Consider the following 57671-nt stretch of genomic DNA (forward strand, 5'->3'; position numbering starts at 1 on the left):
CGACGGGATGAGCCGGATGCTCTCGACGCGGCTGGCGGTCGACCCGACGGCGGACTGCCCGACGATGGTCGTCAGCTCGCCGTCCCTGACGACGTCGGCCTCGATCGACAGCGGGACCGACGCCATCGGGAGCACCCTTCCGCGGGCACCGAGCAGCCGTCCGACCCAGTCGAGCCCTTCGACGGGGTCGTCGAGGAGCTCCCACAGCGCGACGATGAGCAGGTTGCCCACAGCGTGCTGGTCGAGGTCACCCGTGGAGGTGAACCTGTGCTGGAGCAGGTCGCGCCACGTCCGACCCCACTCGGAGTCGTCGCAGAGCGCGGCCAGCGCCATGCGCAGGTCCCCTGGAGGCAGCACACCGAGCTCTTCACGCAGCCGACCCGACGAACCGCCGTCGTCCGCTACGGTGACGATCGCGGTCAGCCTGTCCGACATCAGACGCAGCGCGGAGAGGCTCGCGGAGAGACCGTGCCCCCCTCCGAGCGCGACGACAGCGGGGGCGTCGCCAGACCCCACGGTCATTCCTTCCCGAGGTCGCGGGCGGTGACGGCGACACGGTGGCCGCGGTCACGCAGCCGCTGCGCGATCTCTTCGCTCACGGCGACCGAGCGGTGCTTGCCGCCCGTGCAGCCGATCGCGATCGTCACGTACCGCTTCTCCTCGTTGAGGTACCCCGACAGCACGGGCTCGAGAGCGTCGACGTAGCGGTCGATGAACTCGACGGCACCGGGGCGTGCGAGCACGAAGTCGCGGACAGGCGCGTCGCGGCCTGTGAGGTGGCGCAGCTCGGTGATCCAGTACGGGTTGGACAGGAAGCGCATGTCGACGACGTGGTCGGCGTCGAGCGGGATGCCGTACTTGAATCCGAAGGACACCACGTTGATGCGCAGAGTCTCGGGGCTCTGGCCGGTCTCGGCGACGCTGCGGCGGACCTCGCGGGCGAGGTCGTGGACATTGAGCTCTGAGGTGTCGATGAGCACGTCGGCGCGGTCACGCATGGCCGAGAGCAGCTGACGCTCGACGGCGATCCCGTCGAGGATGCGACCCTCGCCCTGGAGCGGGTGCGGCCGGCGGACCTGCTCGAAGCGACGGACGAGCACCTCGTCAGAGGAGTCGACGAAGAGGATCCTGTACGGGATGCCACGCTTGCGGAACCGTGCGAGCACCTCGGTCAGGTCGTTGAAGAACTCACGGCCACGGACGTCGACGACAGCACCCACGCGGGTGATCGACGAACCCGCGCGCGTCATCATGTCGACGAGCGGGACGAGCATCCGGGGCGGGAGGTTGTCGACCACGTACCAGTCGAGGTCTTCGAGCACCATGGCAGCCCTCGACCGGCCGGCGCCCGACATGCCCGTGATGATGAGCACCTCGCTCGCCTCTGGCTCAGGAGGGTGCGTGACGGCCTCGACCTGCGGGATCCCTACGGGGACGGTCTTCGGAGCGACGTCGTCAGTCATGCCTCAAGCATGCCAGTGTTCCGTCGCCGACTCACCCGCAGGTCAGGCCCGCGCGTCGGAGGTCTCGACCGGCGCGGGGCTGGGCGCCTCCGGGCTCGGCGCCGGAGAGCTCGCTGCCGCGGACGCTCCACCCTCGGGAGCGTCCGCCGCTGCCGGCCGCCCGAGCTCCGGCTGCTCGGGTGACGGGACCGCCGCCGACTCCACGGTGGTCGTGGCCGAGCCGTCCTCTGCCGGTGACCCCGCAGGGTGCAGTGCCGCGACCACGGCCTCGGCCGTGCGCTGGCCCATGCCCTGGACCGTGGCGATCTCCTCGGCCGACGCCGCGCGCAGGCGCTTGAGCGAGCCGAAGTGCCGGAGCAGCGCGCCCTTGCGGGCCGGGCCCAGGCCGGGCACCGAGTCGAGCTCGGAGACCGTCATGCCCTTCCCGCGCTTCTTGCGGTGCGCGGTGATCGCGAAGCGGTGCGCCTCGTCACGGACACGCTGCAGCAGGTACAGGCCTTCGGAGGACCTCTGGAGGATCACGGGGTACTCCTCCCCCGGCACCCACACCTCTTCGAGACGCTTGGCGAGACCGCACAGGGCGACGTCGTCGATCCCGAGGTCGGCGAGAGCCTTGGCCGCAGCGGCGACCTGGGGCGGACCACCGTCGACGACCACCAGGTTCGGCGGATAGGCGAAGCGCTTGCGGTCGGTCGCGGGGGTCTCGGCGTCGACCTCGCCGCCGAAGGTCTCGATCTCGAGATCGGCCGAGTCCGAGCGCTCCGCGAGGTAGCGGCGGAAGCGGCGGGTGATGACCTCGTACATCGCGGCGGTGTCGTCGCGAGCGCCCTCGCCGTCGGGCCCCTTGACACCGAAGGTCCTGTACTCGCTCTTGCGGGCGAGCCCGTCTTCGAAGACGACCATCGACGCGGCCTGGTGGGTACCCATGGTCGTCGAGATGTCGTAGCACTCGATGCGCAGCGGCGCGCTGTCGAGGTCGAGCGCCTCCTGGATCTCGCGGAGCGCGAGGCTCCGGTTGGTGAGGTCGCCCGCACGACGGGTGCGGTGCAGGGCGAGCGCGTGCTCGGCGTTCTTGAGGACCGTCGCGGCGAGCTCACGCTTGTCACCGCGCTGCGGGACGCGGATGTCTACGCGCGCACCCCGCAGGCCGGAGAGCCAGGTGGTCATCTCGTCGAGGTGCGCCGGGAGGACGGGGACGAGGACCTCGCGCGGGACCAGCCCGCTGTCGCGGGCGGCCTTCACGTCGCCGCCGGCTGCCTCGTCGGCGGTGCCGTAGACCTGCTGGAGCAGGTGCTCGACGAGGTCCGCGTCGGTGAGGTCTTCGACCTTCTCGACGACCCAGCCGCGCTGACCGCGGATGCGGCCACCCCGGACGTGGAACACCTGGACGGCAGCCTCGAGCTCGTCACCGGTGAGCGCGAAGATGTCGGCGTCGGTCCCGTCCTGCAGGACGACGGCGTTCTTCTCCATCGCACGCTCGAGAGCGCCGATGTCGTCGCGCAGCCGGGCAGCACGCTCGTAGTCGAGGTTCTGGGCGGCCATGGCCATCTCGTCGCGCAGGCGACGCATGAACTTCGCGGTGTCGCCGGCCATGAAGGCGCAGAAGTCTTCGGCCAGGGCGCGGTGGGCGTCCTTGGAGATGCGCTCGACGCACGGCGCTGCGCACTTGTCGATGTACCCGAGCAGGCACGGGCGACCCGACTGCTGGGCGCGCTTGTAGACGCCCGCCGAGCAGGTACGGATCGGGAAGACCCGCAGCAGGAGGTCGAGGGTCTCGCGGATCGCCCAGGCATGGGCGAAGGGACCGAAGTACCGGGTGCCGGCACGCTTGGAGCCACGCATCACCTGGGCGCGCGGGACCGACTCCCCCATCGTCACGGCCAGGTACGGGTACGACTTGTCGTCGCGGTACTTGACGTTGAAGCGCGGGTCGAACTCCTTGATCCACGAGTACTCGAGGGCGAGGGCCTCGACCTCGGTCCCGACGACGGTCCACTCGACCGAGCACGCCGTCGTGACCATCGTCTGGGTGCGCGGGTGCAGCGCGGAGAGATCCTGGAAATAGCTGGAGAGCCGCGCGCGGAGGTTCTTGGCCTTGCCGACGTAGATCACGCGTCCGTGCTCGTCGCGGAAGCGGTAGACCCCTGGCGTCGTCGGGATCTCGCCCGGCGCGGGTCGGTATGTTGCTGGATCGGCCATAGGACGAGCCTAGTCGGGGCGGCTGACACGGACCGCGCCGGAGAGGGCGGCGTGGGTCACGCCCTCCTCCGACGTGACCGGTGTCACATCTAGTGAACTCCGGATACGGTGGGCCGATGGGAGCCTTCCACGCGTACACCGCCACGATCACCTGGACCGGAGCCGGCGAGACCGGGACCTCCAGCTACACCGCCTACTCGCGCGACCACGTGGTCGCCGTCGAGGGGAAGCCGGACATCCTGGCGAGCTCTGACCCGGCGTTCCGCGGCGACAGCGCCCGCCACAACCCCGAAGAGCTGTTCGTCGCCTCGCTCTCCGAGTGCCACATGCTGTGGTTCCTGCACGTCGCGGCGCAGTCGGACGTGATCGTCACGGCGTACACCGACTCCCCCGTCGGGACGATGCGCGTCGAGGCTGCTGGTGCCGGGCAGTTCACCGAGATCGAGCTGCGCCCGAAGGTGACCGTGTCCTCCGAGGCGTCCGACGACCTCCTGGCCGAGCTGCACGAGAAGGCTCATGCGCACTGCTTCATCTCCCGCTCGGTCAACTTCCCCGTGCACGTGCGGCCGGTGGTCCACGCGGCCGGCTGAGCAGAGCGCCACAGGCTCAGGCCGAGGCCTCGTCGACCAGGTCTTCCCGCAGGTAGCGCGCGTACCCACCGGGAGTGCGCCCCTGCTGGCGACCGGAGGTCAGCACCCAGGCCTCGTCGCTCGCGACCACCCTGGCTCCCGTGGCCCGCGCCCGGGCGACGAGCGCGACGTCTTCGTGCTCGTCGACAGGCGGATAGCCACCGGCAGCCACGTACACGTCTGCGCGCATCCCGAGGTTCGCGCCATGCACGTGACCGTTCGCCCGGCCCGTCACATGGGTCGCCTGCCACGCCGCACGCTGTCGGTGCGTGAGGTCGGCAGGGTCGGGACGGACCGTGCCGACGACGACGTCAGCCCCGTGGTCCGCCAGACCGGTCTGCGACGACACCCAGTGCGCGGGGACGAGCGAGTCGGCGTCGGTCGACGCGATCCAGATCTCCTGGTCGGGCAGCGGGCCGCAGGTCTCCCGGAGGGCGTCGAGGCCTGCCTCGACGCCTGTGGCCCGGGCCGCGCCGACCCGTCGCTCGGCCACCTCGATCACACGGAACGGCGACAGTCGAGCGATGCTCGCGGAGGCGTCCGTGCAGCCGTCGAGGACGAGCACGACCTCGACCGGCACCCCTCCCACCCGCGCCTGCTCGTGGTGGACGGCGTGGCGGAGCCCGGCGATGCACCTGCCGAGCAGCGCCTCTTCGTCGTGCACGGGGACGACCACGCAGACGGCGCGGATCTGCGTCCCGGGCTCGTGGCCCTCGACGGAGCGTGCGCCGTAGGCCGCGGCGCCCGTCACAGCAGGCCCGTCTCTCGTGCGACGGAACGTGCCGGCGGGCGCACCAGGACGTCCAGCAGGAAGTCATCCTCCTCGTGCCGGAGGAGCCGGGCCAGGTCGGTCCGCTCAGCAGCCGCCGCGTGGACCTCGTCGCCGCTGAGCGGGTACTCCTCGACCTCGTGGCGCCAGTGGCAGAGCACCAGCACACCGTCCGGCGTGAGCGAGGCGACCGCGCGGTCGAGCATCGCCACGAGGTCCTCCGGGCCGTAGTAGTAGCCGACCTCGGAGAGCACGATCAGGTCGAAGTCCCCAGCGGGCCATTCGTGCGGTGTCGTCAGCTGCTCGAAGCGTGCACCGTCCCCCAGGCGTCGACGCGCGACCTCGAGCGGGGCGGCGGCGATGTCGACCCCGAGGATCGTGCCGCACCGGTGGCTGAGCGCCTCGGTCAGCACACCCGTCGAGCAGCCGATCTCCAGCCCGGCGCGGAAGGTCTGGCGCGGGAGGCTCGCGAGAGTGATCGCGCGCTTGCGCTCTTCGTACCAGCGCGACTCGAAACCCCAGGGGTCTGAGCGGCCCTCGTAGAAGCTGTCGAAGAACTCCTCACCGAGGCTGCCGGTCATGGTGAGCCGCTCCGACGCATCGTCGGGCTGGGCGGTGTCCGCCTCCGTCCTCTCCTCGACGACAAAGACCTCGTAGGGCCTGTCGAAGTGACGGAGCATCTCCGGGCCGAGCAGCGCCTCGTCGCCTGGCTGGTCCGACAGCGGGGAGACCTGGCTCCGGTGCTCCGCGAGAGAACGACGCCGACAGTCCAGCTCGTCGACGGTCAGGTCGAGCCGACGCATCGACGACCATGGATGCGCGGGGTCGTCCGGGGAACCCCAGTGCCAGAACCACACGGGGTACTCGACCAGGCGCAGCTCACGCTCATCAGCCGCACCCTGCACGACCTCCCGCGCGACCTCGCCGACGATGCGGTGGTCTCGGTGGCCGTCGCCGGCCCACGGCGCGACGACCAGCGTCGTTCCGTCGCGGCCGTGCGGACCGTCAGCCGTGACCACAGACTCGACCGATGCCCTGAGCTCGGCCCGGTGCTCGCGCAGTCCGCCGTCAGGCAACCCGAGGAGGTGGACCGCCGCCTGAGGGGCGACGTGCTGGACAGCCGAGAGCAGCTCCTGCCGGCGGGCACGGACGAGAGCATCGACGCTCGTCGTCGGGGAGTCGGGGTGGGAGGCCTCGCCGTCCGAGGCGATGACGTAGGAGACGCGCGCGCCCGCCCGGGCGAGACGGGCGACGAGCCCGGCAGCCCCGAGCGTCTCGTCGTCCGGGTGGGCCGCCAGCACGACGACGCGCAGCGCGGACCGGGCGGCGAGGGACTCGAGCCCGGACACGTCGAGAGGCTCGAGCGTGCCGAGCCGTCCTGACCGCTCCCAGTCGGCCTCGAGCGTCCCGACGTCGCGGTGGTCGAAGCTCACCATGGTCGGACCCCGCCCGCGAGCAGGGCCTTGCCGAGGGATGCGTCGTCGCGCTCGGCGTGGTGCTGACGGACGTAGACGGCGAGGTCGGCCACCCTGCGGGCGTGCCGCTCGTCGGCGGTCAGCGGACCTGGGCCTCGGGTGTGCGCGGACCGAGTGAGGACCTCCTCGACGGTGCGGGCGACTGTCCCGCGAGTGCGGCGAGCGAGGACGGAAGGAGTCTGAGCACCAGCCGAGCCTGGCGAGATGCCGAGGAGCGAGTCGCCGTGGCCACCTGCTGCTCTGTCGGACGCTGACAGCGGCGCATCGACGACGGTCGCTGCGTCGAGGAGCGCGGCTCGCGACGCTCGCAGGCTCGTGTCGACAGCCCCGAGCTGTGCGAGCGCGATCTGGTCGGGTTCGCGCTCACCGAGAGCGTCGAAGAGGTCGCGGGCCACACCGACAGCCCCGCCCCACCAGGCTGCCGCGACGCCGATGCCTCCCCAGGCGAAGCCGGGACGCGTGAGGTACCACTCGTCGTCGCCGACCGGGATCGCCCGGACGGAGCGGAAGGTCACCGGGGCAGAGACGACCTGACGCAGGCCGCGGGAGACCCACGGCCCGGTCTCGGGAGTCACGCCGTCGTCTCGCAGGGACACGGCGAAGAGCCGCCTACCGGTGGGGGTCCAGGCGGTCACCAGGGCGTGGCTCAGGTCGGCGGCGAGCGAGCACCACGGCTTCACCCCGTCGAGCTGCCAGCCGCCGCCGACCGGGCGCGCCTCGAGACGCATTCCCGGTCCTTCGGCGGCGAACACGCCCCAGCTGCTCGGGGCGTCTCCCAGCTCGGCGAGGTCCGTGCCCTCGGGTGCCTGGTCGAGGATCGAGAGCGCGTCGAGGTGCGGCTCGAGGACGCGGGCCACACCGACGTCGAGCGCCGCCGTCGAAGCGAGGGTCTCCCAGAGCTCGAGGGTGCGTCCGAGCCCGGGCCCCGGGACGAGGTCACCGATCCGGACAGCCCAGTCGACGGAGGCCGGCACGTCGGTCCCCAGGTCTGGGACCTCGGCGAGCAGGGCGTCGATCGCGGTCGACCGGCGGGTCGGCCGGCCGCTCGTCAGGTCTGCACGGTGCACGCCACCCTCGAGCGTGGTCGTCGATCGCTGCACGCCTACCTCGTCTCTCCTCCGCCAGCCACGCTGGGTCACGCCAGCCCGGTGCCGCGCAGTCAGTGGATGGTAGGCACACGGACGAGAGCACGCACGGCGAACGCTGTGGACCGTACCCGGAACGCCTCGAGATCGTCTCTGGACCATCGACCCTGCAGGACTACCTCTGGTCGTGCTCTGCCGACTGTGCCCGTCGCAGCATGACGACAGGTCCGACGAGCCACAGGGCGAGGACGACGAGCAGCACCACAGCCCCGGTCAGGAGGGCAGCAGGCCGGGTGAAGATCACGTCGACGAGGAAGAACGTCACGCCGGTGAGGACCAGACCGAGGACCACCAGCCCGGTGCGGGCGCACGCGTCCGCCTCTCGGACGAGCAGGAGCCGCAGATGGCGACGGAACAGGACCCTGTGAGCCGCGACAGGCGCCACGAGCAGGACCGTCGCGAGCACGGACAGCAGCAGCAGCGTGACGTAGGTGCCCCGCTGGAGGCTGTCGAGCTCCGCGAAGGCCTGCTGGAACGGCAGCGTGACGAGGAAGCCCGTGAGGATCTGGCTGCCGGTCTGCGTGACCCTGAGCTCTTGCAAGAGCTCCGCCCAGTTGCGGTCGGCCCGCTCGGAGACGCTCTCGTCACGGTCGTCGACGGGGTTGTGGGTGCCGCTCGTCGGGCGGCGGCTCGAAGGCGTGTCGCTCATCTTCCCGAGTGTGGCACCGGGCCTCGGTGGGGACCACCGCACGAGGGGCAGCAGCACGAGAGGCGGCACCCCTGCGGGTACCGCCTCTCGTCACAGCCCTACCGACTGTCGTCGGAGGCGGCACGTGCTCAGACGCGCATGGCGCAGCACGTCACTCCTTGAGCTTGGCCTTCGCCCGGCTCGCGGGCTTCTTGGCTGGCTTCTTCGTGACGGCAGCTGCTGCGGTCTTCTTCGGCAGCGGCGCGACACCCGCGGGCTCGTGGTTCTGGAGCACCTCGGCGAGGAACCTGCCTGTGTGACTGGCCTCGACCGACGCGACCAGCTCGGGTGTTCCCTCGGCGACCACGAGGCCACCACCGGACCCGCCCTCGGGACCCATGTCGATGACCCAGTCGGCATTCTTGATGACGTCCAGGTTGTGCTCGATCACGAGGACCGAGTTCCCCTTGTCCACGAGGGACTGGAGCACCGCGAGCAGCTTGCGGATGTCTTCGAAGTGCAGACCCGTGGTCGGCTCGTCGAGCACGTAGATCGTCCGGCCCGTCGAGCGCTTCTGCAGCTCGCTCGCGAGCTTGACGCGCTGCGCCTCACCACCCGAGAGCGTCGGGGCGGACTGCCCGAGACGCACGTAGCCCAGACCCACGTCGACGAGCGTCTTGAGGTGACGTGAGATCGCCGGCACCGCGGCGAAGAACTCGTTGGCCTCTTCGATCGGCATGTCGAGCACGTCGGCGACGGTCTTGCCCTTGAAGTGCACCTCGAGGGTCTCGCGGTTGTACCGCGCCCCGTGGCACACCTCGCAGGGGACGTAGACGTCCGGGAGGAAGTTCATCTCGATCTTGAGCGTGCCGTCTCCGGAGCACGCCTCGCAGCGGCCGCCCTTGACGTTGAAGGAGAAGCGTCCGGGCGTGTAGCCGCGGACCTTCGCCTCGCTCGTGTCGGCGAAGAGGCGTCGGACGTGGTCCCACACACCCGTGTAGGTGGCGGGGTTCGAGCGCGGTGTGCGACCGATCGGCCCCTGGTCGACGTGGACCACCTTGTCGAGGTGCTCGAGCCCGGTGACCCGCTTGTGGCGGCCGGCGACCTGGCGGGCGCCGTTGAGCTCGTTGGCGAGCACCGTGTAGAGGATCGAGTTGACCAGCGTCGACTTGCCCGAGCCCGACACACCCGTGACGGCCGTGAGCACCCCGAGCGGGAAGCTCACGTCGATCCCGGTGAGGTTGTGCTCGCGCGCACCGACCACGGTCAGCTGGCGCTTGGGGTCGACGGGACGGCGCAGCGTCGGCATCGGGATGGACCGACGGCCGGCGAGGTACGCGCCGGTGACGGACTCGGGAGCCTCGAGCAGACCTGCGTAGTCGCCGGAGTGCACCACACGTCCGCCGTGCTCACCAGCACCCGGGCCGATGTCGACGACCCAGTCCGCGGTGCGGATCGTGTCTTCGTCGTGCTCGACGACGATCAGCGTGTTGCCGAGGTCGCGCAGGCGGGTCAGCGTGTCGATGAGGCGGCGGTTGTCTCGCTGGTGCAGACCGATGCTCGGCTCGTCGAGGACGTAGAGCACGCCGACGAGGCCTGATCCGATCTGGGTCGCGAGGCGGATGCGCTGAGCCTCTCCACCGGACAGGGTGCCAGCGGGACGCATGAGCGAGAGGTAGTCGAGCCCGACGTCGAGCAGGAACCCGAGACGGTCCTGGATCTCCTTGAGCACCTGCGTCGCGATCGCACGCTCGCGCACACCGAGCTGCAGGTTGTCGAGGAAGTCGCGGGCCTCGCGCAGCGGGAGGGCGCAGACCTCGGCGATCGACTTGCCGTCGACGCGCACCGCGAGCACCTCGGGCTTGAGGCGCGTGCCGTCGCAGACTGGGCACGGGACCTCGCGCATGTAGGCCTCGTACTTCTCCTTCGACCACTCGGAGTCGGTCTCGGAGTGACGGCGCTCGAGGAAGGAGATGACCCCCTCGAAGCCCGTCGAGTACTGGCGCTCACGGCCCCAGCGGTTGCGGTACTTGACCTGCACCTCGTGGTTCTGGCCGTGCAGCACAGCGTTGCGGGCGCGCTCGGGCAGCGCTCGCCAGGGGACGTCCATCGAGAAGCCGAGGTCTTTGGCGAGAGCGCCGAGGACCCGCTGGTAGTACTCGGAGGAGGTCTGCGACCACGGGGCGACGGCGCCGTCGGCGAGCGACCTGTCTTCGTCGGGGATGACGAGCTCAGGGTCGATCTCGAGGCGCATGCCGATGCCCGTGCACTCGGGGCACGCACCGTAGGGCGCGTTGAAGGAGAAGGTCCGCGGCTCGATCTCGTCGAGGGTGAGCACGTGGTCGTTCGGGCACGCGCGGTGCTCGGAGAACCGACGCTCCCGGTCCGGGTCGCCCTCCTCCGCGTCGACCATCTCGACGACCAGGAGACCACCCGCGAGGCCGAGGGCGGTCTCGACAGAGTCGGTCAGACGACGCTGGACGCCCTCGCGCGAGACGAGACGGTCGACGACCACCTCGATGGTGTGCTTGAGCTTCTTCTCGAGAGTCGGGGGCTCGGTGAGCTGGACGACCTCGCCGTCGACCCGGGCACGGGCGAAGCCCTTCGACTGCAGCTCCTTGAACAGGTCCGCGTACTCACCCTTGCGCCCGCGGACGACAGGTGCGAGCACCTGGTACCGCGTGCCCTCGGGGAGCTCGAGCAGCCTGTCGACGATCTGCTGCGGGGTCTGGGCGGTGACACGCTCGCCGCACACCGGGCAGTACTGCGTGCCGGCGCGCGCGAAGAGCAGACGGAGGTAGTCGTAGACCTCGGTGATGGTGCCGACGGTCGACCGAGGGTTCCGGTTGGTCGACTTCTGGTCGATCGACACCGCGGGCGAGAGGCCCTCGATGAAGTCGACGTCGGGTTTGTCCATCTGGCCGAGGAACTGGCGCGCGTACGCGGACAGCGACTCGACGTACCGTCTCTGCCCTTCGGCGAAGATGGTGTCGAAGGCCAACGAGGACTTCCCAGAGCCTGACAGACCGGTGAAGACGATCAGGGCGTCACGGGGAAGATCCAGGTCGACGTTGCGGAGGTTGTGCTCACGGGCACCTTGGACGACGAGGCGATCACTCACCCCGACATCGTACGGTCGACCACCGACACGCGCACACCTGTTCGAAGAACTGTGACCGGGTCGCGCGTCTCACGTGCCGTCGCCAAGCCCGGCTGCACCCGCCCTCACGGCTCCGAGCCCCGCCACGTGACGGTAGCCTCCTGAGCCCTCGACGAGGCCCCAGATGCCTCCCGCACCGCTCCGACCTCCCCCGACGTGCTCGACGACCGCCGAGAGACCACAATCGGGAGATGCCTGACAGCCCTGCGCTCGATACCACCCCCTGCTCGACACCGATCGCGGACTACGCGGTCCTGGGCGACGGGCGGTCCTGCGCCCTCGTCAGCCGGACGGGGTCGGTCGACTGGCTGTGCCTGCCCGACTTCGACTCCCCGGCGTGCTTCGCCGCGCTGCTGGGCACCCCCGAGAACGGACGGTGGCTGCTGACGGTCCGCGACCCCGTGTCGGTGACGCGGCGGTACCTGGGCGACTCCTTCGTCCTGGAGACCACCTACACGACAGCGACAGGCACAGCACGCGTCGTCGACGCCATGCCACCCGGCGACGGACGGGCGGACCTGGTCCGCGAGCTCGAGGTGCTCGACGGCCACGTGACGATCGAGCACGAATGGGTGGTGCGTTTCGGCTACGGGGCCTACGAACCCTGGGTGAGCCGGGTCGACGACGACCACCGGACCGGGCGGCACGCGATCCGCGCCGTCGCCGGCCCGGACTCGCTGCTGCTGCGCGGCACCCGGCTCCCGCGGGCCGAAGACCACCGTCACCGAGACGTCTTCGAGGCGAGCGAGGGCGAACGTTTCACCTTCTCCTCGACCTGGACACCGTCCTGGGGTGCGACTCCCCCACCCCTGTCCGTCGCGCACGTGATCGCCACGGCGACCGACAGCTGGCACGACTGGGCCCGCCAGACGCCCTACTCCGGCCCCTACCGCGAACCCCTCGTCAGGTCCTTGCTCGTCCTGCGGCTCCTGACGAGCAGCACGACCGGCGGGATCGTCGCGGCGGCGACCACCTCCCTGCCTGAAGACTTCGGCGGAGAGCGCAACTGGGACTACAGATACTGCTGGTTGCGCGACGCCGCCATGACCCTCGAGGCGCTCGTCGAGTCCGGCTACCACGACGAGATCGTCGGATGGCGCGACTGGTTGCTGCGCGCGGTCGCCGGTGACCCTGAAGACCTGCAGATCATGTACGGCGTCGACGGGCGCCGCGACCTCCCCGAGCGCGAGCTCGACCACCTGCCCGGGTACGCGGGCTCCAGGCCCGTGCGGGTGGGGAACGCGGCCGTGGACCAGGTGCAGAACGACGTGCTCGGCGAGGTCATGTGCGCCCTCGACATGGCGCGGGACGCAGGGCTCACGGAGACGGCTGACAGCTGGTCGCTGCAGAGGCACCTGGTCGACGCGCTCGTCGAGCACTGGGACCGCCCGGACCGCGGGATCTGGGAGGTCCGAGGACCCGAGCGGGACTTCGTGCACTCGCGGGTGATGAGCTGGGCGGCGATCGACCGGGCCGTCAGGGGTGTCGAGGTGCACGGTCTCGACGGTCCCGTCGAGCACTGGAAGGCTGCCCGTGACGAGATCCACGCCCAGGTGATGGAGCACGGCTTCGACTCGGGGCTCGGTGCCTTCGTCCAGTACTACGGAGCCGAGCACACGGACGCGTCTCTGCTGCAGATGGCCCAGGTGGGGTTCATCGAGCCGACCGACGAGAGGTTCGTCGGGACGGTCCGGGAGATCCAGCGGACCCTCGCCACCAAGGACGGCTTCGTCAGGCGCTACGAGACCGAGCAGACAGGTGACGGGCTGGAGGGCGACGAGGCACCGTTCCTCGTGTGCTCCTTCTGGCTCGTCGACGCCCTCGCCCGCACCGGCGAGACCGACGAGGCGCAGCAGCTGCTCGACACCCTCGTGGGCTCGGCCAACGACCTCGGGCTCATGGCTGAGCAGTACGACGACGAACGCGCACGGATGGCCGGGAACTTCCCGCAGGCCTTCTCCCACCTCGGGCTCGTGCGCGCAGTCCACAGCCTCGACCGAGCCACGAGCGACCGTGGCGGTCTGCACTCCGCGGGGCACCACGCCCCCGGCACGACGAGCACCGGGACGACCAGCACAGGCACGACGACCACCGGCAAGGCGGAGGCGCCGAGCGGCGCCCCGAGGACGAGGGAGGACGCACCATGACCGACGACCAGAGCACCGCACCGGCCTCACCGACCCGGCTGACCCGGCTCGACCACGTCGACCTCAGGTCGGTCGCGGTCGGTCCCATGGACAACAACGCGTACCTGCTGACCTGCCGGACCACCGGCGCACAGGTGCTCGTCGACGCCGCTGCCGACTCGGACCGGCTGCTCGCGCTCGTGCGCGAGGGATCGGGGTCTGCGCGCCTCGACCTCATCGTCACCACGCACAGCCACCACGACCACGTCGGGGCGCTCGAAGACATGGTCGGGGTCACCGGTGCGACCACGGCAGCCGGTGCCGAGGACGCCGAGGCCATCAGCGTGCCCACGCGGCAGCGCCTGCACGCGGGCGAGCACCTCGTCGCCGGGACGATCGACCTCGAGGTCGTCCCGCTCCGCGGCCACACCCCCGGCTCGGTCGCCCTCGTGCTCGTCGAGCCGGACGAGGCGTCTGAGCCCGACGCCGTCGCCGGTCGCACCCACATCTTCTCCGGTGACTCTCTGTTCCCCGGCGGGGTCGGCAACACCAACCACGACCCGGAGCGGTTCGCGCAGCTCCTCGGTGACGTCGAGGAGAAGATCTTCGGCCGGTTCCGGGACGACACCGTGGTCCACCCCGGACACGGAGCCCCGACCACCCTCGGCGCTGAGCGTCCGCACCTCGACGAATGGCGGTCTCGCGGCTGGTGAAGGTGCTTGAATGGCGGGCATGACCACCTACGCCGTGACCTACGTCTACACCGACGACTCTGCTGCCCGCGACACGCACCGCCCGGCTCACCGGGCCTTCCTCGGCGGTCTGTACGCCGCGGGGATCTTGCTCGCGTCGGGCCCGGTCTCCGACGACGACATGCAGGGTGCGCTGCTCATCCTCAAGGGCGACTCGGCCGAGGCCGTCAGCTCGATCCTCGATGCTGACCCCTTCCACCAGCAGCAGCTCGTCGCGGCTCGTGCGGTCACCGAGTGGACAGTGGTCTACGGGCCCTGGGCGGACTGACCTTCCCTCGGCCTCTCGGCCCACAAGTCCGACGCAGCGTCGATGGCGCTCGAACGTGGCCTGGCGCTCCTCGGCCCCCGGTTCTCCCGGCGGGCACTCCCCCGCAGACGCACGACGACGCGGCCACCCCGTCGGGGGTGGCCGCGTCGTCGTCTGTCGTGGGCGTGCCCGCCCACCTCTGTCACGCGCCGAGAGGTCAGGCCGTGGCGGCCTGCATCTGCCGGAGCTCCTTCTTCAGGCCCGAGACCTCGTCGCGGAGGCGGGCCGCGAGCTCGAACTGCAGCTCGGCCGCAGCAGCGTGCATCTGCTCGTCGAGCTCCTGGATGAGGCCGACAAGATCACCGGCAGCGGCGACAGCGAGCCTGTTGCCGGACGCGCCCTCCTTCGGACCACCCGGGACAGGCGCCGAACCCTTGGCGGGCTTGCGGTAGCCGCCCTCGAGCAGCTCGCGGGTGTCGATGTCCTCGCGGGCGAGCATGTCCGTGACGTCGCTGATCTTCTTGCGCAGCGGAGTCGGGTCGATCCCGTGCTCCAGGTTGTACGCGACCTGCTTCTCGCGGCGGCGGTCCGTCTCCTCGAGAGCCATGGCCATCGACGGCGTGACGGTGTCCGCGTACATGTGCACCTGGCCCGAGACGTTACGAGCCGCACGACCGATCGTCTGGATGAGCGAGGTCGCGGACCGCAGGAAGCCCTCTTTGTCGGCGTCGAGGATCGCCACGAGCGACACCTCGGGCAGGTCGAGGCCCTCACGGAGCAGGTTGATGCCGACCAGGACGTCGTACTCCCCCATCCGGAGCTCACGCAGCAGCTCGACGCGTCGCAGCGTGTCGACCTCGGAGTGCAGGTACCTGACCCGCACGCCCTTGTCGAGGAAGTAGTCGGTGAGGTCTTCGGCCATCTTCTTCGTCAGCGTGGTGACCAGGACGCGCTCGTCCTTCTCCGCGCGCACGCGGATCTCCTCGAGCAGGTCGTCGATCTGCCCCTTGGTCGGCTTGACGATCACCTGGGGGTCGATGAGTCCCGTCGGACGGATGATCTGCTCGACAAAACCGTCGGCCATCGACAGCTCGTACTTTCCGGGCGTCGCCGAGAGGTAGACGGTCTGCCCGATGCGGTCGACGAACTCTTCCCAGCGCAGCGGGCGGTTGTCCATCGCGCTCGGCAACCGGAAACCGTGGTCGACGAGGTTTCGCTTGCGCGACATGTCACCCTCGTACATCGCACCGATCTGCGGGACCGTCACGTGCGACTCGTCGATGACGAGCAAGAAGTCTTCGGGGAAGTAGTCGAGCAGCGTGTGCGGGGCCGTACCCGGACCACGACCGTCGATGTGCCGCGAGTAGTTCTCGATGCCTGAGCAGCTGCCGATCTCGCGCATCATCTCGATGTCGTAGGTGGTGCGCATCCGCAGGCGCTGCGCCTCGAGGAGCTTGTTCTGGGCCTCCATCGTCGCGAGACGCTCTTCGAGCTCGGTCTCGATCGACGCGATGGCCTTCTCCATGCGCTCCGGACCGGCGACGTAGTGCGTGGCCGGGAAGAGGTGGATGGAGGTCTCGTTGCGCACGACGTCACCCGTCAGCGGGTGCAGCGTCTGGATCGCCTCGATCTCGTCGCCGAAGAACTCGATGCGGATCGCGAGCTCCTCGTACACCGGGATGATCTCGACGGTGTCGCCGCGCACGCGGAAGGTGCCACGGGTGAAGGCCATGTCGTTGCGGGTGTACTGCATGGTGACGAACTTGCGCAGCAGGGTGTCGCGGTCGACCTGGTCGCCGACGTCGAGCCGGACCATGCGGTCCACGTACTCCTGCGGGGTACCCAGACCGTAGATGCACGACACAGACGCGACGACGATGACGTCGCGCCGCGTCAGCAGGTTGCTCGTCGCCGAGTGGCGCAGGCGCTCGACCTCGTCGTTGATCGAGCTGTCCTTCTCGATGAAGGTGTCCGTCTGCGCGATGTACGCCTCGGGCTGGTAGTAGTCGTAGTACGACACGAAGTACTCGACGGCGTTGTTGGGCAAGAGCTCCCGGAACTCTGTCGCGAGCTGCGCGGCGAGTGTCTTGTTCGGCGCCATGACGAGCGTCGGACGCTGCAGCTTCTCGATGAGCCAGGCCGTCGTCGCGGACTTTCCGGTACCCGTGGCACCGAGGAGCACCACGTCCTTCTCGCCGCCCTGGATACGCTCTGCGAGCTCAGCGATCGCCGTCGGCTGGTCCCCCGACGGGGTGTACTCGGAGATCACCTCGAAGGGTGCCACTGTCCGCTGGAGATCTGTCACAGGTCGCATGGAACAACCGTACGACCAGCCACCGACAACGCCCACCGGGATGAGCGTGCCGGTGGCCACAGCGCCCGAGCAGCAGCGTCAGGGGACGGGCACCTCTGCCTCGACCTCGTCCTGCAGCCGTCGCCACAGGGCGTCGACGGCAGCGCGCAGCTGCGACACGTCACCGGCCCCGGGAAGCACCACGTCGGCAGCTGCGAGGCGCGCCTCGTCCGTCGCCTGCGACGCGACCCGGCGACGGGCCTCGGGCAGGTCCAGACCGCGCTTCTCGACGAGCCTGCGGATCCTCAGGTCGGCCGGGGCGTCGACCACGACCACCACGTGGAAGGTCTCCTGCTGCCCTGTCTCGACGAGCAGGGGAATGTCGTGGACCACCACGGCGTTGGCATCTGCGGTGGCCACGGCAGCCTCGCGCTCTGCGGACATCCGCGCCACCTCCGGGTGGATGATCGAGCTCAGCAGGTCCAGCCGCGCACGGTCGCCGAAGACGATGTGACCGAGCGCCGGCCTGTCGAGCGAGCCGTCCTCGATCAGCACCTCCGGACCGAAGGCCTCGACCACCCGGTCGAGCCCGACAGTCCCTGGCTCGACGACCTCGCGGGCGAGCACGTCGTGGTCGATCACGACTGCGCCGAGCTCCGCGAAGCGCGTCGAGGCGACCGACTTGCCGGCGGCGATCCCGCCGGTCAGACCTATCCTGATCATCTCGTCCCTCTCGTCGCACGGCCGGCGAGGACGGCGCCCTGGGCGCCGTACCGTCCGGTGCCCGGTGCACGGGCGTCGGCCCAACGTATCGCGTCCGCCGTGCGCACGGCGCGCCGAGCCGCGACAGGTCGCGGCGAGCAGCACGACCACACAGCACGTCGAAGGGAGCACATCGTGTCGATGCACGCAGGAGGTGGAGGGGGCGGCGGACAGTTCCGCTCGTTCCGCCAGGAACGCGGTATCACCCAGCACCGCCTCGCCGACGGCACGGTCCGACGTGTGCTGGCCTTCGCCCGCCCGTACAAGCGGCAGCTCTCGGTGTTCCTCGTGCTCATCGCGATCGACGCCCTCATAGGTGCTGCCACGCCTCTGGTCTTCAAGGCGATCATCGACGACGGCATCACCCCGGGCCGGCGAGACGTCGTGCTGTGGCTCGCAGGACTCGTCGCCGTTCTGGCTCTCGCCTCGGGTGCGCTGACGATGGCGCAGCGCTGGTTGTCCTCGCGGATCGGCGAAGGACTCATCCTCGACCTGCGGATCGCGGTCTTCGACCACGTCCAGCAGATGCCCCTCGCCTTCTTCTCCCGCACCCGGACCGGTGCCCTCGTCCAGCGCCTCAACGGTGACGTGCTGGGTGCCCAGCAGGCCTTCACCTCGACGCTGTCGAACGTCTTCTCGAACACCCTGACCGTCGTCTTCGTGCTCGCCGCGATGTTCTCGATGTCCTGGCAGCTCACAGCCCTGTCCCTCGTGCTGCTGCCCGCCTTCATCCTGCCGGCACGGTGGATCGGGCCACGCCTCGCTCGTCTGACGCGGGAGTCCTACGAGATCAACGCCGACACGTCGCAGACGATGAACGAACGCTTCAACGTCGCGGGGGCGCACCTCGCCAAGACCTACGGTCGCCCCGCCGACGAGTCGCGCAGGTTCGCCCACGACGCCGGGCGCGCCCGAGACATCGGCGTCAAGCTCGCCATGTACTCGACCTACTTCCGCGTGGGCCTGACGACGGTCGCCGCCCTCGCGGTCGCGGTCGTCTACGGCGTCGGTGGGCTCAGCGCGATCAGCGGCGGGCTGACCGTCGGGGTCGTCGTCGCGCTCACCGCCTACCTCGGCCGGCTCTACGGCCCGCTCACCGCCCTGTCCAACGTCCAGGTCGACGTGATGACAGCGCTCGTCAGCTTCGAGCGCGTGCTCGAGGTCCTCGACCTCCAGCCGAGCGTGACCGACGCGCAGGACGCGACAGACCTGCGTCTCGCGGTCGCCGAGCACGGAGCCAGCATCGAGCTGCGCGACGTGACCTTCCGGTACCCGACGGCCGCCGAGGTGTCGCTCGCGTCGCTCGAGTCCGTCGCGACCCTCGTCAACGACCCGCAGTCCACGACGCTGAGCCACGTGAGCATCCGGGTCGAGCCCGGCGAGATGGTCGCGCTCGTGGGCCCGTCGGGTGCTGGCAAGACCACGTTGTCTCAGCTGGTCACCCGCATGTACGACCCGACCGAGGGCACGATCGAGGTGGCTGGCCAGGACCTGCGCGGCGTGACGCTCGAGTCCTTGCGTGCGACTGTCGGCACGGTCCCCCAGGACTCGCACATGTTCCACGACACGATCGCCGGCAACCTGCGGTACGCCCGGCCGGACGCGAGCGACGAGGAGATCGAGGAGTCGCTGCGGGCCGCGCACATCTGGGACCTCGTGGAGTCCCTGCCCTCGGGTGTCGACACCGTGGTGGGTGACCGCGGGTACAGGCTGTCGGGCGGTGAGCGGCAGCGCCTCGCGATCGCGCGGCTGCTGCTCAAGGCACCGGACGTCGTCGTCCTCGACGAGGCGACAGCCCACCTCGACTCGGAGTCCGAGGCAGCCGTCCAGCGTGCGCTGAGCGCAGCCCTGGTCGGCAGGACCTCGGTGGTCATCGCGCACAGGTTGTCGACCATCCGTGAGGCGGACAGGATCGTCGTCCTCGACGAGGGGCGCGTGGTTGCCCAGGGCACGCACACCGAGCTGCTCGAGGCCGGCGGTCTCTACGCCGACCTGTACCACACCCAGTTCGCGGAGGCCGTGAGCGGTCTGACGGACCCAGCCTGACAGAGGCCCCGGCTCGAGCCGGGCGGGGTCCCTGTCTCTCCGGACCGGGGCCCGACCCGGGTCTCCGTTCTCACGTCCCCGGCCCCGAACCCAGGTCGCTCGCCCTCCGACGAGGTCGTGCGCTGTGCCCAAGTCGTCCGCCCCACGACGAGGTCGTGCGCTGTGCCCAAGTCGTCCGCCCCACGACGAGGTCGTGCGCTGTGCCCAAGTCGTCCGCCCCACGACGAGGTCGTAGGCTCCGCGCCGAGGTCGTAGGCCCTGCACCCAGATCGTGCGCACCCAGGTCGTCCGGACGATGACGAAGTCGTTCCCCAACGACGAGGTCGCACGGACACGCCAGAATCACGGCTCGATGCCGGTATTTCGGCGCGTCCGTGCGACCTCGTCGACACGGGTACGACCTCGCGGACCCAGGTACGACCTCGTCGGCACGGGGGGACGACGACGACGAGGACCGCGAGCGGACGAGCAGGCAGCATCGGAGATCAGGAGTGGCTCCGGGTACAGCGAAGGCCGGCCACCCGAAGGTGACCGGCCTCTGCTGTCAGTGCTGAGCCGTCTCAGGGCCGAGGCCCCGGGTCAGTTCAGTTACCGGTGAGCTTCTCGCGGAGTGCGGCGAGAGCCTCGTCCGAGGCGAGCGTGCCGCCACCGGAGGTGGGCTCGGCAGCCGGAGCCGACGAGTACGTGCTGGCCGAGGAAGAGCTCGAGCCAGAGTCGGTGTCGCCCGACTCAGCGGCCTCGAGGTCAGCCTTGACGGCCTCGGCGACCTGCTTGCGGTGCGACTCCCAGCGCTCGTGCGCCTTGGCGTACTGGCCTTCCCAGACCTCGCGCTGCGCCTCGAAGCCCTCGAGCCACTCGTTCGTCTCGGGGTCGAAGCCCTCCGGGTACTTGTAGTTCCCGGCCTCGTCGTACTCGGCAGCCATGCCGTACAGAGCGGGGTCGAAGTCGTCCGACTCCGGGTCCACGCCCTCGTTGGCCTGCTTCAGCGACAGCGAGATGCGGCGACGCTCGAGATCGATGTCGATGACCTTGACGAAGACGTCGTCGCCGACGTTGACGACCTGCTCGGGCAGCTCGACGTGGCGGACAGCCAGCTCCGAGATGTGCACGAGGCCCTCGATGCCGTCCTCGACGCGCACGAACGCGCCGAAGGGGACGAGCTTGGTGACCTTACCCGGCACGACCTGACCGATGGCGTGCGTACGGGCGAAGGTCTGCCACGGGTCTTCCTGCGTCGCCTTGAGCGACAGGGAGACACGCTCGCGGTCGAAGTCGACGTCGAGGACCTCGACGGTGACTTCCTGACCGACCTCGACGACCTCGCCCGGGTGGTCGATGTGCTTCCAGGACAGCTCGGAGACGTGGACGAGACCGTCGACCCCGCCGAGGTCCACGAAGGCACCGAAGTTGACGATCGAGGAGACGACACCGGGGCGGACCTGGCCCTTCTGCAGCGTCTGCAGGAAGGTGGAACGAACCTCGGACTGCGTCTGCTCGAGCCAGGCACGGCGCGACAGGACCACGTTGTTGCGGTTCTTGTCGAGCTCGATGATCTTGGCCTCGATCTCCTTGCCGACGTACGGCTGGAGGTCGCGGACGCGACGCATCTCGACGAGCGAGGCGGGGAGGAAGCCACGAAGACCGATGTCGAGGATGAGGCCACCCTTGACGACCTCGATGACGGTGCCGGTGACGACGCCGTCCTCTTCCTTGATCTTCTCGATCGTGCCCCAGGCGCGCTCGTACTGTGCGCGCTTCTTGGACAGGATCAGACGGCCTTCCTTGTCCTCCTTCTGGAGGACGAGCGCCTCGACGACGTCGCCCACCTGGACGACCTCTCCGGGGTCCACGTCGTGCTTGATGGACAGCTCGCGGGAGGGGATGACGCCTTCGGTCTTGTAACCGATGTCGAGGAGGACCTCGTCACGGTCGACCTTGACGATGGTGCCTTCGACAATGTCACCGTCGTTGAAGTACTTGATGGTGGCGTCGATGGCTGCAAGGAAGTCTTCTGCAGTGCCGATGTCGTTGATGGCGACCTGCGGGGCGGACTTCGCGGGGGTAGAGATGGTCATTGAGTCAGGTGCTCCGATGCGGACAGGAAGTAGTTCGGATAGGGATGCTGCTTGTTCGTGCGCGAGGGCACGGGACATGGTGCTCAGTACTACGTGATGGTGCTGAGTGGTGCTGGTGCCACAGGCTGGTGGTGCGTGTCGTGCGCAGCGCCTGCGTGCCGACCCCTTCGCCACGGGGACGGACGAGAGCCTCTGAGAGCTTCTTGACCGTTCCGGGACGAGCGGGCGCGACCGTACTGCACCGCCATATACCTTACCGGCGCGGCGGTGGGTGGGTCAACGTGGGCGCGCGGGCGACGACGGGCCCCTGATCAGGGCAGACCCGTCGTCGCCCGCGCGGGCGTGCTGGTCTCTCAGGCGAGGACCCGGGCGACCCGCAGCAGGTCTTCGGGGACGTGCTTGACCTTGCCGGCGATCTCCTCGAGCGGCACGAGGACGACCTCTTCGTTGCGCAGCGCCGTCATGACGTTCGTCTCGCCGCGGCTCACGGCGTCGACTGCCGCGACGCCGAAACGGCTGCCGAGGATCCGGTCGGTCGGTGTCGGGGTGCCACCACGCTGCACGTGACCGAGGATCGTCAGTCGTGTGTCGAAGCCTGTCCGGGTCGCGATCTCGTTCGCGACGCGCTCACCGATGGCGCCGGCGACGATCTCGCCGAACTTGCCCAGCTGTGCCTCGTACTGCATCGAGCTACCCTCCTTGGGCAGCGCACCCTCGGCGACCACGACGATCGAGAAGTTCGCGTGGGAGCGGTGACGGTGCTTGAGGAACTTGACGATGCGGTCCATGTCGAAGGGCTCTTCGGGGGCGAGCACGAGCTCGGCGCCTCCGGCGATCCCGGCGTTCACGGCGATCCAGCCGGCGTGGCGTCCCATGACCTCGACCACCATGACGCGGTTGTGGCTCTCCGCGGTCGTGTGGATGCGGTCGATCGCCTCGGTCGCGATGTTGACGGCGGTGTGGAAGCCGATCGACAGGTCGGTCCCGGCGACGTCGTTGTCGATCGTCTTCGGGATGGCGACGATCTTGATGCCCTGCTCGGCGACCTTGTTGGCCGCGTGGAGCGTCCCGTCCCCGCCGATGCAGATGAGCGCCTCGATGCGCTCGGCCTCGAGCGTCGCCATCACGCCGTCGAGACCGCCGTCTGCCGAGTGCGGGTGGTACCGCGCGGTGCCCAGCAGCGTCCCGCCCTGGGGAAGGACGTTGCGGATGTCCTCACGGGACATGGTCCGGACGTCGCCGTCGACGACACCCTTCCACCCGTTGCGGAAGCCGATGATGGTGTGCCCGTACTCCCCCAGCCCCTGCTTGACGACCGCACGGATCGCAGCGTTGAGCCCTGGGCAGTCGCCACCGCCGGTGAGCAGACCGATTCTCATTCAAACTCCCTCAAGAAGTGTCAGGTGAGCAGCGTCGTCGCGTGGTCCAGAACTGGACCCTCGACCTCAACCCTACAGAGCCGCTCCGCTGGTCCGAGCCGCCATTGGTCCCATCCGGAGGGACGGGTGTCGCTCCGCCGACCACACCCCCGCAGCGGACAGGCCGCGCGCGAGGAGCGCACCGCCCGGCAGGCCGGCCGCGGGCCCAGCAGCGTGTCGCGTGGCGGGTTGACCAGCATCTTCGTCGGCAGACCGGCGCGCTCGCCCACCGAGAGGTCGGCCAGCCGAGCGACCCGATGCCTCAGACTGGTCCCGTGACGAACGACAGAGCGCTGCGCGCCGGCTACCAGGACGTGCCCGACGAGTCGGCCGGGCCTGCGAGCCGCGGCTGGTGGGACGAGAACGCGACGGAGTACCTCGACGAGCACGGTGCCTTCCTCGGCGCCGACGACTTCTGCTGGTGCCCGGAAGGACTCCGAGAGAAAGACGCGCACCTGCTCGGGCCTCTCGAGTCGCTGCGCGGTGCCCAGGTGCTCGAGATCGGCTCTGGTGCGGCACAGTGCGGCAGGTGGCTCACCCGCCAGGGAGCGCTGGTCGTCTCGACCGACGTCTCGCACGGGATGCTGCGTGAGAGCCTGCGGATCGACGCCGCGCAGGGGACGCACGTCCCCGCGCTCCAGGTCGACGCCCGGGTCCTGCCCTTCGCCGACGCGAGCTTCGACGTGGTCTTCAGCGCCTACGGTGCGATCCCCTTCGTCCCCGACGCCCAGGCTGTGCACGCCGAGGTCGCGCGCGTGCTGCGGCCCGGCGGACGGTGGGTCTTCTCCGTGACGCACCCTGTCCGCTGGGCCTTCCCCGACGACCCGACCGAGCGCGGGCTCACGGCCCAGCGGTCCTACTTCGACCGCAGGCCGTACGCCGAGCGGGACGAGAGCGGGACCGTCACCTACGCCGAGTACCACCGGACGCTCGGTGACCACGTCCGTGAGATCACGGCCGCGGGGCTCCAGCTCGTCGACGTGGTCGAGCCGGAGTGGCCCGAGGGGCACGACCAGACCTGGGGAGGATGGAGCCCGACCCGCGGACGCCTCCTCCCCGGGACGGCGATCTTCAGCGCACGCACGCCAGGCTGAGCGTCCACGTCGGCCCGGGGTGCGATCCTGCCCGCACCAGCTGTCGTCAGTGTCCGGCGTCGTGCCAGCTGGACCCCGTGCCGACCGACACGTCGAGGGGGACGCGCAGGTCGGCCGCCGATCCCATCTGCTCGCGGACGAGGGCGGTGAGCTCCTCGAGCTCGCCGTGGCCGACCTCGAGGATGAGCTCGTCGTGGACCTGCAGCAGCAGGCGGGACTTGAGCCCGCGGACCGCGATCTCCTTCTCGACCCCGAGCATCGCGACCTTGATGATGTCGGCTGCGCTGCCCTGGATCGGCGCGTTGAGGGCCATGCGCTCGGCCATCTCCCGGCGCTGACGGTTGTCGCTCGTGAGGTCAGGCAGGTAGCGGCGGCGCCCCATGATCGTGGCCGTGTACCCGTTGGCACGCGCCTCGTCGACAACTCCGGCGAGGTACGTCCGCACACCGCCGAAGCGGGTGAAGTAGTCCTCCATGAGCTTGGACGCCTCTTTGACGTCGATGTTCAGCTGGTTGGACAGACCGAAGGAGGAGAGCCCGTAGGCGAGGCCGTAGGACATCGCCTTGATCTTCGAGCGCATGGCCGGAGTCACTGCTGAGGTCTCGACCTGGAAGACGCGCGAGCCCACGTAGTTGTGCAGGTCTTCGCCGGTCCGGAAGGCCTCGATGAGGCCCTCGTCGCCCGAGAGGTGCGCCATGATGCGCATCTCGATCTGCGAGTAGTCGGCCGTCAGCAGGGTCTCGTACCCGTCACCGACCACGAAGGCGCGACGGATGCGGCGCCCAGCCTCGGTGCGGATCGGGATGTTCTGCAGGTTCGGCTCGGTCGAGCTGAGTCGACCCGTCGCGGCGATGGTCTGCTGGAAGGTCGTGTGGATGCGGCCGTCGTCCGCGACAGACTTGAGCAGTCCTTCGACGGTCTGGCGCAGCCGGGTCGAGTCCCGGTGCTCGAGCAAGAACTTGAGGAAGGGGTGCTCGGTCTTGACGAAGAGGTCGGCCAGCGCCGCCGCGTCGGTCGTGTACCCCGTCTTGATCTTCTTGGTCTTGGGCATCTCGAGCTGCTCGAAGAGCACCTCCTGGAGCTGCTTGGGCGACCCGAGGTTCACCTCGCGCCCGATCACCTCGTAAGCCGCTCCGGCAGCCCCGGCCACAAGCTCACCGAAGTGCTGCTCGAGCTCGCGGAGGTAGTCGACATCCATCGCGATCCCGTGACGCTCCATGTGCACGAGCACAGCCGAGAGCGGCAGCTCGAGGTCGGTCAGCAGGGACTCGGCGCTGCGGTCACCGAGCTCGCCGCGCAGGACCTCGGCGAGATCGGTCAACGCAGCAGCACGGACGGCGAGACGCCCGCCCTCGCTGTCTTCGCCGACGGCGAGGTCGAGCGCACCCTGGTCGCCGTTCGACGTGTCGAGCGGGGTGAGCTCGCGGTGCAGGTGCCGCTCGGCGAGGTCGCCGAGGTCATAGCTGCGCTGGTCCGGGAAGCAGAGGTAGGCGGCGAGCTCGGTGTCGAAGACGACCCCCTCGAGGGAGTAGCCGCGGGAGGCGAGCTCGTGCCAGACGGACTTGCCGCCGTGCACGACCTTGGGCCGGGTCGGGTCGGAGAGCCAGTCGCCGAGTGCACGGTCGTCGTCGTCCGAGAGGTCGGTGAGGTCGAGGGCGACAGCCGAGGCGGGTCCGTCGGCGACTGCCAGCGCCCAGGCGTCTCCGCCTGCGGGGACGGGTCGTCCGGCCACGTCGAGCCCGAGCGGACGCTGGTCGTGCTCGGCGAACCAGGCCTCGAGCAGACCCGGAGCAAGGTCTTCGAGGGTGACGTCGACCGACGGGCCGACGTTCTCGTCGTCGTCTGCCGCGGGGTGCATCGCGAAGAGACGCTCGCGGAGCGTCCGGAACTGGAGCGCGTCGAAGACCGTGCTCATGGCCTCGCGGTCCCACGGCTGGACCTTGAGGTCGTCCGGGCCGAAGGGCAGCTCGACGTCGGTCAGCAGGTGGTTGAGCTGGCGGTTGAGACGCACGACGTCGAGGTGCTCGCGCAGCGACTCCCCTGCCTTGCCCTTGATCTCGTCGGAGCGGTCGAGGATCTGCTCGAGACTCCCGAACTGGTTGATCCACTTCGCGGCCGTCTTCGGGCCGACGCCCGGGACGCCCGGGAGGTTGTCGCTCGTCTCACCGACGAGGGCCGCGAGCTCGGGGTACTGGTGGGGCTCGACGCCGTACTTGGTGCGGACGGCCTCCGGGGTCATCCGGGCGAGCTCGGACACACCCTTGACCGGGTACAGCACGGTGACGTTCTCGTTGACGAACTGGAGGGAGTCGCGGTCGCCCGAGCAGACGAGCACCTCCATGCCGAGAGCGTCGGCCTGCGAGGAGAGGGTCGCGAGGATGTCGTCGGCCTCGAAGTTGTCCTTCTCGAGGTGCGGCACGTGCATCGCCTCGAGGACCTCTTTGATGAGGGGCACCTGCCCCTTGAAGGGCTCGGGCGTCGCGTCGCGGGTGCCCTTGTAGCTGGGCAGCGCCTCGGTGCGGAAGGTGGTCGAGCCAGCGTCGAAGGCGACGGCCACGTGCGTGGGTTCTTCGACGCGCAGCAGCGTCGCGAGCATCGAGATGAACCCGTGGACGGCATTCGTGTGCTGGCCAGAGGTGGTGGAGAACTTGTCCACCGGCAGGGCGAAGAATGCCCTGTAGGCCATCGAGTGGCCATCGATCAGCAGGAGTCTGGGTCGCGAAGTGTCGGTCACACCTGCAAACCTATCTCCCATGACCGACAACGACACCACGCAGGGCGACGCCACGAGCGCCTCCCCCGGCATCGCCGACCTCGTCCGCGGCACGCTCATCGAGAGGATGGGGATCGAGCTGCTGGAGATCGGTGCTCAGCGCACCGTGGGCACCATGCCCGTCGAGGGCAACACCCAGCCCTCAGGTCTGCTGCACGGGGGTGCGAGCGTCGTCCTCGCCGAGACCCTCGGGTCGCTAGCGGCCCAGGCGCACGCGGGCGAGGGGCGCACGGTGGTGGGGATCGAGGTGGGTGCGACGCACCACTCGGCGGCACGGTCCGGGATCGTCACGGGGGTCGCGACGCCGCTCCACCTGGGGCGGACGACAGCGAGCTACGAGATCGTCGTGACCGACGACCGGGGCAGGCGGACCTGCACGGCGCGGCTAACCTGCCTGGTGCTCGTGCCGACGGTCTGAGGACTCGACGAGGTCGTCCGCTGCGGCGGCCTCGTCGGTCGCCGACAGCTCTTCCGGGGCCTTGTCGAGCGACAGGCTCGCCTGGAAGCTGCGCAGGTCGAGCGGACCGCTGTTCGTCTCGATGCGCGCGCGGCGACGCCGGGCGATGAGGTCTTCGATGCTGCGGACCTGGTGGCGGCGGCCGGCGCTCTCGGCGGCGAGCTTGCGCTGCAGCACGGCCGTGGTGACGACACGGTGCGATGCTGCGGGCGCGAAGCCGAGCCTGGCGAGGAAGCGCTGCACACCTCGGGAACCAGGGAGCGGCACGGAGTAGACGTCGAGAGCACCGACCGACGCGGCGAGGTCGCCCGCCGCGGTGAGCAGCGCGTGCCCCACCCCGCGACGGCGGAAGTCCTGCGACACGTAGAGCGCCTCGATGTACACCGATGTGACGTCGCTGAACAGGCTCGGCTCGATGATGCGCACGAGCATGAACCCGACGGGCTGCCCCTCGATCACGGCGACCTTGATACGACCACCCGGCAGACCCGTGAGGGTCGCGAGCTGCCGGGTCAGGCGCTCTTCGTCGTTGACGCAGAGCTGGACACCCGTGCCTGCCTCGTGCCGTGCGGAGACGCTCAGCCTCGCCAGGACCGGAAGGTCCGACGCGACGGCGGGCCGGACATCGACCAGTGCACGCATGGGCAAGGCTCCTCGAGAGGGGGTGGACGCTTCGACCTAGCGTGCCCCTGCTGACCCGTGCGGGTCAACAGCGGGCAGTGTGAGATCAGATCAGTTGTCGCCGACCTGGTCGATGACGGCGTCGGCGACCTCACGCATGGTGAGGCGACGGTCCATCGACGTCTTCTGGATCCAGCGGAAGGACTCAGGCTCGCTCAGGCCCATCTTCGACATGAGCAGACCCTTGGCGCGGTCGACGCGCTTGCGGGTCTCGAAGCGCTCGGCGAGGTCGGCGACCTCAGCCTCGAGGGCGCTGATCTGCGAGTAGCGCGAGATCGCGATCTCGACAGCCGGCAGCAGGTCCGCGGGGCTGAAGGGCTTGACGACATAGGCCATCGCGCCGGCGTCGCGGGCACGCTCGACCAGCTCGGTCTGCGAGAACGCCGTGAGCAGGACGACGGGCGCGACGTGCGCCTTGCCGATGCGCTCGGCTGCCGAGATGCCGTCGAGCTCAGGCATCTTGACGTCCATCACGACGACGTCGGGCTTGAGCTCGAGGGCCAGCCTGACGGCGGTCTCACCGTCGCCAGCCTCGCCGACGACGTCGAAGCCAGCCTCGCGGAGCGTCTCGACGACGTCCATGCGGATGAGGGCCTCGTCCTCGGCGACGACGGCACGGCGCACCTTGCGCGCCGGGGGTGCTGCGGGCTCTTCCTCGGGGGTCTCGACCGGCTCCAGGAGAGGCGGGAGGTCCAGAGGCAGCATGCTCTTCTTCTCTTCGTTGTCCGTCACGGGTTCATCCTAGTCGGTCGGGACCTGGGCGGTGAGCATCTGCGCACGTCGTCTGTGCCACACCTACCGTCCGGTCGGGTTCGGGCCCTGCACCGCTCCCCCGCAGCCCTCCGGGCTGCGCACTCCTCGCGAGGTGCGCGGGAGGACGGGCGCACCCGGCACCAGGTGCCCACCACCGGATGCCCGCACCGACCCTCGTCTGTGGTTTCATAGTCGGGCACTGCCAGCAAGCACCAGGCCCCGGTAGCCCAACCGGCAGAGGCGTTCGGCTCAAACCCGATCCAGTGTGGGTTCGAATCCCACCCGGGGCACCATTTTTCGCAGGTGAGAGGCGGTCTCGTCGCCTCGACAGACCGACTGACATCAGCGAGCTCGACGACAGTCCGCTGACTGTGGTCGTCATCGCCCCCGAGCCGCCAGCGCTCTTCTGAGAATCTTCTGAGATCTGCTCGGCACGATGACGTCATGAGCATCCTCACCGAACGCAGCGCAGGGCAGGTCTCCTCGGACGTCGCGCCATCGGTGCGCCGCCGGACCCGACGCCAGTCACCGCACCGCGGTCACCTCGCCGTCCGCGGGGTGACCGTCGCGGGTGTCCTCGCGGTCCTCGTCTTCTGGTGGGTGGGCACCCCACCCGCCGTCGGCGCGACGCCCGGCGGTGCGCTCACGAGCACCGGAGAGCTCGCCGGGCTGGTCGCCGCCTACCTCGTCTGCCTCCAGCTGCTCCTCGTCGGGCGCGTCCCGTGGTTCGAGCGGGCCGTCGGCATGGATCGGCTCGTCGCCTGGCACCGCTCGCTCGGCACGACCGTCCTGCTGCTCGTGCTCACGCACGTCGCGCTCATGGTCGTCGGCGGCGCGATGCTCGACCAGCAGGCGCTGTGGCCCGAGGTCCTCTCGCTCCTGGCGACCCAGCCGGAGATGCTCAGCGCCCTCGTCGGGACCGCGATCTTCCTCGTGGTCGGCATGTCGAGCGCGCGGCTGGCCCGGCAGCGGCTGAGCTACGAGGTGTGGTTCGTGCTGCACCTGTCGGTCTACGTCGGCATCTACCTCACCTTCGGTCACCAGGTCGCGGCGGGCACGCACTTCGTCGGGTCGCCGGTCGCCCGAGCCGTGTGGACCGCGATGTACGTCGCGACGGCGGCGGCGCTCGTCACCTGGCGTGTCGTCCTGCCGCTGCTCGCGCACCGCAGCATGATGCTCACCGTCGACCAGGTCGTCCCCGAAGGGTCAGGCATGGTGAGCGTCTGGCTCCGTGGCCGGCACGTCGACAGGCTCGCAGCGCGGGGCGGGCAGTTCGTCCTGGTCCGGTTCCTCGCCCGCGGGCACCTGTGGACCGCGCACCCCTACTCCCTCTCGATGGTCCCCACCGACGAGCACCTGCGGATCACCGTCGCCGCGCTCGGCGACCACTCGACGAGCACCGCCGCGATGCGCCCCGGGACGCGGGTGGTCGTCGAAGGGCCCTTCGGGCTCTTCACCGCTGACCAAGCCCTCTCCGACCGGACCCTGCTCGTCGCTGGAGGCGCGGGCATCGGGCCGGTCCGGGCGCTCGCGGAAGACCTCGTCCTCCGAGGGCACGACGTGGTCGTGCTGCACAGGTCGCACACACCCGAGGGGCTCGCCCTGAGCCGAGAGCTCGGCGGTGCGCAGGGTCTGCGGTACGTGCCACTCCCGGGGCGGCGGCGCGAGCTCGGCCACGACCCGCTCTCCCCCGCGGTCCTGCAGCAGATCGTGCCGGACATCGCTCACCGCGACGTGTTCGTCTGCGGCCCCGAGGGTCTCGTCTCGACCGTCGTGCGCTCGGCCCGAGCGCTCGGCGTGCCCCGTGCCTCCATCCACCACGAAGAACTGAGCCTGTCATGACTGCTGCGCGCTGGCGCGGGACCCTCATCTACACAGGCACCCTGGCCACCATCGGCACGCTGGCCGTCACCCGCTTCGGGCCTGTGCTCGGCGCAGACCAGGGGGCGCCCGTGACAGCCGCCACGGTGACCTCGACCTCGCAGGGGGCGACCACCACGCAGGGCGGCTCGACCACCGGGAGCAGCTCCGGCACGACGTCCGGTTCTGCCTCTGCGGCTCCGAGCACGACGGCGACCCCGAGCCCCTCCGACACGACCACGCCTGCGGCGGGGTCGACCACGTCGAGCACGGTGACCGTGGCCGGCGGAGTCTCCCAGACCAGGTACGGGCCGGTCCAGGTCTCTGTCACCTTCTCCGGGACGACGATCGTCGACGTCCAGACGCTCCAGTCCCCGAGCGCAGAGCGTGAGAGCCAGCAGATCGCCCAGCGATCCACGCCGGTGCTCGCCCAGGAGGTGCTCGCGGCGCAATCGGCCAGGATCGACACGGTCTCAGGCGCCACGTACACCTCCGAGGGGTACAGGCAGTCCGTGCAGTCCGCGATCGACCAGGTGGGCTGAGTCGTGCACCGGACCGAGGTGGTCATGGGGATCCCGATGTCGGTCGACGTCCGTGACCTCACCGACGAACGGTCCGCCGCCGAGGCTGTCGACGCCGCCTTCGCCGTCCTGCGGTCCGCCGACGAGCGCTTCAGCCCCTACCGCGAGGACAGCGAGCTGCGGCGGTACGAGCGGGGCGAGACAGCCCCCTCGGCTGACCTGCAGGAGATCCTCCAGGTCGCCCGTGACGCGTCTGCGGCGAGCAGCGGCGCCTTCAGCATCCAGGCACCTGACGGCTCGCTGGACACCAACGGTGTGGTCAAGGGCTGGGCGGCCGAGCGGGCGGCGGGCGTGCTGCGCGAGCACGGGTCGCGGCGCTTCTGCCTCAACGCCGGCGGAGACGTCGTGACCGCAGGGGAACCCGAGCCCGGACGGGCCTGGCGCGCCGGCGTCCGTGACCCCTTCGAGCCGACGAGGATGATGGCGGTCGTCGAGCTGCGGGACGGGGCCGTCGCGACCTCGGGCACCTACGAGCGTGGGGCGCACGTCTGGGACGGTCGGACGGGCGAGACGGGCGCAGCGCTCCTGTCGGCGACAGTCGTCGCCGACGACCTCACGACGGCTGACGTGCTCGCCACCTGTGTCCTCGTGCTCGGCGTCGAGGGCGTCGCCTGGGCCTTCGCGCACGGTGCGCGCGAGGCCTTCGGGGTGCTGCCGGACGGGCGGGTGGTCACCCGTGCGGGCGTGGCGGGCGTCCCGGTGCCGCTCGGGTGACGGTCGCGCCCGATACCTGCGGCACCCGGGTGACGCCCGCGTGGGGAGCCTCCGCCGGGACCGAGGCAGTCTCGCGGTGCGTCGGCTACCTGTCCCGCGGAGCCCGGACGGGGACCCTCAGCGTGATCACGGTCCCGTGCGACCCGTCGGCCCGGGGTCCCGCCTCGACCGACCCACCGTGCTGGGCGGCGACCTCGGCGACGAGGGCGAGGCCCAGCCCGTAGTGCGTCCGCCCGTCCTGCGCGGGCGCAGGACGGTGCGAGGCGAAGCGGCCGAAGAGGTCGGTCTGCGCGTCCGGGACACCCGGGCCGTCGTCCTCGACCCGGAGGACGAGCATGCCGCCGGTCCGCTCGACGTCGACCCGGACCCCGGCGGCTGCGTGGTCCAGGGCGTTGTCGACCAGGGCCGTCGTCGCGCGGCGCACCGACACGGCGGAGACCTCGGCCACGGCTGACGTCACCCCGGTCCGCGCGAGGTCGACCCCGCGGTCGGCCGCGGTCGCGCGGGCCGCGGCGACCACGGCGTCAGCCACCTCGGCGACATCCACTGGAGAGCGGTCGACCGAGCGGGCGTCGGCCGCGACGAGCATGTCCTCGAGGATCGAGGTGAGGGCGCGGGTGTCCTCGAGCAGACCGTCGACGTCGGAGAGCACCGGCGACCCGCTCGGCACAGCGTCCTCGGCGTGCACGTGGCGGCGCAGCAGCTGGGCCCGCGTCGACAGCAGCGTGAGCGGGGTGCGCAGCTCGTGGCTCGCGTCGGCGACGAACCTGCGCTGGAGAGCGAGAGCCTCGACGGTCGGGCGGACGGCACGCCGGCCGAGCCAGGCCCCACCGAGCCCGGCGAGCAGCACACCGGTCCCGCCAGCGACCACGAGCGCTGCCACGAGGCGCTGCAGCTCCTCCTGCGCCTCGTGCGGGTCGAGCACCACCTGGACGGCGCCACCCCGGGAGGGAGCGGTGACCACGCTGTAGGTGCCTCCGGCGGCCTCGACCCGTGAGCGGACCTCGGTCCCGGACCGGGTGACCTCGGCCATGACGTCGAGGTCTGGGAGACCCTCGGGCATCCCGTCCGACACCTCGAGCCCGCGCTGCCCGTCGATCGCGACCCAGGTGCCCGCAGGGGCGTCGCGCACGTCGTCGACCGAGCGGGTGGCGGCCTCGAGACGGTTCTCGCCCGACTCCCGCTGCCCCTGGACGACCACGAGCACGACGACAGCACCGACCACCGCGAGGCAGACGAGCACGAGCAGCGCGGTCTGCAGCCCGAGCGCACGGGAGGTGCGACGCAGCCGGGACTGCTCCGCCGCGGTGAGCGAGGTCGGCCGCCTCACGACGTACCCATCCGGTACCCGAGACCACGGACCGTCGTCACGACGTCGCGGCCCAGCTTGCGGCGCAGGTAGTACACGTAGGTGTCGACGGCGCCCTCGTCCTCGGCATGGTCGAAGACGCTCCGGAGCACGTCGGCCCGGGAGAACACCTGGTGGGGGTGACCGGCGAGCAAGGCCAGGAGAGCGGACTCGCGCTCGGAGAGGTCGACCGTCGTCCCGTCACCGCGCGTGACGCGCCGGGCGCTCGTGTCCAGGCGGTGCGCGCCGAAGCGCAGGGTGGTCGAGCCGGCCGCGGCGCCCGAGGCGCGGCGGCGCAGGGCGCGCAGCCGGGCGGCGAGCTCGTCGAGGTCGAAGGGCTTGGCCATGTAGTCCTCAGCCCCGGCGTCGAGCCCGGCGACCCTGTCGGCCGGGTTCCCGAGCGCAGAGAGCACGAGGGCAGGAGTGCCCACGCCGTGGTCGCGGAGCCGGCCGAGCAGGTCGAGGCCCTCGATGGCGGGCAGGCCGCGGTCGAGGACGAGGACGTCGTAGGAGCGGGTGAGACCGAGGTGCAGCCCTCGCTGACCGTCCCTGGCGGTCTCGACGACGTAGCCCTCGTCGGCGAGCACCTCCTCGAGCATGGTCACGAGCTGCCTGTCGTCCTCGACGAGCAGCAGGCGGACGTCCTGGGCGGTCACGGGTGGGCTCCAGGGCCGTCGAGGACCGGGGTACGACGAGGCCAGCCGTCAGCCGACCACGGACAGGTCACACGATCCCGCTCGTGCCGAGCAGGGTACCGATCGTGTACGTCGCGACGAGCGCGAGCGCCCCGCCGACCACCACTCGCAGCGTGGGGCGCAACGTCGCGCTGCCGCCGATCCGTGCGCTGGTGTACCCGGTGAGGGCGAGCGCGACCAGCACGACCGCGGCAGTCACGGCGACCCGCAGGTGCGCCGGCGCCAACAGCATCGCGAGCAGCGGGAGGATCGCGCCGAGGGTGAAGGCGAGCGCCGAGGCCCCGGCGGCTGCCCACGGGCTGACGACGCTGTCCTCGGTGATCCCCAGCTCGACCTCGAGGTGCGCGGCGAGGGCGTCGTGGGCCGTGAGCTCTTCGGCGACCTGCCGTGCGGTTCCCGGCGTGAGGCCCCGGGCCTCGTAGAGCCCGGTGAGCTCGTCCAGCTCGGCGGCGGGCTGCTCGGACAGCTCGGCGCGCTCCTTCGCGATGAGAGCACGTTGGCTGTCGCTCTGGCTGCTCACCGACACGTACTCGCCGAGCGCCATCGAGATCGCACCTCCGACAAGACCAGCCACGCCTGCGGTGAGCAGCGGCGCAGAGTCCGTGGTGACGCCGGCGACCCCCACGACGAGCGAGGCGACGGACACGATGCCGTCGTTGGCACCGAGCACGCCGGCGCGCAGCCAGTTGAGCCGTCCGGAGAGGTCGCCGGCGTGCGGCTCGTCGGGGTGGGCGCCCGAAGAAGGGCGCGGTGTCGAGGCCATGGGGCTATCAAACACCCCCGCTGGTGGTCTGGGCCGCTCGGACCAGGTGATGCCGACGTCCCTCTCCCCCTGGTGTCATGCTCGAGGCTGCCTCGTGGCCGGACGGGGTGCGACTCGTGAAGCGGCTGGCGCGTCGTGCGACCCGGTGGTGGTGGCCCCGGATGCGGGGCTGACGAGGCGAGAGCGCGGCACGGTGTGCGTCCCGTGCGAAGAACCGCACCTTGGCACCCTCGACGACCACGAGGTACACGACGACCAGCGCGACGAGGACGAGGAAGAACGGCGCCGGGAGCGGCTGGAACCCCAGCACGCCCGAGAGCGGCGAGTACGGCAGCCACACACCGACCCCGACGACGGCGAGCGAGGCCGCGGTCAGGGCTGGCGACGGTCGACTCCGGTAGAAGGGAGTCCGGCGGGTGCGGATGACGAAGATGATGAGCGTCTGCGTCGCGATGGACTCGATGAACCACCCGGACTGGAACTCGCTCTGTCCTGCGTGGAGCACCACGATCATCAGGGTGAACGTCACGGCGTCGAAGAACGAGCTGATCGTGCCGAACAGCAGCATGAAGCGCCGGATGAGTCGATCCAAGAAGAGGACCTTCTTGCCGTCGCTCACAAGCACGATGTGCTGCTCGTGCTCGAACCCCACCCCGGCGACTACGTCCTCGAAGGCACCGCGCTCTTCCTCGTCCACCCCCACCAGCGCGTCGACACCGCACTGAGCGCAGCGCTGCGCGCCACGGTGCGAGTCTCTGATGCCCGCCCCCCCTACCAAGACATCAGCTTCGCCGTGCAGCAGCTCACAGAGATGGCAGTGCGAGCAGTCTCCCCCGGTACCAACGACCCCTACACCGCGATCAACGCCCTCGACGACCTCACCGCGGGCCTGACCCGGCTGGTCAGCCGAGACCTTCCCTCCCCCGACCGCGCCGACCACACCGGCACCCGGCGCGTGCACGCACCCCGCACAGACCCCTGCGACCTCATCACCGAGGTCCTCGACGCCATGCGCTGGTACGCCCCAGCCAACCCCGGTGTCATGCATGCCACCCTCGGCCTCCTCGACCACCTCGCCCCAGCAGCCACCTCTCCGAAGGTCCGCGCTCATCTGATCGCGCACCTGGACCTGCTCCAGGAAGCGTTCATCAGCCACCCTCGTGGACTTGGCGGCGATCTACCTAGGCGTGGGTATGGGTTGTTCTGACCTGGAGACTTTTCGATACCGGCCGGGCGGTAGGGAGCGTTCGCGGTGGAAAGCGCGACTGAAGGCGTAGACGGAGGTGTAGCCGACGTCCGTGGCGATCGCGTCGAGGGTGTCGTCGGTATCGCGGAGCCGGTGTGAGGCGAGTGTCATGCGCCAGCGGGTGAGGTACTCGCCGGGCGTGGTGCCCGCGAACGTCGCGAAGCGTCGCGTGAGAGTCTGTTTCGAGGTCGCGACCTCGCGTGCGAGGGCTTCGGTCGTCCATGCTCGCCCGGGTGATTCGTGGATCCGAGTGACGGCCTGCAAGAGGAGCGGGTCGCGGAGGACGCCCCACCAGGAGGCATCGGTCGGAGGCGTGGTGGAGAGCCAGGTGCGCAAGATCTCGACGAGCAGCACGTCGACGAGCCGGTCAAGGACCAGGTGGGTCGCTAGACCGGGTCGGGCCAGCTCCCTCCCCAGAAGTCGGACGATGTCGTTCAGGTTCGCGTCGAGCTCGTGAGCGCGGAAGTGGATCACCGACGGCAGGAGAGCGAAGACGGGAGTGGATCCAGCAGGGTCGTGTGAGTAGGAAGCCCCGAGGATCTGGGTCTGCACGTCGCCTTCGCCGAGCCTGAGGACGTCACCGAGGCGTCGTGCCTCATCGGCGGCTGCGACGTCGCAGGAATGGATGGTGACGCCGGGAGCGCTCGAGAGCGCGTGGGCCGCGCCGGTGGCGAGAATGACGATGTCACCGGTCATGAGAACCATCGAAGCATCGCCGTCGACGGTGAGATGAGCCATGCCTGCCGTGACCGCGTAGACGACCGCATCCCGGTCGCGGACCCACTCGACGCCCCAGTCCCCGGCGGCGGCTATACGGGCTCCCGCACTGCCCCGGACTCCGGGGACGTCGAGCACCTCAGAGAGGACATCCATGATGAGAGCCTACGCCGATCTCCCAGGACTCCTCATCTGTTGGTCACTACGGATATCTCTTTGGCTCCTCCGGGCATTGGGAGGACCACTCATAGGTCCTAGCGTTATCGGTATCCGGGGCGCACGCACCGTGACGAGCACACATGGAAAGAGAAATGACATGAGCACCACCGAAGACACTGTCCCCGACGGCCTGATGCCCGCCGACGTCCTGGCCTCGACCACGCCGGTGGCGGTGTACGGCTTCGCCCGAGCCAAGGCCGGCCAGGAGCAGGCGCTCGAGGACGCGATCCGGGAGATCATCCCGACTGTTCGCGCCGAAGAGGGCTATGAGCAGTACTGGGTGCACACCACCAAGGAGCAGCCCGGGGCGTTCGCCTTCTACGAGCGCTGGTCATCGGGCGCCGACATCGCGCGCCACGTCCAGCAGCCTCACATGCAGGACTATTTCGGCAAGCTCGCCGACCTCGTCGAGGGCGACCTCGAAGCCGACTGGCTCTGGCCTCTCAGCGACTGACCCTCCGGGTCCGCGACCACTCGTCGCCGGCGCGAGCCCATGAGCAGACGAGGGCTCGCGCCCGCCGCCCGAGAGCGGGCGATCACCGACGGCTCGCCGAGGGGGTCCGGGCTGCAGACGGCCTCGTCGTCGACACCGACCACGGCACCCCGGCCGCGGCGCACGACCAAGAGCACCCGGTCGGTCCCCGGATCGCGGTAGTGGGCGATCTTCGCGTCGAGCACGCCGAGCGCTAGGGTCCTGGGCGGACCAGGGATATCCCGTTGACCGGGCTCGAGACAGACGGCAGTGTGCTGCCGTGCTCTGACTCACCCAGAAGCCATCCAGCCAAGGCCACGACCCAGGAGGCGCAGTGCCCAGTCTCGATCGCGGTCAAGTCCTCTACGCATGGCGTGGAGCGTTCACCGACCCAGAGCTCAGCAGCCTGCACGCCGAGGGCTTCGGCCATCAGGTCGAGGAGGTGGGCTGGAACCACCAGCTCGACAGCCACAGCCTGGGCTGGGTCACCGCTCGTGACGATCGAGGGCTCGTCGGCTTCGTCGCCATCGCCTGGGACGGACGTGCCCACGCCTTCGTCGAGGACACTCTTGTCGCAGTGGGTGCCCGTCGGCAGGGCGTGGGTGTCCACCTGATCGAGGTCGCGCGTGAGCACGCCGCCCGCGCAGGCTGCGAGTGGCTCCACGTCGACTTCGAAGAGCACCTGAGGAGCTTCTACCTCGACGCCTGCGGCTTCCTCCCGACCGACGCCGGCCTCATGAGGCTCTCGAGAGGCGCGGCCCAGGTCGGTTCGACCTCGTCCACCCCTCTGAGCCCTTCGGGCCCAGGACCCCGCACCGGCCACCCCTCCCCCGGGCACGACCGTCCCTGGGACGAGCAGACCGGGCAGGATGGCCAGATGGAACAGCTCCGTTCGCTCATCGCTCGTCGGACCGTCCGCTCGTTCCTGGACGAGGACGTCCCGGTGAGCGTGGTCACGCAGCTGGTGGACCAGGCGAGGTGGACAGGTTCGGCGCGCAACCGGCAGCCGTGGCGGTTCGTGGCGGTCTACGACCAGGCCACCAGGGCTGGGCTGGCGGGGCTCGGCGCGTACGCCGCGCACCTCGCCACGGCGCCTGTCGTCGTGGTCCTGCTGAGCCCGCGCGAACGCCACCTCGACACCGAGTTCGACGCCGGGAGGATCGCCCAGTCCCTGACCCTCGCCGCCGCGTCCGCAGGGCTCGGAAGCTGCGTCACCAGCCTCTACCCCGAGGAGAACGCCGACACCGCAGCGACCCTCGTTGGCGCTGAGCCTGGCTGGAGCGCCCGACATGCCGTCGCCCTCGGTCACCCGGCCCCGTCGTCACCTGTCGGGCGTCTCGCCATACCGACCGGGCGCCGATCCACCGACGAGCTGCTCAGCATCCGCTGACCCAGGCGAGGCGGGTCCCCTGAGCACGCGCGTCTCCGCCCGGAAGAGAGCCGCCGCTAGCCCCGGTCAAACCTCTTGGACAGCCGCCTTCCGCGGGTTCACGGAGATCACCGGCTGGAAGCAGTCCGCCGGAACCGGGTTTTCCTCGACGGGCACGCCGTCCACAGCGACCCGCCCGCGAGCCCCGCTCCGCCACGCTCGCAGCACACCATCCACCGGAACTACTATCTGCACATGAGTGAAGATAAGAAGGTCTGCAGTCTTGGTGTGGACAGCCAGTACGTGGAGATGGCAGCCGAGGTCTTCCGTCTGCTCTCTGACGCCACCCGCATCCGCATCGTGATCGCGCTGCGTGGCGGTGAGCTGTCCGTCAACCAGCTCGCGGAGGTGGTCGAGAAGACCCCGACGATCGTCTCTCAGCACCTGGCGAAGATGCGGTGGGCTCGGATGGTCGCTGTCCGCAAGGACGGCACCCGCGCCTTCTACAGCCTGACCGACGAGCACGCACGACACCTGGTCGGTGAGGCTGTGTTCCAGGCCGAGCACGCCCTCGACGAGACTCCGGCGCACCACGAGACCGCGATGCCGCTGGCTCCGGCGCACCACGAGCACCTTCCTGAGGAGCGCTGACGACGATGCTCGACGTGCTGCGCGACAGCGCCTACCGCAAGCTCTTCAGCGCCCAGGTGATCGCCCTGGTGGGCACCGGGCTCCTCACGGTCGCCCTCGGGCTCCTCGCCTTCGACCTCGCCGGCAGCGATGCCGGCCTCGTCCTGGGCACCGCGCTGACGATCAAGATGCTCGCCTATGTCGGCGTGGCACCTGTCGTCTCGGCGATCACCGGGCGCATCGCGCGCAAGAAGGTCCTGATCGGCGCTGACGTGGCCCGAGCCGCGGTGGCCCTCTCGCTGCCCTTCGTGGGCGAGATCTGGCAGATCTACGTACTGATCTTCGTCCTCCAGGCCGCCTCGGCCACCTTCACCCCCACGTTCCAGGCGGTGATCCCCGAGGTGCTCCCCGACGAGGGTCAGTACACCCGTGCACTGTCGCTCTCCCGTCTGGCCTACGACCTCGAGGCACTGGTCAGCCCTGCCCTGGCCGCAGCGCTGCTGACTGTGATGAGCTACCACAACCTCTTCGTGGGGACCTTCGTCGGGTTCGTCGGCTCGGCGCTGCTCGTCCTGGCCACGAGCTTCCCATCCCGGGCACCGGCCACGGCCGCGCCGTTCCTGGACAGGCTCACCCGGGGAGCACGCATCTTCTGGCGCGTCCGCGAGCTGCGCAGCCTGCTCTTCCTCAACCTGGTCGTGGCCACCTCGACGGCGATGGTCATCGTCAACACCGTCGTGCTCGTCCAGGGCCGCCTGGAGCGCCCGCAGACCGACGTCGCGATCCTGCTCGCCGCCTACGGCGGCGGATCGATGCTCGTGGCACTGTGCCTGCCGAAGGTCCTCGACAGGTCCCCCGACCACACCGTCATGCTCACCGGCGCCGCGATCCTGCCCGTCGGCCTGGTCGCGGTCGCCGTCATCACGGCCATGGACGCGGGCACCCCCCAGTGGATCGCCCTGATCGGGGCCTGGGCCGTCCTGGGTGCAGCCACCGCGCTGGTCTCGACTCCGTCCTCACGGCTCCTGCGCCGCGCGTCGGACGAGGCGGACCGACCCGCGGTCTTCGCCGCGCAGTTCTCGCTGTCCCACGCCTGCTTCATCCTCACCTACCCCACCGCCGGGGTGCTCGGGGCCCTCGTCGGCCTGCCGTGGACCGCCGTGGTCCTCGCCGCCCTGGGGGCTGGAGCACTGGCCGTCGCGCGCACCGCGTGGCCTGCACCTCGCCCGGTCCCGGCGCTGACACCTGCGGGCTGACCTCCCCGCACAGGCCTCCCGGCAGCCCAGCGCGGTCTGCCAGAGGGCAGTCCTGAAAGCCGCGCCGATCTGCTCCCGCGGACCGTGGCCGTGCGCACGCCCGTGCGCAGTACATTGACGCCATGGACACAGCGTGGTTCGGTCCGACTGCTCGCAGCAGCTCGATGGGTTCGGCCACGCTCGAGCTCGCGTGGGAGTCCACGCCTCTGGGGGCGATGTCCACGTGGGGCGAGTCCCTGCGCCAGACCGCGCGGATGTGCTTCAGCACGAAGTTTCCGGTGATGATCGCCTGGGGCCCCGACCTCACGATGATCTTCAACGACGCCTACCGCGACATGCTCGGCACCCACAAGCGCCTGGCGGCCCTCGGCGCACCGCTCGCGACGGTGTGGGAGGAGGTCTGGGACGGCCTGGGCGCGACCGTCGAGCAGGTCATGACGAGCCGTCTCCCCACCTGGGCCGCAGACGAACAGCTGATGGTCAACCGGTCCGGCTTCGTCGAGGAGACCTTCTTCACCTGCTCCTACAGCCCCCTGCTCGACGACTGGGGTGAGGTCGCGGGGATCTTGGGCATCGCGACCGAGACCACCACCCAGGTCGTCACCCAGCGGCGACTCGCCCTGGTCGACTCCCTCTACGCCGAGCTCCAGCGCACCCCGAGCGACCCCGCCACGATCGCCCAGACCGCCATCGACCTGCTGACCGCGAGCCCCGACCTCGCGCGGTGCTCGATCGTCCTGCGCACCCCGGCCGCACCGGGGACCGTCGTCACCGGAGACCCTGCGCTGGCCCGAGAGACAGGCGCAGACGTGCTCGACCCGGTCCTGAGCTCACGGGTTGTGACGGTCGCGGGCTCCGTGATCGTGGCCCCGCTGTCCTCGACCGACCACGGCGACGCCGACGGTGCACTGATCCTGGACGTCGCCCCCACACGCCCCTTCGACGCGGCCCTGCGCGGCTTCGCGCTGCTGATCGCCGCGGCCCTGTCCGGGGCGCTGCGCGCCGCGACGCTCCAGCGCATCGAGGTCGACTTCCTCGACGCCAGGGCACAGGTCCTCGAGCTCGAGCACGCCAAGGCCCGGGAGACCTCGATCGCCCTGCAGCACTCCCTGTTCACGGCTCCCCCCGAGCCCGACCACCTGCACCTGGTGGTCCGGTACCAACCGGCAGCGCGCGACCTCGAGATCGGCGGAGACTGGTACGACGCGTTCCTCACCAAGGACGGTGCCACGACACTCGTGATCGGTGACGTCACCGGCCACGACTACCACGCCGCGGCCGCGATGGGGCAGCTGCGCGGGCTGATCCGGGCGATCGCCTACGACAGCGGCCATCCCCCGGCGACGGTCCTCGAACGCACCGACGAAGCCATCGCGGGTCTCAACCTCGGTTCCTCGGCGACGGCCACCGCGATCATGGCTCGACTCGAGCAAGACCCCGTGGGTCGCCTCGACGGGGTGCGCACGGTCCGCTGGACCAACGCCGGGCACCCCCACCCGCTGCTGCTCCGCGCGGACGGGACCATCGAGATCCTCGACCGTCGCAACGACCCGCTCCTGGGGGTCCTGGCAGGCACGCCCCGCACCGAGCACAGCGTCAACATGCACCCCAAGGACACGCTCTTCCTCTACACGGACGGCCTCACCGAGCGCCGCGGGGTGCCCTGGACCACGAGCACCGCGGCGCTGGTCGACGCACTGCGGGGTGGCCACACCAAGACCCTCGACGAGCTCGCCGACCACGTCCTGGCGACGCTCGCCCCCTCGGAGGCGGCCGACGACGTCGCGCTGGTCCTGGTGCGTCCCTACCCGGAGAACCGGCCGCGCCCGCCCGAGGCCGGACCTGGGTCGGACGTGCCCGGACCGATCGTCTGACCCGGGTCGACCGGTCAGGTCACTGTCTGTCCCGAGAGGTCCCTCATTGCGGGGCGTCGACGGGGGCCGTGTGGACAGTCCAAACGCACTTGGACGTCTCGGTGCGGAACCAGCCCATCTCCCGGGCGACGCCGAGGGCCAGGACGAGCCCGAAGCCACCATCCCCGCTGTCCCGGTCGACGGCCACCTGCGGGGGTGCCCCAGGAGCACGGTCGACGACCTCGAGCAGACAGGTCGGTCCGTCGGTGCTCAGGTGGACCGTGGCCGACCCGCCGCCGTGGCGCAACGCATTGGTCGCCAGCTCGCTCGCGATGAGCACGAGCCCGTCGACGGACTGCTCTGGGGCAGACCAGTGGTCGCCGGTGAGGATCTTCGAGACGTCCGCGCGCAGACCCGCGAGGTCTCTGGTCGAGGCGAGGTGCCACGTGCGCACAGCGCGATGCCCTCGAGGAGGGTGGGCGTACTGGATCGGTGGCACGGGTGCTCCGGGGGCTGAGATCGTGCAGGTCCTCCCACAGGGGTCGGCGGTGGGCCGATGAGGATGAGCGAGACCGGACTGCCCTGGGCCGGTGCGCACAGCAGGTGCTCGAGGAGGTCGGTGAGCCTGCGAGCCTGGGCGAGAGTTCTCGCCCGCGGCGCCCACGGAACCCACGGCGCCCGCGCGCCGCCACGCACTCCGCGACCCTACGTCCGATGTGTCCGGCACGCCCGAGCAGCCCTGCGCCTCGGCGCTCAACGCCAGCGAAACTCGTCGATGGTCGATCTGGCGCGTGGTCGCCGAGTCGCCGCTCCGAGCAGCGCGAGGCCCAGTGCGGCACCGAGGACGTTGAAGAGCAGGTCGTTCACGTCTGCCACGTGGCCGCCGCCCAGGAGGCGCGCGGTGACGTACTGCACCACCTCGATGAGCAGGCTGAAGCCCGCACCGAGACCGAGCACGCTCCACCACCGCGCTCGGGGCAGGAAGAGCGGGACGAGGATCCCCAGCGGCACGAAGACCACGATGTTGATCACCGCGTCGCGCACCTCGTAGCCGGCCAGCGGCACCAGGTTCAGGTACGTGTCCCAGGGCTGGTCGGCCGAGGGCTTGTCGAGGAAGATCGGGAAGACCGTGTTCGCGAGGACCCCTGCGACGTACACGCCGACAGCGAGTGCGACAGCAGCCCGGCGACCTGTGAGGAGCTCACGTCTGCGAAGAGACCAGAGCAGGACCATGACGACCACCGCAGCAACGGGGACGACGACCGGGACTACCGGTACCTGACGGAACACGTGAGATTCTCCCCGCGGCAGATGTCGAGACGACAGCGTCGACCTGCGAACGCAGAGCACGTCGGTGCGGCCTGCGCACGACGACCTGCTCAGTGCCTCAGGGCTGTCCGTCCGACACCGTAGGCCGGAGCGACCAGGGAAGAGATCCACCGGAGGCATGATCCTCGGACGGCCCGCTGCGCCCACGGGTGGACGACGGGGGTCGTCCCGTCACATCGCCTGAACGCAGGCCGCTCCGCCGAGCGCCTGTGCCGCGCCCCTCGGTTGCTCCCTTGGACCGTCAGCGGACGTAGACCTGACGACCCTGCACGCGGACGAGCCTCCCGTGGTGGTCCCGCTCGACCACTGCAGCGATCTGGGCCCTCGCCCGCTTGGCCCGGAGACCGATGACGAGCGCGACGAGCATGGTCGCGATGAGCAGCGCGAAGGCCACGAGGATCCCGGCCAGGACGGCGAGCCCGCTCGAGACCGTCGAGCCGAAGATCGCGGCGAGCAGCCCGAGGACGACACCGCAGGTCGAGCACGTCAGCAGCATCGTCGAGGCGAGCTGCGCCCGAGCGGCTGACGCGACCACCGCGGGCATCGAGGCGTTGAGAGCCTCGGTGACCTCTCGGCTGAGGATCGGGTCGACGTCGTCCCGGTTGCTGCTGCGCACGGCCGCTCTCCTTCAGATGGATCGTGAGGTGTGTCCTGCGCGCACCAATCTATGCCGGGGACGCCAGACGACGGGTCAGACAGGCCGACGTTCGTCGGACGTGGGACGTCGGACGTCGGACTTCGGACGTCGCTCCTCCCGAAGCGCACGAACCCGAGGCCCTCGCGCTGCGCGACGGCTCACACCGCGTCGACGAACCGCCGGAGCACGGGCCTCGTGTCGTCGGCGCGCGACGCCCAGGCGAGGGTGCTCGGTTCGTGCTCGCCGTCGAGCTCGAGGGCGACCACCCCGCTCGGAGCCGTGAGCATCGCGCTGACGGGCGCGACGGTCACCCCGACCCCTGCCGCGACCAGGTGCAGGAGCGTCGTCCAGTTGGACGCCTCTTGCACGACCTCGGGGATCGCACCGCCAGCCACGACGGGGGCGAGGTTGCGCGCTGTCGCGAGAGCGCCGGCCCCGGGCGGGAAGAACACGAAGGGATCCCCTGCGATCTCCTCTCCACGGATGCTCGACCGCCCGGCGAGGCGGTGCGTCGACGCCACCGCGGCGACGAAGCGCTCCGTGTGGAAAGGGGTCAGCTCGACGCCGTCGACGGCGTCGGGGTCACGGACGATCGCGAGGTCGAGGTCGCCGCGCAGGAGCCGTGCGAGGAGGTGCGCCGTCCAGCCCTCGGTGAGGTGGACCTGGACGAGCGGGTGCTCGTCGCGGAACTGCTGGACCCGACGCACGGGACCGAGCGGCAACGCCGAGCTGACGAAGCCGACGTCGAGCCGTCCCTGCTCTCCCCTGGCGACCCGCACCACCTCGTCGGCGTCCTTCTCGCCCTGCGCCAGGAGAGCTCGCGCGCGATCGCGCAGCACCTGGCCGGCCGCAGTCAGCGCCACGCTGCGTGAGGACCTGACGAACAGCTCGACCCCCAGGTCTCGCTCGAGCCGCTTGATCTGCTGCGACAGCGCAGGTTGCGCGATGTGGAGCGACTCGGCGGCGCGGCCGAAGTGCAGCAGGTCGGCGACCGCGAGGAACGGACGGAGGGCGCGCGGCTCGAGATCCATGCACAGAGTTTATCGATATGCCGATTCTCATCTTGGACGTGCACCCATCGGAGGTCGGAGACTGACGTCATGACTTCGACGACCTCCACGCCGCAGCCCGCACCGGCTCCAGCTCCAGCTCCAGCTCCAGCTCCAGCTCCAGCTCCAGACTCAGCACGGGCGCCGGCACCGGCTCCCGTGTCCATCGCCCCGATGGCCGGCGCAGCCGACGCGCGCGCCTTCCACGACCTCAACGCCGGATGGATCACCCAGCACTTCGCCCTCGAGGAGACCGACCTCGCTGTGATGCTCGACCCGCAGGCCGCGGTCGTCGACGCCGGAGGTGCTGTCCTGATCGCCCGCGACGGCGAGGCGCGTATCGGGTGCGTCGCGCTGCTCCCGCACGGTCCCGGCGTCGCCGAGCTGGCGAAGATGACCGTCGCGCAGGACCGCCGCGGGACGGGTCTGGGCCGGGCGCTCATCACGGCAGCCATCGAGACGGCGCGCTCGATGGGCTTCAGCCGACTCGTCCTGGAGAGCAACACGGCTCTCGTCGCGGCGGTGCGGCTCTACGAGTCTGTCGGCTTCGAGCACGTCCCTGCGGACCGGCGCGAACCGTCCCCCTACGAGCGGGCCGACGTGTTCATGGACCTGGACCTCGCCCACGAGGCCGTCAGGACGACGGCCGCCCCCGACGCATGACGTTGTCCGGGTGCTGCGCGTCGTAGGCCGACCGCGCGTCGGCGATGACCTCGCGGTGGGCGAGCGACCAGTCGGCCAGCGCCTTGACCAGGTGGGTGAGGCTCGCCCCGGTCTCCGTCAGCCTGTAGTCGACCTGCGCGGGCACGGTCGCGTACACCGTCCGGGTCACGAGGCCGTCGCGCTCCAGCCTGCGCACGGTCAGGGTGAGCATCCGCTGGGAGATGCCGTCGATGGCGCGCTGGAGCTCGCCGAAGCGCCGCGGGCCGTTGGCGAGCTCGACGATCACGAAGACCGACCACGTGTCGCCCACGCGGTCGAGGAGGTCACGGATCCCGCAGTCGGGGTGCTCAGGCTGCCCGCAGGGATCGAGCTCGGCGGGTCCAGCAGTCACACCTGTGTGCGTGAGTGACATCGAAGTGCCTCCTTGTGGGCGGGTCGCGGCCGGTCGAGGATCACCGTATCCGCTGGGCACGACCACGACAGGAGACTCGACCACGATGATCATGGTGACCGGAGCGACCGGACAGCTCGCCTCTCTCACGCTCCACGAGCTGAGCAGCCGCGGGGTGCCGGCTCTCGGAGGCACGAGGAGGCCCACCGACGGGCAGCGCCTCGTGAACTTCGACGACCCGGCGAGCCTCGACCTCACCGGCGTCTCGACGCTGGTGCTCGTCTCGGCCGGCTATGCCGAAGACGACCAGGTGATCGCCCGGCACGCAGCCCTCCTCGGCGCTGCGGCCCGCGACGGTGTGACCCATGTGGTCTACACAAGCCTGACCGGCGCGGGTGACCACCTCGGCTTCGCGCTCGCCCACCGGGCCACCGAGGAGCTGGTGAGGGGCAGCGGTCTCGGCTGGACGATCCTGCGCAACGGCCTCTACGCGGAGCTCTTCGGGGGGCTGCTGAGCTGGGGCCCGGACGGCCTGGAGTCGCCCTTCGGCGACGGCGCGCTGTCGGCTGTGGTACGAGCCGACCTCGCAGCGGTCGCAGCCCTCGTCGCCGCTCAGCCCTCCGCCCACGCAGGTGCGACCTACGAGCTCGTCGGTGATCCGATCACTGCCGGTGACGTCGCGGAGCGGCTCGAGGTCCCTCACCAGAGCATCGGCCTCGGTGAGTACCGTGCACGGCTCCTCGCGGACGGCTCGCTGCTGCCGTTCCAGCCGCCGATGCTCCTGTCGATCGCCTCGAGCGTGCGCCACGGGTTCTTGAGCACTTCTAGCGACGACCTCACCGGGCTGCTGGACCGACCGCCGGCGGATGCGCTGGCTGTGGCAGTCGGGGCGGCGTCGGCTGGTCGTCCTGTCGAAGCTCCTCGAGGGCCACTCGGAGCGTAGGACACCGGGGCCGCGAGGGTCGACTCCACCCTCGACCGGCGCACGAGCGCACGCGGCAGGGCAGCGAGGACAGACTCGGCGACGACCTCTAGGTTGATCGCCGTGGTCTTGCCCGCTCCGAAGGGACCGTCGAGCCAGACGACCACGGAGGGACGCTAGCCCACAGGGCTTGGTCGGCGTCAGCGCACCGCCACCCCTCGACGTCCACCACGGGCGGGCACCCGGTGACGGCCGACTGCTCCGGCGCGGGTGAGGGCCGCAGGCCTGACGGCGAACCACAGGCCCCACGTCAGTGCGCCGGACCACACCAGCCCCCACCACGGGAACCCTGCGCCAGCGGCTCCCGCGACGATCACCGCTGCGGGTAGGTCTGCCTCGTCCACGCGGTGCGCCTGCACCAGCAACCTGTGGGTGTTGACACCGATCGGCGTGCAGGTGACCAGGGTCAGCAGGTCAGCCCCAGGGACAGGTTGGAGCAGGTCGGTCTCGGTGGGCAGCACGGTGTCGATCCGGTCCACCTGGTAGGTGAGGGTCTCCCCCACCACCTCGACTGTCACCACGTCACCGGCGACCAGGTCGTGCAGGTCTGTGAAGAGCCGCGACTGCGGGATCCCGCTGTGACCGGTCAAGACGCTGTTGGTGCCGGCACCTCCGACGGGCAGGGCTGATCCTTGAAGGTGCCCGACACCACGTTCGAGCGTCTCGTCGCTCGTGCCGTGGAAGACGGGGAGCGACGCACCGATGGTCGGGATGCGGAGCCGCGCCATCGTGTCGGAGGTCCCGAGCCGCAGCTGGTCGAGATAGTCGAGACCCGGGCCGTCCGACGCGCTGGCGGAGTCTGCCGGGCCAGTCGCCGTCTGCTCAGGCACTGCCGGGTCAGTCGCTGCCGGGTCGCCAGAAGCATCGGTCGTCTCGGTCACCTCGGGTCCTCCTGACTCCTGCTCGGACTCGGCGGCCGGGGCTGCGGCCGCGGCTGTCGCTGCGGCCAACCCGTACGGGTCTTCGATGCGGTCGGTCGCGAGCGACCGGTTGTACTCGTGAGCCCGGTCGAGGATCTCCGACCGTTCGCCCGCAGGCAGCGAGTCGACAGTCTCGGTGTACCCGGACACCTCCGCCGCGTGGGCGCGGTCCGAGAACCAGTTCCCTGCCGAGGGATAGAGGAGGACCGATGCGCCGGCGACAGCGAGGAGCGCGACGAGCGACCGACGGACGACCGTCCCTCGGGGCGCGCGCGTCCGCGAGCGCTGGACGTTCCCCGCGCTGCGTCGGGGTGCCCGACGGGGCGCTCGATGGCTTGCTGCACGTGGTGGTCGCGGGGCCACGTCAGACCGTCCGTCCTGTCGTAGGTGAGAGGGTGCGGGGCTCGTGCCCGCGCACCCTCTCCGTGAACACTGCACGTCGCGCGCCGCTCGTCTGGTGGCGACTGCTGTCGCCTCCCGTCCGGAGGTGGCGTCGTGCGCCTGCTGGCAGGAGGCGACTCCTGCGAGCTGCCGTCCGTAGGTGCCGTGAAGGGCACCTACGGACGGCCGACGGCGACCTCGATCAGCGGTCCGCGCGCGACGAACGACGCGAGCGGATGCTGAGCGCGGCAGCGCCGACGAGCAGCAGGACGCCTGCCGCGATGATGGTCGTGACGCCCTGAGCACCTGTCATGGGGAGCTCGAAGCCGCCGTTCGCCTCGGTGTTCTCGATCGTGAGGTCGACGGTGGTGTCGTCGCTCGTCACCGTGAAGGCGATCGGCTCGGCCAGCAGCTCGTACCCGGACGGGGCGACGACCTCGACGAGGTAGTACTGGACCCAGTCCGCCGGGTCGTCGATCACGACGTTGTCGACGATGTTCGAGTAGCCGAGCCCCGAGATCGTGAGCAGGCCGTCCTGAGCACTGGTCCACGTGCTGACGCCCCCGAGGGCGACCGGCTGGGTGCGGGTCCGAGCGTTCTCGAGAGACGTGAAGACCTGGAACTGAGCGCCGGAGAGAACCTGGCCCTCGGAGTTCACCTTCTGCGCGGTCATCGCGCCGAACTTCGTGACTGCCGGCGGGGTGACGACGGGGTTGCCCTCGTCGATGCTGGGCTGGTTCGGGAAGATCGAGGCGATGTTCTCGATCTCGCCGGCCTCGAGGACTGTCGTCTCGATGATCACCTGGACCTGTGCGCCCTCGTTGGCGGCGAGGACGTCGAGCCCTGCTGCTGTGAAGTCGACAGTCACGGTGTTCGTCGCGACGTCGAGCGCGGAGGTGTAGTGCACACCCTCGGTCAGCGTCGTGCCGTTGGTGAGCGTCGCCGTGGTCGACACGTGCTCGAGCCGAGAGTCGAGAGGATCGACGACCCTGTAGGCATCGGTCCGTCCGCCGACAGGGATGTCGCCGGTGATGGTCCACGTCACGACGTCGCCGACCTTCGTGCCAGCGTCGGTGACGGTCTTGCCCGCCGTGGTGATGACGTTCTTCGGGTAGACGTGCACGTCGTACAGCCACTCACCCGAGGTCACCGGGTCGGTGAGCGGGAGCGTGACGAGGAACGGCGCAGCGGCCCGTGCACCGGCCGGGGTGAGTGTCTCCTCGACGTAGTACAGACCGAGTGGAAGGTCGGAGAAGGTCAGCTGACCGTCGGCAGCGGTCACGCCGCTGAGACCGGGGAGGCCGGCGACAGCGGAGGCAGCCGTGTCGACCGTCAGCTCGGCGGCCGAGGACCAGCCGGCGTTCGTCGTCAGGTCGATCCCGGGTACCTGGGTGGCCGTGAAGCCGACTCCTCCGAGCGCTGTGAGCCCGGTGAGGGCAGACGGGTCGATCTCGGTCCCGTCCGAGGGCAGGCCGGTCGGGGTCTCGGGGTGCTGGAACTTGTGGATCGACAGCGACGCGACGGATTCCGGGTCGATGGTGGTCGCCGCGACGGCGGGGGAACCGCCGACGCCGACGGCAGCCAGTGCGAGTGCTGCGACGAGCGCAGATCCGCGGAAGGTGAGTGCCATGTGTGATGTGCTCCTGATGAGTTCTCGTGGACCACGAGGGTCCGGTGTGATGCTGGTGCCCGGTCGTGAGACCTGGCGGGGTCTGTCGTCTCTGCGTCTCGGTCGTCAGCGCCTCCGCTTCCGGAGGGTGGTGAGGGACAGGGGGTGGCTTCGGGGCCCGAGGACGGCTGTCGCTGCGACAGCACCTGCGAGCAGGAGGAGCCCGACCGTGACGAGGCGACCTGCGCCCGCCGACCCGGTCTCGGGCATGTGGAAGGTGGGGACGTCGGTGACCGTAAGCTGTCCGCCCGAGGCCGCGACCTGAGGGGCGGAGGCCGGGTCGGGCAGCGTGACGGTGCCGTCTGCCGCCACGTCGAACCTCACGGCGGTCGCGAGGAGCTCGTGCCCTGGCGGGGCGACCGTCTCTCGGAGCCAGTAGGTGCCCGGTGCGATACCCGGGATCTCGAAGGCCCCAGGGGCGTCGGCGACCGGTGACACGGGCAGAGAGTCGACGACCTCGCCGAGCGTCCCCTCCACGTCGGCAACCACCTCGAAGGCTGCGCCGTCAAGAGCGACGAGCTCATCGTTGACCTCACCCTGCTTGAGCAGCTCGAGACGCGCTGTCGTCGTCGTCGAGGTGGAGCAGGCAGGGTCGAGCGACGAGGAGCCCGCAGCGCAGGTGGACGGCGGGGTCGAGCCCGTGGCGGTGACGGTGTTGGCGAGCACGGTGCTCCACGCGTCGTCGTGGACGACGACGGAATAGCTGAGCGTCGCCGTGCTCCCTGCGCTGAGTGACGTCGGGCCGACCACCACGACGGGGTCCTGCGCTGTCGGGTCCGCCAGCTGCTCTCCAGGCTCGGACCCGACCGTGTACCGGACCGAGCCAGGGACGAGGTCAGCGTGGGCGAGCACGTCGGTGAGGTCGTCGGTCAGCACGACGTCTGCGACATCACCCGTCGTGCTCGTGGCCGTGACCGTGTAGGTGAGGGTGTCACCGGGTGATGGGTAGGTGGTGTCCCCCGAGCTCGTCACAGCCTTGGCGACCGACCAGTCTGCAGCGCTGACGGTGGTGAGGGTCTGGGCTGTGTTGTTGGTCAGGTCGAGGTCGGAGTCCACGCCGGACACCGAGGCCGTCGTGACGATCTCGGCGCCGGGCGTCACCGGCGCCGTGCCCCGCAGGGTGATCGGGCCGAAGCTCTCCCCGTCGCCGAGGACCTCACCGACAGCCGAGGGATCCCCACCGGAGAGGTTAGCGAGCGTCGCCATCGCGGCGTCCTGGCTGACGGTCCAGCCCGGCGGGGCGACCGCGCACGAGAGGTCTCGGCCGTCGAGGACGCATCCCTCGGGAGCGTCGACGAGGACGACCTCAGCGACCTCCTCGGGGACCACGTCGGCGACGATGAGACCGTGCGACGCGGACGGTCCGACGTTGGTGGCCTCGAGCGTCCACTCGAAGGTCTCTCCAGGGGAGACCGTCGCCGGAGCAGCTGTCGAGACCGCCAGGTCCACGACGTCGGCACTGGTGGTCAGGCTGAAGCGGGGCTGGGCGAGCGTGTTGGACGAGTGATTCCCTGAGGCGTCGAGCGCCGTGATCTTCACGACGTGGTCGAGCCTGAGCGTCACGCTCGAGACGAGCCCGGTCACCTGGACGCCCGCGTAGCCGGCCGGGCTGTCGAGGACGGCGCGGCAATTTGCAGGGTCGGACTCGAAGTCGTAGACCACGGTGCCACCATCGAAGGCCTTCACGGAGTCGGCCGTGCTGACAAGCTCTAGCCGCTGTCCGTCGGGGGCCGTGCCGTCGATCCCCGCGATCGCGACGTCTTGCCAGGTGAGGTAGCACTGAGGCCTGAGGTTGTCGGCATTCGGGACCGGCCCGAAGAGCCCCGTGGCGACCCAGAGGATGGGGTCAACAGTCGGACGCTCGAAGGTCACGGTCGCTTCACGCTGTCCGCACGTCTTCTGATAGCCGACCGTCGGTCGCGGACGTGACGGAATCTCCTGGAGGCAGCTCGCAGTCTCGGGGTTGAGGTCGGTCGGAGCGTCGGGGAGAGCCGAGACAACCGGGGTCAACGGGGCACGGACGAACTGCTGAGACCGTCCAGCCGTGAGCCGGTCCGACTCGGGGCCCACGAGATGGACCGATCCGACGCCTCCAGGGAGCTCGGCGGACGCGGAGTTGCTGTCGGCTGCCGGGGCCCAGCCGGACACGACAGCCTGCCCGAGCTCACCAGGACTGAGAGCCCTGGATGCCCACCCGGGGTCCCGCGCGAGGTCGAGACGCTGAGCTGCGACCTCTCCGCCGGCAGCCTGCACGCTGCCCGCCGTGAGCAGAGATGCAAGCACCACCAGGGATGCCGCGGTCGCTGCGTGGCGTCTGCCTCGGGTGGGGCGTAGGGCGCCGCCGCTGGACGCGCGGGCTCTGCGTGGTGCTCTCACTGGATCGGTCCGTCCTTCGGTGCGGTGATGTTCTCTCGGTGACAAGACGTTCTGGACCGCCGTCGGCATGACGGGAGAATCAGCACCGATCCCTGGTTGACCGTGTGATGCGCACCACAATCGCGCCCTGGGTGGCGCCGGGGGCGCAAACCAGAGCCCACCGCACGTCACCACACCCCGGCACGCAGCCCGGGCTGGCCGTCAGACGGAGACGGAGATGCTCCGCACGGCCCCGACGCGGCCCTGCACCAGGTCGACGTAGCGCAGCTCGACGTTGTGGGTCCCAGAGGGGACAGCGGACAGGGGGACACGCGTCGTGCAGCTCCCGAGTACCACAGACGCCGCGCGGTCGGTCCCGACCACCGACGCCTCGACCGCCTGCCCGCAGGTCCCCGTCACGAGGACGACGACGTCGTGCACACCGGTCTGGCTCTCGACGACCTCGACACCTGTCACCAGCGGCGCGACGACCGTGTACCTGCCGACGTCGACCAGGTGCCGGTCACCCTCGTAGCGGACGGCGACCGCGTGCTCGACGTCCGCTGCGAGGGAGGCGTCGAGCTCGATCGACCATGCCCCGTCGGTGACCTGGGCCGAGCCGACGGGCGACCCGTCGGCCAGCACGGCCTCGACCGTCGACCCGGACGTCCCGGTCCCGCTGATCACGGGCACCCATTCCTGCAGGCCTGAGGCGGGCGCGCCAGTCACGTCGAGGGGCACGTCTGCATCGAGAGACGACGTCGCTGCGTCGCGCGGCGGCGGTGGCACACCCACCTCGGACGTCGTGGTGGTGCCGGGCGGTGCGGAAGGCGCGGAGGTCGTGCCCGGTGCAGGCGAGTCGGCGGCGGGCGCCCCGGTTTCGCTCTCGGTACCAGGATCGTCCGAGGCCGAGGGCGCCGTCAGGATCTGAGCCGGGTCGGCGGATCCCGTCACTGGTCCAGCCGAAGCCGAGGACGGGCTGCGGTCGAGGAGGACGACCCCGGCGCCGACTGCGACGGCTGTCATCACCACCACGGCCACGGCGGCCGCGACCCGCCGGCTCACTGCCAGTGACGTCATCCTCCACGGGGCGCCGGACGAAGCCTCGCCGAGAGCCGCGCGACCGGGCACGTCGCTGACAGGCCGATGGTCGACGACAGCACCGCCGACAGACCCCACGTCGCCAGGCAGCGCGACCGGGACCCCCGCGAGCAGATGCTCGGCCGCCGCTCCCCCGGTGAAGAAGACCGGCAGGAGGACCGCGGGGAGCCGCCGAGCGACGGCGGCGATCTCGGTCGCGGTGCGAGCGCAGTCCTGGCACGTGGCGGTGTGGGCGTCGATGCGGTCCTGATGGCGCGGGGTCGCGTGGCCCCGCTCAGAGAGCGGGAGGTGCTCGACGACCCAGCGGCACTCCGGGCCCCGCTCGCTGCCCCCGACGTGCGCTGCGAGCCACGACCTGCGCAGCCCTTCCCGCGCGCGTCGGACGAGGGCAGCCCCGGCGTTCGGAGCTATCCCGAGCCTGTCAGCAGCATCCTGGACAGGCATGTCCTCGACCTCTGTCATCCAGAGGATCGCCCGCCACCTCTCGGGCAAGGACTGGAAGGCCTTCACCAGGACCACCCTGTCTGCACTCTGCTCGTCGTGGCCGGGGACCGAGACGTCGAGCCTGTCGGCGAGCTCGGTCAGGCCACCGACAGGTTCGGCGCGACGGCGACGCGAGATGCTGACCGCGACGTTGCGCACGGTCCGAGCCAGGTAGGGGCGGAATCCGCGCGTGGGACCGCCACCGTCGCAGACCGCTGTGAACACGGCCTGGAATGCCTCTTGGACGATGTCCTCGGGGTCGGCGATCGTCGAGTAGCGGCCCGCGACCGCGAGCGCGACGCGCACGTGCCTGCGCCAGAGCTCGCCGTACGCGTCCCTCTCGCCGGCACGGACGCTGACCAGGAGGTCTTCGTCGGTGGTGGCTGAGCTGACGAACCCGCCCAGGTGCGCGTCGGTCGTCACTGGTGCCCACCGCGCTGGCTCGCCGAGGTGAGGTGCCGCTCTGCGACGTCGTCAGCCACGGGGTCCTGGGCTCGGAAGAGGTCGACCGTCGTGCAGGAGGTCTCGGAGGTGGTTCCGGTGAGGTCTGTCGCTGTGGCCTCGACGAGGTGCCCGTGGACGAAGTCCATGGCTGGCGGCTGGACGACCCATCCCCCGTCCTGCTCGACTGTCGTCCGGGAGGTCGAGCCGTCGGGGAACGTGACGGCGATGGTGTCCCCGGGGACCCCGTGCCCCGTGAACCGGTTCCCGTCGGTCGGGTCGATCTCGGGCGCGCTCGGCTGTCGCGGACCGATGGTGGGTGCACCCTCCGACGGGATCTCGGCAGGTTCCTCAGAGGGCACGAAGGTCCCGTCGCTCTGCGGACCGATCGGGGTGCTGTGTCGCGCGACGACCTCGAAGGTGGGGGTGGCCGAGGCCTGGTCTGAGACGGCGATCTCCGTGATCTCGCCGTGCGCGTGGGAACCGAAGGCGAGCTGTCCGTCGCCTGTCGACCACGCGACCCCGAACACCGTGCCGGTCCCCGGTCCGACAGTCCCCTCCGGCAACGTCCATGCTGTGGCAGAACCGTCGACGGGGTCGACCCGGACGATCGTCTGCCCGTGGACACCCCAGAGGTACCCGCCGGACGGAGCGAGGTCGCCGAGCCGAGCACCATCGGGCAGGTCCAGCGGAGTCATGGTCTCCGCGAAGGTCCCGTCTGCGGCGATGTCGACGGCGAGCAGGACATCTCGTCCGCCCGCGTCTGGCACGTCTGCGACCACGGCCAGGTAGGTGTCGGAGTACACGCCCTCGCCGAAGGTCCCGCCGGTGACGGTGCCGTGCTGGCCGGCCAGGCTCGCGAGCGCACCGAGGCGCGTGATCGCCCCTGCTGCGTCGAGCACGACGAGATGGACGTCGGCCTGACCGTGGGAGATCTCGACGGCGTAGAGCCTGCCGTCGCTCGCCTTGGAGGCGAGCCCATGGTGAGCCGCACCTCCAGGGGTGCCGGCACCGACAGGTGAGAAAGAGAGCGACGAGCCGGTCCGTGTCCCAGCAGAGAGCCGGGTCGACAGACTCGTCCCTGAGGACATGTAGACCACTCCGGGCCGAGGAGCCACGAGAACTTTCGCGACCCCTGCCGCTGGACCGCCGGCTGCGAAGACCAGACCGCCGGCGACGACGACCGCGAGAGCACAGCGAGCCCGGCTGCCGACTCCTCCCGACGCTGCACGGTGGGACTCCTCGGGAGGTGCCGACCGGCGGCGAGCAGTGGTCATCAGGCGTGCGGTCGTTCCATCCATGGTCACGCGTCTCCTCGACGGGTCGTGGGCGCGCCCTCGACACGGGCTTGACGACTCGTGAGGTGCTGGGCGGCTGGGGGCCCGCACCTGCGACCTGTGCTGCGTACTGGTGCGGGGGGCATGCCACACGGAACCAGAAGCTCAGCGCTCCTCTGAGTGCCGAGCCGTCGCCGCGCCGGTGGTGGGTGGACCTCTGAGTGACGACACCATGCAGTTAGGTGGTTCGCCTCGTCGTGGACACCGCGTCGCCCCAGGACGCCCTGCCTGACGCCGCGACTCTGGTGTCAGGCGTGACCAGGTTGACCGCTCACCACACCCAGGGGAGGCACTCCCTGCCGAGCTCAGGGTCGCTCAGCGCACGCCGTCCCGGCTGTGACACCTGGAGACGAGACGGCTGCGGGCGACACGACCGACCGGAACACGGTCAGGACACCTTTCCCTGGAGCAGGCGACGGAAGTACACCTGCGGCTCGACGTACCTGTCGAAGGCCCAGGTGAGCAGACGCGGCCTGACGAGGTCCACGACAGGCACGCTCGGCTCCGGGCGACCGTCCCTGTCGAACTCGGCGAGCAGCAGGCTGCGCCTCGACGTGGTCACCGGGGCGATCGAGTACCCGTCGTAGGTGCGCATCGGCGCCCCTGTCCGCCGGGCCGCGATGTTGCGGGCGACGACAGGCACCTGCTTGCGCAGCGCCCCGCCCGACGGCAGCGCGTCGAGGTCCGCGACGTCACCCAGACCCCACACGCGAGGGTGCTCCGGGTGCTGCAGCGTGGACGGGTCGACCCTGAGGAAGCCGCCGTCCCCCTCGGAGGCGAGGCCGCTGCCCGCGACCCACGCGGGCGCGCGGTGCGGCGGGGCGAGATAGAGCGCGTCGTACGTCAGCTCCGACGACGCGGACCCCGCACCGGCCACGTCGACGGCCAGCCGACGGGACGCCGCATCGACCGAGGTCACCGTGGCGCCGAAGGTCACCGAGACCCCCTGCTCGGCCGCCTCGGCCCGCAGACGTTGGTCGGCCCTGTCGAGGTCGACCAGTCGGTCACCCTCGACCAGCAGCTCGACATCGATCGCATCCCGCACACCCGTGCGCCGCCAGTGGTCGAGGGCGAGGAACATCGGCTTGAGACCGACCGGGGCGCACGGCACGTGCCGGTTCGAGATGACGAAGACCGCACGTCCCGACGTGAGCGTCGAGAGCATCGTCCAGGTGTCGACAGCCGAGCCGGGCAGATAGCTCGTCGCCGCGTGCGGGGTCTGGACGGCCGCCTCGGACCCCGGGATCGCGTCCCAGTCGACCTGC

At 70.3% G+C, this 57671-nt stretch carries 49 protein-coding genes and 1 tRNA gene (1 of these 50 running past the window's edge); 19 read left to right on the forward strand and 31 right to left on the reverse strand.

Annotated elements, in window-relative coordinates; all coding sequences use genetic code 11:
* The 3 genes from HZZ10_RS04975 to uvrC all read right to left on the reverse strand — a co-directional run.
* Positions 1-522, reverse strand: a 522-nt coding sequence (locus tag HZZ10_RS04975) for a gluconeogenesis factor YvcK family protein (RefSeq protein ID WP_179912667.1), incomplete at its 3' end; no start/stop codon positions are given.
* Positions 519-1463, reverse strand: coding sequence for an RNase adapter RapZ (gene rapZ, locus HZZ10_RS04980; protein WP_056133306.1), 945 nt, complete (start codon positions 1461-1463; stop codon positions 519-521). The genes rapZ and HZZ10_RS04975, both read right to left, overlap by 4 nt.
* Positions 1464-1505: 42 nt before the next feature.
* The gene (uvrC, locus tag HZZ10_RS04985; protein ID WP_179912668.1) at positions 1506-3662 is read right to left on the reverse strand and encodes an excinuclease ABC subunit UvrC; all 2157 of its coding nucleotides are present in this window, start codon (positions 3660-3662) and stop codon (positions 1506-1508) included.
* Positions 3663-3778: 116 nt separating this feature from the next.
* Between uvrC and HZZ10_RS04990 the strand changes: the two genes are divergently transcribed.
* Positions 3779-4252 carry an OsmC family protein gene (locus tag HZZ10_RS04990; protein WP_179912669.1) on the forward strand — a complete coding sequence of 158 codons (474 nt, stop codon included), beginning with the start codon at positions 3779-3781 and terminating at the stop codon, positions 4250-4252.
* Between the two features lie 16 nt (positions 4253-4268).
* On the opposite strand, the gene HZZ10_RS04995 is transcribed toward HZZ10_RS04990, so the two are convergent.
* From HZZ10_RS04995 to uvrA, 5 genes are all read right to left on the reverse strand, one after another.
* The gene (locus HZZ10_RS04995) at positions 4269-5042 is read right to left on the reverse strand and encodes a glycosyltransferase family 2 protein (RefSeq protein WP_308507494.1); all 774 of its coding nucleotides are present in this window, start codon (positions 5040-5042) and stop codon (positions 4269-4271) included.
* Positions 5039-6496: a PIG-L family deacetylase gene (locus HZZ10_RS05000; protein ID WP_179912670.1), complete on the reverse strand. Its 1458-nt coding sequence runs from the start codon at positions 6494-6496 to the stop codon at positions 5039-5041. Before HZZ10_RS05000 ends, HZZ10_RS04995 begins: the two co-directional genes overlap by 4 nt.
* Positions 6490-7635 (reverse strand): acyl-CoA dehydrogenase family protein, encoded by a 1146-nt coding sequence (locus tag HZZ10_RS05005; RefSeq protein ID WP_179912671.1) that lies wholly within the window; start codon positions 7633-7635, stop codon positions 6490-6492. The genes HZZ10_RS05000 and HZZ10_RS05005 overlap by 7 nt, the downstream gene beginning before the upstream one ends.
* Positions 7636-7795: 160 nt before the next feature.
* The gene (locus HZZ10_RS05010) at positions 7796-8329 is read right to left on the reverse strand and encodes a DUF6328 family protein (RefSeq protein WP_179912672.1); all 534 of its coding nucleotides are present in this window, start codon (positions 8327-8329) and stop codon (positions 7796-7798) included.
* 151 nt (positions 8330-8480) lie between these two features.
* A complete protein-coding gene (gene uvrA / locus HZZ10_RS05015; protein WP_056133318.1) occupies positions 8481-11429 on the reverse strand; it encodes an excinuclease ABC subunit UvrA in 2949 nt (982 codons plus the stop codon).
* A 230-nt stretch (positions 11430-11659) separates the two neighbouring features.
* Here uvrA and HZZ10_RS05020 point away from each other — a divergent pair, with 230 nt between their 5' ends.
* The 3 genes from HZZ10_RS05020 to HZZ10_RS05030 are packed head-to-tail and all read left to right on the forward strand — an operon-like array spanning position 11660 to position 14614.
* Positions 11660-13615 carry a glycoside hydrolase family 15 protein gene (locus tag HZZ10_RS05020; RefSeq protein WP_179912673.1) on the forward strand — a complete coding sequence of 652 codons (1956 nt, stop codon included), beginning with the start codon at positions 11660-11662 and terminating at the stop codon, positions 13613-13615.
* The gene (locus HZZ10_RS05025) at positions 13612-14307 is read left to right on the forward strand and encodes an MBL fold metallo-hydrolase (RefSeq protein WP_179912674.1); all 696 of its coding nucleotides are present in this window, start codon (positions 13612-13614) and stop codon (positions 14305-14307) included. The genes HZZ10_RS05020 and HZZ10_RS05025 overlap by 4 nt, the downstream gene beginning before the upstream one ends.
* Before the next feature lie 10 nt (positions 14308-14317).
* Positions 14318-14614 (forward strand): YciI family protein, encoded by a 297-nt coding sequence (locus HZZ10_RS05030; protein WP_228087096.1) that lies wholly within the window; start codon positions 14318-14320, stop codon positions 14612-14614.
* A gap of 196 nt (positions 14615-14810) precedes the next feature.
* On the opposite strand, the gene uvrB is transcribed toward HZZ10_RS05030, so the two are convergent.
* Both uvrB and coaE read right to left on the reverse strand, forming a co-directional pair.
* Complete coding sequence (uvrB, locus tag HZZ10_RS05035) at positions 14811-16907, reverse strand: excinuclease ABC subunit UvrB (protein WP_056133326.1); 2097 nt, start codon at positions 16905-16907, stop codon at positions 14811-14813.
* Between the two features lie 78 nt (positions 16908-16985).
* Positions 16986-17609 carry a dephospho-CoA kinase gene (coaE, locus tag HZZ10_RS05040; protein WP_179912675.1) on the reverse strand — a complete coding sequence of 208 codons (624 nt, stop codon included), beginning with the start codon at positions 17607-17609 and terminating at the stop codon, positions 16986-16988.
* Between the two features lie 180 nt (positions 17610-17789).
* Between coaE and HZZ10_RS05045 the strand changes: the two genes are divergently transcribed.
* A complete protein-coding gene (locus HZZ10_RS05045; protein WP_056134259.1) occupies positions 17790-19694 on the forward strand; it encodes an ABC transporter ATP-binding protein in 1905 nt (634 codons plus the stop codon).
* A 584-nt stretch (positions 19695-20278) separates the two neighbouring features.
* Here the strand turns inward: HZZ10_RS05045 and rpsA are convergent.
* On the reverse strand, positions 20279-21769 hold the full coding sequence (gene rpsA, locus HZZ10_RS05050) for a 30S ribosomal protein S1 (protein WP_179912676.1): 1491 nt from the start codon (positions 21767-21769) through the stop codon (positions 20279-20281).
* A gap of 353 nt (positions 21770-22122) precedes the next feature.
* Positions 22123-23148 carry a 6-phosphofructokinase gene (locus tag HZZ10_RS05055; RefSeq protein WP_056133335.1) on the reverse strand — a complete coding sequence of 342 codons (1026 nt, stop codon included), beginning with the start codon at positions 23146-23148 and terminating at the stop codon, positions 22123-22125.
* Positions 23149-23444: 296 nt separating this feature from the next.
* On the opposite strand from HZZ10_RS05055, the gene HZZ10_RS05060 reads away from it, so the two are divergent.
* Positions 23445-24281: a class I SAM-dependent methyltransferase gene (locus HZZ10_RS05060; protein WP_179912677.1), complete on the forward strand. Its 837-nt coding sequence runs from the start codon at positions 23445-23447 to the stop codon at positions 24279-24281.
* A 46-nt stretch (positions 24282-24327) separates the two neighbouring features.
* Here the strand turns inward: HZZ10_RS05060 and polA are convergent, their stop codons facing one another.
* Positions 24328-27036 carry a DNA polymerase I gene (gene polA / locus HZZ10_RS05065; RefSeq protein ID WP_179912678.1) on the reverse strand — a complete coding sequence of 903 codons (2709 nt, stop codon included), beginning with the start codon at positions 27034-27036 and terminating at the stop codon, positions 24328-24330.
* Here polA and HZZ10_RS05070 point away from each other — a divergent pair.
* Positions 27035-27472 carry a hotdog fold thioesterase gene (locus tag HZZ10_RS05070; protein ID WP_179912679.1) on the forward strand — a complete coding sequence of 146 codons (438 nt, stop codon included), beginning with the start codon at positions 27035-27037 and terminating at the stop codon, positions 27470-27472. The genes polA and HZZ10_RS05070 overlap by 2 nt on opposite strands.
* Here HZZ10_RS05070 and HZZ10_RS05075 read toward each other — a convergent pair.
* Both HZZ10_RS05075 and HZZ10_RS05080 read right to left on the reverse strand, forming a co-directional pair.
* Positions 27440-28153: a GNAT family N-acetyltransferase gene (locus tag HZZ10_RS05075; protein WP_179912680.1), complete on the reverse strand. Its 714-nt coding sequence runs from the start codon at positions 28151-28153 to the stop codon at positions 27440-27442. The genes HZZ10_RS05070 and HZZ10_RS05075 overlap by 33 nt on opposite strands.
* Positions 28154-28243: 90 nt before the next feature.
* The gene (locus HZZ10_RS05080) at positions 28244-28897 is read right to left on the reverse strand and encodes an ANTAR domain-containing response regulator (protein ID WP_042439004.1); all 654 of its coding nucleotides are present in this window, start codon (positions 28895-28897) and stop codon (positions 28244-28246) included.
* A 264-nt stretch (positions 28898-29161) separates the two neighbouring features.
* Between HZZ10_RS05080 and HZZ10_RS05085 the strand changes: the two genes are divergently transcribed.
* From HZZ10_RS05085 to HZZ10_RS05100, 4 genes are all read left to right on the forward strand, one after another.
* Positions 29162-29238: transfer RNA gene (locus tag HZZ10_RS05085), tRNA-Leu, on the forward strand.
* A 151-nt stretch (positions 29239-29389) separates the two neighbouring features.
* A complete protein-coding gene (locus HZZ10_RS05090; protein WP_179912681.1) occupies positions 29390-30787 on the forward strand; it encodes a ferredoxin reductase family protein in 1398 nt (465 codons plus the stop codon).
* Positions 30784-31347 (forward strand): FMN-binding protein, encoded by a 564-nt coding sequence (locus tag HZZ10_RS05095; protein ID WP_056133394.1) that lies wholly within the window; start codon positions 30784-30786, stop codon positions 31345-31347. The genes HZZ10_RS05090 and HZZ10_RS05095 overlap by 4 nt, the downstream gene beginning before the upstream one ends.
* Before the next feature lie 3 nt (positions 31348-31350).
* Positions 31351-32100 (forward strand): FAD:protein FMN transferase, encoded by a 750-nt coding sequence (locus HZZ10_RS05100; RefSeq protein ID WP_308507495.1) that lies wholly within the window; start codon positions 31351-31353, stop codon positions 32098-32100.
* 85 nt (positions 32101-32185) lie between these two features.
* On the opposite strand, the gene HZZ10_RS05105 is transcribed toward HZZ10_RS05100, so the two are convergent.
* From HZZ10_RS05105 to HZZ10_RS19385, 4 genes are all read right to left on the reverse strand, one after another.
* Complete coding sequence (locus HZZ10_RS05105) at positions 32186-33430, reverse strand: sensor histidine kinase (RefSeq protein ID WP_179912682.1); 1245 nt, start codon at positions 33428-33430, stop codon at positions 32186-32188.
* Complete coding sequence (locus HZZ10_RS05110) at positions 33427-34104, reverse strand: response regulator transcription factor (RefSeq protein WP_308507496.1); 678 nt, start codon at positions 34102-34104, stop codon at positions 33427-33429. The genes HZZ10_RS05105 and HZZ10_RS05110 overlap by 4 nt, the downstream gene beginning before the upstream one ends.
* Positions 34105-34171: 67 nt before the next feature.
* Positions 34172-34906: a VIT1/CCC1 transporter family protein gene (locus tag HZZ10_RS05115; RefSeq protein WP_179912683.1), complete on the reverse strand. Its 735-nt coding sequence runs from the start codon at positions 34904-34906 to the stop codon at positions 34172-34174.
* 7 nt (positions 34907-34913) lie between these two features.
* Positions 34914-35531: a cation transporting ATPase C-terminal domain-containing protein gene (locus HZZ10_RS19385; RefSeq protein ID WP_308507497.1), complete on the reverse strand. Its 618-nt coding sequence runs from the start codon at positions 35529-35531 to the stop codon at positions 34914-34916.
* Between the two features lie 12 nt (positions 35532-35543).
* On the opposite strand from HZZ10_RS19385, the gene HZZ10_RS19390 reads away from it, so the two are divergent.
* On the forward strand, positions 35544-36113 hold the full coding sequence (locus tag HZZ10_RS19390; RefSeq protein WP_308507498.1) for a DUF2254 family protein: 570 nt from the start codon (positions 35544-35546) through the stop codon (positions 36111-36113).
* Here the strand turns inward: HZZ10_RS19390 and HZZ10_RS05125 are convergent.
* Positions 36084-37025, reverse strand: coding sequence for an AraC family transcriptional regulator (locus HZZ10_RS05125; protein ID WP_179912685.1), 942 nt, complete (start codon positions 37023-37025; stop codon positions 36084-36086). The two genes, HZZ10_RS19390 and HZZ10_RS05125, sit on opposite strands and share 30 nt — an antisense overlap.
* A gap of 160 nt (positions 37026-37185) precedes the next feature.
* Here HZZ10_RS05125 and HZZ10_RS05130 point away from each other — a divergent pair, with 160 nt between their 5' ends.
* The 5 genes from HZZ10_RS05130 to HZZ10_RS05155 all read left to right on the forward strand — a co-directional run bounded on the left by HZZ10_RS05130 (position 37186) and on the right by HZZ10_RS05155 (position 42689).
* Positions 37186-37542 carry a putative quinol monooxygenase gene (locus HZZ10_RS05130; RefSeq protein ID WP_228087099.1) on the forward strand — a complete coding sequence of 119 codons (357 nt, stop codon included), beginning with the start codon at positions 37186-37188 and terminating at the stop codon, positions 37540-37542.
* Between the two features lie 460 nt (positions 37543-38002).
* A complete protein-coding gene (locus HZZ10_RS20215) occupies positions 38003-38950 on the forward strand; it encodes a GNAT family N-acetyltransferase (RefSeq protein WP_506344875.1) in 948 nt (315 codons plus the stop codon).
* A 234-nt stretch (positions 38951-39184) separates the two neighbouring features.
* On the forward strand, positions 39185-39580 hold the full coding sequence (locus HZZ10_RS05145) for an ArsR/SmtB family transcription factor (protein ID WP_179912686.1): 396 nt from the start codon (positions 39185-39187) through the stop codon (positions 39578-39580).
* Between the two features lie 5 nt (positions 39581-39585).
* On the forward strand, positions 39586-40815 hold the full coding sequence (locus HZZ10_RS05150) for an MFS transporter (protein WP_179912687.1): 1230 nt from the start codon (positions 39586-39588) through the stop codon (positions 40813-40815).
* Between the two features lie 122 nt (positions 40816-40937).
* Positions 40938-42689, forward strand: a complete 1752-nt coding sequence (locus HZZ10_RS05155; RefSeq protein ID WP_179912688.1) for a PP2C family protein-serine/threonine phosphatase — start codon at positions 40938-40940, stop codon at positions 42687-42689.
* Positions 42690-42732: 43 nt separating this feature from the next.
* On the opposite strand, the gene HZZ10_RS05160 is transcribed toward HZZ10_RS05155, so the two are convergent.
* The 4 genes from HZZ10_RS05160 to HZZ10_RS05175 form a co-directional block, all read right to left on the reverse strand.
* A complete protein-coding gene (locus HZZ10_RS05160) occupies positions 42733-43122 on the reverse strand; it encodes an ATP-binding protein (RefSeq protein WP_179912689.1) in 390 nt (129 codons plus the stop codon).
* A 299-nt stretch (positions 43123-43421) separates the two neighbouring features.
* Complete coding sequence (locus tag HZZ10_RS05165; RefSeq protein WP_308507499.1) at positions 43422-43958, reverse strand: VanZ family protein; 537 nt, start codon at positions 43956-43958, stop codon at positions 43422-43424.
* A gap of 280 nt (positions 43959-44238) precedes the next feature.
* Positions 44239-44613, reverse strand: a complete 375-nt coding sequence (locus HZZ10_RS05170) for a hypothetical protein (protein ID WP_179912690.1) — start codon at positions 44611-44613, stop codon at positions 44239-44241.
* Between the two features lie 179 nt (positions 44614-44792).
* Complete coding sequence (locus HZZ10_RS05175) at positions 44793-45665, reverse strand: LysR substrate-binding domain-containing protein (protein ID WP_179912691.1); 873 nt, start codon at positions 45663-45665, stop codon at positions 44793-44795.
* 192 nt (positions 45666-45857) lie between these two features.
* Here HZZ10_RS05175 and HZZ10_RS05180 point away from each other — a divergent pair, with 192 nt between their 5' ends.
* Positions 45858-46346: a GNAT family N-acetyltransferase gene (locus HZZ10_RS05180; protein ID WP_179912734.1), complete on the forward strand. Its 489-nt coding sequence runs from the start codon at positions 45858-45860 to the stop codon at positions 46344-46346.
* Here HZZ10_RS05180 and HZZ10_RS05185 read toward each other — a convergent pair.
* Positions 46318-46758 carry a winged helix-turn-helix transcriptional regulator gene (locus HZZ10_RS05185; protein ID WP_179912692.1) on the reverse strand — a complete coding sequence of 147 codons (441 nt, stop codon included), beginning with the start codon at positions 46756-46758 and terminating at the stop codon, positions 46318-46320. The genes HZZ10_RS05180 and HZZ10_RS05185 overlap by 29 nt on opposite strands.
* Before the next feature lie 85 nt (positions 46759-46843).
* On the opposite strand from HZZ10_RS05185, the gene HZZ10_RS05190 reads away from it, so the two are divergent.
* Complete coding sequence (locus HZZ10_RS05190) at positions 46844-47680, forward strand: NAD(P)H-binding protein (RefSeq protein ID WP_179912693.1); 837 nt, start codon at positions 46844-46846, stop codon at positions 47678-47680.
* 179 nt (positions 47681-47859) lie between these two features.
* Here the strand turns inward: HZZ10_RS05190 and HZZ10_RS05195 are convergent, their stop codons facing one another.
* The 6 genes from HZZ10_RS05195 to HZZ10_RS05220 all read right to left on the reverse strand — a co-directional run.
* Complete coding sequence (locus HZZ10_RS05195; protein WP_179912694.1) at positions 47860-48789, reverse strand: class C sortase; 930 nt, start codon at positions 48787-48789, stop codon at positions 47860-47862.
* Between the two features lie 433 nt (positions 48790-49222).
* Positions 49223-50650 (reverse strand): SpaH/EbpB family LPXTG-anchored major pilin, encoded by a 1428-nt coding sequence (locus tag HZZ10_RS05200; RefSeq protein ID WP_179912695.1) that lies wholly within the window; start codon positions 50648-50650, stop codon positions 49223-49225.
* 105 nt (positions 50651-50755) lie between these two features.
* The gene (locus tag HZZ10_RS05205; protein WP_179912696.1) at positions 50756-52561 is read right to left on the reverse strand and encodes a DUF7927 domain-containing protein; all 1806 of its coding nucleotides are present in this window, start codon (positions 52559-52561) and stop codon (positions 50756-50758) included.
* A gap of 705 nt (positions 52562-53266) precedes the next feature.
* Positions 53267-55051, reverse strand: a complete 1785-nt coding sequence (locus HZZ10_RS05210; protein WP_179912697.1) for a sigma-70 family RNA polymerase sigma factor — start codon at positions 55049-55051, stop codon at positions 53267-53269.
* The gene (locus tag HZZ10_RS05215; protein ID WP_179912698.1) at positions 55048-56370 is read right to left on the reverse strand and encodes a DUF6923 family protein; all 1323 of its coding nucleotides are present in this window, start codon (positions 56368-56370) and stop codon (positions 55048-55050) included. The genes HZZ10_RS05210 and HZZ10_RS05215 overlap by 4 nt, the downstream gene beginning before the upstream one ends.
* A gap of 424 nt (positions 56371-56794) precedes the next feature.
* On the reverse strand, positions 56795-57671 hold the 3' portion of the coding sequence (locus HZZ10_RS05220; RefSeq protein ID WP_179912699.1) for an NAD(P)/FAD-dependent oxidoreductase. The gene runs 326 nt beyond the window's last position; only the last 877 of its 1203 coding nucleotides appear in the window; its start codon lies off the right edge, out of view; the stop codon is at positions 56795-56797.

It is taken from the genome of Sanguibacter inulinus (genome assembly GCF_013415325.1).
Taxonomy (GTDB): domain Bacteria; phylum Actinomycetota; class Actinomycetes; order Actinomycetales; family Cellulomonadaceae; genus Sanguibacter; species Sanguibacter inulinus.

Excerpts from the sequence above, each read along its gene's own strand:
- HZZ10_RS05200 (WP_179912695.1), bottom strand. The coding sequence starts at position 50,650 with ATGGCACTCACCTTCCGCGGATCTGCGCTCGTCGCAGCACTCGCACTG.
- polA (WP_179912678.1), bottom strand. The coding sequence starts at position 27,036 with ATGGGAGATAGGTTTGCAGGTGTGACCGACACTTCGCGACCCAGACTC.
- HZZ10_RS05175 (WP_179912691.1), bottom strand. The coding sequence starts at position 45,665 with ATGGATCTCGAGCCGCGCGCCCTCCGTCCGTTCCTCGCGGTCGCCGAC.
- HZZ10_RS05045 (WP_056134259.1), top strand. The coding sequence starts at position 17,790 with ATGCACGCAGGAGGTGGAGGGGGCGGCGGACAGTTCCGCTCGTTCCGC.
- rapZ (WP_056133306.1), bottom strand. The coding sequence starts at position 1,463 with ATGACTGACGACGTCGCTCCGAAGACCGTCCCCGTAGGGATCCCGCAG.
- HZZ10_RS05020 (WP_179912673.1), top strand. The coding sequence starts at position 11,660 with ATGCCTGACAGCCCTGCGCTCGATACCACCCCCTGCTCGACACCGATC.
- HZZ10_RS04990 (WP_179912669.1), top strand. The coding sequence starts at position 3,779 with ATGGGAGCCTTCCACGCGTACACCGCCACGATCACCTGGACCGGAGCC.
- HZZ10_RS05095 (WP_056133394.1), top strand. The coding sequence starts at position 30,784 with ATGACTGCTGCGCGCTGGCGCGGGACCCTCATCTACACAGGCACCCTG.
- rpsA (WP_179912676.1), bottom strand. The coding sequence starts at position 21,769 with ATGACCATCTCTACCCCCGCGAAGTCCGCCCCGCAGGTCGCCATCAAC.
- HZZ10_RS05025 (WP_179912674.1), top strand. The coding sequence starts at position 13,612 with ATGACCGACGACCAGAGCACCGCACCGGCCTCACCGACCCGGCTGACC.
- HZZ10_RS05055 (WP_056133335.1), bottom strand. The coding sequence starts at position 23,148 with ATGAGAATCGGTCTGCTCACCGGCGGTGGCGACTGCCCAGGGCTCAAC.
- HZZ10_RS05060 (WP_179912677.1), top strand. The coding sequence starts at position 23,445 with ATGCCTCAGACTGGTCCCGTGACGAACGACAGAGCGCTGCGCGCCGGC.
- HZZ10_RS05125 (WP_179912685.1), bottom strand. The coding sequence starts at position 37,025 with ATGGATGTCCTCTCTGAGGTGCTCGACGTCCCCGGAGTCCGGGGCAGT.
- HZZ10_RS05070 (WP_179912679.1), top strand. The coding sequence starts at position 27,035 with ATGACCGACAACGACACCACGCAGGGCGACGCCACGAGCGCCTCCCCC.
- HZZ10_RS05180 (WP_179912734.1), top strand. The coding sequence starts at position 45,858 with ATGGCCGGCGCAGCCGACGCGCGCGCCTTCCACGACCTCAACGCCGGA.
- HZZ10_RS05115 (WP_179912683.1), bottom strand. The coding sequence starts at position 34,906 with ATGGCCTCGACACCGCGCCCTTCTTCGGGCGCCCACCCCGACGAGCCG.
- HZZ10_RS05075 (WP_179912680.1), bottom strand. The coding sequence starts at position 28,153 with ATGCGTGCACTGGTCGATGTCCGGCCCGCCGTCGCGTCGGACCTTCCG.
- HZZ10_RS05215 (WP_179912698.1), bottom strand. The coding sequence starts at position 56,370 with ATGGATGGAACGACCGCACGCCTGATGACCACTGCTCGCCGCCGGTCG.
- HZZ10_RS05155 (WP_179912688.1), top strand. The coding sequence starts at position 40,938 with ATGGACACAGCGTGGTTCGGTCCGACTGCTCGCAGCAGCTCGATGGGT.
- HZZ10_RS05080 (WP_042439004.1), bottom strand. The coding sequence starts at position 28,897 with ATGCTGCCTCTGGACCTCCCGCCTCTCCTGGAGCCGGTCGAGACCCCC.
- HZZ10_RS05090 (WP_179912681.1), top strand. The coding sequence starts at position 29,390 with ATGAGCATCCTCACCGAACGCAGCGCAGGGCAGGTCTCCTCGGACGTC.
- HZZ10_RS05185 (WP_179912692.1), bottom strand. The coding sequence starts at position 46,758 with ATGTCACTCACGCACACAGGTGTGACTGCTGGACCCGCCGAGCTCGAT.
- HZZ10_RS05190 (WP_179912693.1), top strand. The coding sequence starts at position 46,844 with ATGATCATGGTGACCGGAGCGACCGGACAGCTCGCCTCTCTCACGCTC.
- uvrC (WP_179912668.1), bottom strand. The coding sequence starts at position 3,662 with ATGGCCGATCCAGCAACATACCGACCCGCGCCGGGCGAGATCCCGACG.
- HZZ10_RS05145 (WP_179912686.1), top strand. The coding sequence starts at position 39,185 with ATGAGTGAAGATAAGAAGGTCTGCAGTCTTGGTGTGGACAGCCAGTAC.
- HZZ10_RS05130 (WP_228087099.1), top strand. The coding sequence starts at position 37,186 with ATGAGCACCACCGAAGACACTGTCCCCGACGGCCTGATGCCCGCCGAC.
- coaE (WP_179912675.1), bottom strand. The coding sequence starts at position 17,609 with ATGATCAGGATAGGTCTGACCGGCGGGATCGCCGCCGGCAAGTCGGTC.
- HZZ10_RS05030 (WP_228087096.1), top strand. The coding sequence starts at position 14,318 with ATGGCGGGCATGACCACCTACGCCGTGACCTACGTCTACACCGACGAC.
- HZZ10_RS05150 (WP_179912687.1), top strand. The coding sequence starts at position 39,586 with ATGCTCGACGTGCTGCGCGACAGCGCCTACCGCAAGCTCTTCAGCGCC.
- HZZ10_RS05010 (WP_179912672.1), bottom strand. The coding sequence starts at position 8,329 with ATGAGCGACACGCCTTCGAGCCGCCGCCCGACGAGCGGCACCCACAAC.
- HZZ10_RS05000 (WP_179912670.1), bottom strand. The coding sequence starts at position 6,496 with ATGGTGAGCTTCGACCACCGCGACGTCGGGACGCTCGAGGCCGACTGG.
- uvrB (WP_056133326.1), bottom strand. The coding sequence starts at position 16,907 with ATGCGACCTGTGACAGATCTCCAGCGGACAGTGGCACCCTTCGAGGTG.